55 protein-coding genes are annotated in these 51,929 nt (G+C 67.4%); 29 read left to right on the top strand and 26 right to left on the bottom strand.

Features of this window, described 5'->3' with window-relative positions; genetic code table 11:
- The coding region (locus tag JX613_RS13825; RefSeq protein WP_207102048.1) for a D-alanyl-D-alanine carboxypeptidase family protein at positions 1 to 1,077 on the bottom strand (1,077 nt) is incomplete at its 3' end.
- A gap of 169 nt (positions 1,078 to 1,246) precedes the next feature.
- Here JX613_RS13825 and clpS point away from each other — a divergent pair.
- From clpS to JX613_RS13810, 3 genes are all read left to right on the top strand, one after another.
- The gene (gene clpS / locus JX613_RS13820; RefSeq protein WP_154763512.1) at positions 1,247 to 1,564 is read left to right on the top strand and encodes an ATP-dependent Clp protease adapter ClpS; all 318 of its coding nucleotides are present in this window, start codon (positions 1,247 to 1,249) and stop codon (positions 1,562 to 1,564) included.
- Positions 1,565 to 1,626: 62 nt separating this feature from the next.
- The gene (locus JX613_RS13815) at positions 1,627 to 2,571 is read left to right on the top strand and encodes a class I SAM-dependent methyltransferase (RefSeq protein ID WP_336512307.1); all 945 of its coding nucleotides are present in this window, start codon (positions 1,627 to 1,629) and stop codon (positions 2,569 to 2,571) included.
- Positions 2,571 to 3,374, top strand: a complete 804-nt coding sequence (locus JX613_RS13810; RefSeq protein ID WP_419538834.1) for an SDR family NAD(P)-dependent oxidoreductase — start codon at positions 2,571 to 2,573, stop codon at positions 3,372 to 3,374. The genes JX613_RS13815 and JX613_RS13810 overlap by 1 nt, the downstream gene beginning before the upstream one ends.
- A 3-nt stretch (positions 3,375 to 3,377) precedes the next feature.
- Here the strand turns inward: JX613_RS13810 and JX613_RS13805 are convergent, their stop codons facing one another.
- Entirely contained in the window at positions 3,378 to 3,797 is a 420-nt protein-coding gene (locus JX613_RS13805; RefSeq protein ID WP_207102046.1) for a hypothetical protein, read from the bottom strand.
- Between the two features lie 69 nt (positions 3,798 to 3,866).
- Between JX613_RS13805 and hemF the strand changes: the two genes are divergently transcribed.
- A complete protein-coding gene (hemF, locus tag JX613_RS13800) occupies positions 3,867 to 4,727 on the top strand; it encodes an oxygen-dependent coproporphyrinogen oxidase (protein WP_207102045.1) in 861 nt (286 codons plus the stop codon).
- Here hemF and JX613_RS13795 read toward each other — a convergent pair.
- The gene (locus JX613_RS13795; RefSeq protein WP_207102044.1) at positions 4,724 to 5,599 is read right to left on the bottom strand and encodes a DMT family transporter; all 876 of its coding nucleotides are present in this window, start codon (positions 5,597 to 5,599) and stop codon (positions 4,724 to 4,726) included. The two genes, hemF and JX613_RS13795, sit on opposite strands and share 4 nt — an antisense overlap.
- Entirely contained in the window at positions 5,596 to 6,624 is a 1,029-nt protein-coding gene (gene hemE, locus JX613_RS13790) for a uroporphyrinogen decarboxylase (RefSeq protein ID WP_207102043.1), read from the bottom strand. The genes JX613_RS13795 and hemE overlap by 4 nt, the downstream gene beginning before the upstream one ends.
- Positions 6,625 to 6,698: 74 nt before the next feature.
- Between hemE and hemC the strand changes: the two genes are divergently transcribed.
- Positions 6,699 to 7,640 carry a hydroxymethylbilane synthase gene (gene hemC, locus JX613_RS13785; protein WP_207102042.1) on the top strand — a complete coding sequence of 314 codons (942 nt, stop codon included), beginning with the start codon at positions 6,699 to 6,701 and terminating at the stop codon, positions 7,638 to 7,640.
- Between the two features lie 82 nt (positions 7,641 to 7,722).
- Here hemC and lexA read toward each other — a convergent pair whose 3' ends face one another.
- The 9 genes from lexA to JX613_RS13740 all read right to left on the bottom strand — a co-directional run bounded on the left by lexA (position 7,723) and on the right by JX613_RS13740 (position 16,573).
- A complete protein-coding gene (lexA, locus tag JX613_RS13780) occupies positions 7,723 to 8,424 on the bottom strand; it encodes a transcriptional repressor LexA (protein WP_207102051.1) in 702 nt (233 codons plus the stop codon).
- 101 nt (positions 8,425 to 8,525) lie between these two features.
- Positions 8,526 to 9,704 (bottom strand): molybdopterin-binding protein, encoded by a 1,179-nt coding sequence (locus JX613_RS13775; RefSeq protein ID WP_207102041.1) that lies wholly within the window; start codon positions 9,702 to 9,704, stop codon positions 8,526 to 8,528.
- Positions 9,701 to 10,174 carry a cyclic pyranopterin monophosphate synthase MoaC gene (gene moaC / locus JX613_RS13770; protein ID WP_207102040.1) on the bottom strand — a complete coding sequence of 158 codons (474 nt, stop codon included), beginning with the start codon at positions 10,172 to 10,174 and terminating at the stop codon, positions 9,701 to 9,703. Before moaC ends, JX613_RS13775 begins: the two co-directional genes overlap by 4 nt.
- Complete coding sequence (gene trpC, locus JX613_RS13765) at positions 10,171 to 10,962, bottom strand: indole-3-glycerol phosphate synthase TrpC (RefSeq protein ID WP_207102039.1); 792 nt, start codon at positions 10,960 to 10,962, stop codon at positions 10,171 to 10,173. The genes moaC and trpC overlap by 4 nt, the downstream gene beginning before the upstream one ends.
- A gap of 9 nt (positions 10,963 to 10,971) precedes the next feature.
- Positions 10,972 to 11,907 (bottom strand): carbohydrate kinase family protein, encoded by a 936-nt coding sequence (locus tag JX613_RS13760; RefSeq protein ID WP_207102038.1) that lies wholly within the window; start codon positions 11,905 to 11,907, stop codon positions 10,972 to 10,974.
- A 12-nt stretch (positions 11,908 to 11,919) separates the two neighbouring features.
- Entirely contained in the window at positions 11,920 to 13,179 is a 1,260-nt protein-coding gene (locus JX613_RS13755) for a TFIIB-type zinc ribbon-containing protein (protein WP_207102037.1), read from the bottom strand.
- A gap of 3 nt (positions 13,180 to 13,182) precedes the next feature.
- Entirely contained in the window at positions 13,183 to 14,298 is a 1,116-nt protein-coding gene (locus tag JX613_RS13750) for an SPFH domain-containing protein (RefSeq protein WP_207102036.1), read from the bottom strand.
- Positions 14,299 to 14,363: 65 nt separating this feature from the next.
- A complete protein-coding gene (locus tag JX613_RS13745) occupies positions 14,364 to 15,386 on the bottom strand; it encodes a DUF2927 domain-containing protein (protein ID WP_207102035.1) in 1,023 nt (340 codons plus the stop codon).
- On the bottom strand, positions 15,383 to 16,573 hold the full coding sequence (locus JX613_RS13740; protein WP_207102034.1) for a toxic anion resistance protein: 1,191 nt from the start codon (positions 16,571 to 16,573) through the stop codon (positions 15,383 to 15,385). The genes JX613_RS13745 and JX613_RS13740 overlap by 4 nt, the downstream gene beginning before the upstream one ends.
- A 350-nt stretch (positions 16,574 to 16,923) precedes the next feature.
- Here JX613_RS13740 and JX613_RS13735 point away from each other — a divergent pair, with 350 nt between their 5' ends.
- Entirely contained in the window at positions 16,924 to 17,601 is a 678-nt protein-coding gene (locus JX613_RS13735; protein WP_207102033.1) for a sugar transferase, read from the top strand.
- Here JX613_RS13735 and JX613_RS13730 read toward each other — a convergent pair whose 3' ends face one another.
- Entirely contained in the window at positions 17,602 to 18,351 is a 750-nt protein-coding gene (locus JX613_RS13730; protein ID WP_207102032.1) for a WecB/TagA/CpsF family glycosyltransferase, read from the bottom strand.
- Positions 18,352 to 18,420: 69 nt separating this feature from the next.
- On the bottom strand, positions 18,421 to 18,747 hold the full coding sequence (locus JX613_RS13725; protein ID WP_207102031.1) for a DUF1330 domain-containing protein: 327 nt from the start codon (positions 18,745 to 18,747) through the stop codon (positions 18,421 to 18,423).
- Between the two features lie 189 nt (positions 18,748 to 18,936).
- On the opposite strand from JX613_RS13725, the gene JX613_RS13720 reads away from it, so the two are divergent.
- The 10 genes from JX613_RS13720 to JX613_RS13675 all read left to right on the top strand — a co-directional run bounded on the left by JX613_RS13720 (position 18,937) and on the right by JX613_RS13675 (position 32,045).
- Entirely contained in the window at positions 18,937 to 20,139 is a 1,203-nt protein-coding gene (locus JX613_RS13720) for an efflux RND transporter periplasmic adaptor subunit (RefSeq protein ID WP_207102030.1), read from the top strand.
- A gap of 29 nt (positions 20,140 to 20,168) precedes the next feature.
- Complete coding sequence (locus JX613_RS13715) at positions 20,169 to 23,294, top strand: efflux RND transporter permease subunit (RefSeq protein WP_207102029.1); 3,126 nt, start codon at positions 20,169 to 20,171, stop codon at positions 23,292 to 23,294.
- Positions 23,291 to 24,178 carry a LysR family transcriptional regulator gene (locus JX613_RS13710; protein ID WP_207102028.1) on the top strand — a complete coding sequence of 296 codons (888 nt, stop codon included), beginning with the start codon at positions 23,291 to 23,293 and terminating at the stop codon, positions 24,176 to 24,178. The genes JX613_RS13715 and JX613_RS13710 overlap by 4 nt, the downstream gene beginning before the upstream one ends.
- An 87-nt stretch (positions 24,179 to 24,265) precedes the next feature.
- Positions 24,266 to 24,742: a formate dehydrogenase subunit gamma gene (locus JX613_RS13705; protein ID WP_207102050.1), complete on the top strand. Its 477-nt coding sequence runs from the start codon at positions 24,266 to 24,268 to the stop codon at positions 24,740 to 24,742.
- On the top strand, positions 24,739 to 26,256 hold the full coding sequence (locus JX613_RS13700; RefSeq protein WP_207102027.1) for a formate dehydrogenase beta subunit: 1,518 nt from the start codon (positions 24,739 to 24,741) through the stop codon (positions 26,254 to 26,256). Before JX613_RS13705 ends, JX613_RS13700 begins: the two co-directional genes overlap by 4 nt.
- On the top strand, positions 26,253 to 29,159 hold the full coding sequence (fdhF, locus tag JX613_RS13695; protein WP_207102026.1) for a formate dehydrogenase subunit alpha: 2,907 nt from the start codon (positions 26,253 to 26,255) through the stop codon (positions 29,157 to 29,159). The genes JX613_RS13700 and fdhF overlap by 4 nt, the downstream gene beginning before the upstream one ends.
- A 3-nt stretch (positions 29,160 to 29,162) precedes the next feature.
- Positions 29,163 to 29,987: a formate dehydrogenase accessory sulfurtransferase FdhD gene (gene fdhD / locus JX613_RS13690; RefSeq protein WP_207102025.1), complete on the top strand. Its 825-nt coding sequence runs from the start codon at positions 29,163 to 29,165 to the stop codon at positions 29,985 to 29,987.
- The gene (locus JX613_RS13685; RefSeq protein ID WP_207102024.1) at positions 29,977 to 30,177 is read left to right on the top strand and encodes a formate dehydrogenase subunit delta; all 201 of its coding nucleotides are present in this window, start codon (positions 29,977 to 29,979) and stop codon (positions 30,175 to 30,177) included. Before fdhD ends, JX613_RS13685 begins: the two co-directional genes overlap by 11 nt.
- Before the next feature lie 114 nt (positions 30,178 to 30,291).
- Entirely contained in the window at positions 30,292 to 31,200 is a 909-nt protein-coding gene (locus JX613_RS13680; protein WP_336512306.1) for a diacylglycerol/lipid kinase family protein, read from the top strand.
- Positions 31,197 to 32,045: a metallophosphoesterase gene (locus JX613_RS13675; protein ID WP_207102022.1), complete on the top strand. Its 849-nt coding sequence runs from the start codon at positions 31,197 to 31,199 to the stop codon at positions 32,043 to 32,045. Before JX613_RS13680 ends, JX613_RS13675 begins: the two co-directional genes overlap by 4 nt.
- Here the strand turns inward: JX613_RS13675 and modC are convergent.
- From modC to modA, 3 genes are read right to left on the bottom strand one after another with little or no spacing between them, the layout of a single operon-like run.
- Positions 31,985 to 33,073 carry a molybdenum ABC transporter ATP-binding protein gene (modC, locus tag JX613_RS13670; protein ID WP_207102049.1) on the bottom strand — a complete coding sequence of 363 codons (1,089 nt, stop codon included), beginning with the start codon at positions 33,071 to 33,073 and terminating at the stop codon, positions 31,985 to 31,987. The genes JX613_RS13675 and modC overlap by 61 nt on opposite strands.
- Positions 33,070 to 33,765, bottom strand: a complete 696-nt coding sequence (gene modB, locus JX613_RS13665) for a molybdate ABC transporter permease subunit (protein ID WP_237168570.1) — start codon at positions 33,763 to 33,765, stop codon at positions 33,070 to 33,072. The genes modC and modB overlap by 4 nt, the downstream gene beginning before the upstream one ends.
- Position 33,766: 1 nt before the next feature.
- Positions 33,767 to 34,501 (bottom strand): molybdate ABC transporter substrate-binding protein, encoded by a 735-nt coding sequence (gene modA / locus JX613_RS13660; RefSeq protein ID WP_207102020.1) that lies wholly within the window; start codon positions 34,499 to 34,501, stop codon positions 33,767 to 33,769.
- A gap of 286 nt (positions 34,502 to 34,787) precedes the next feature.
- Here modA and rpsA point away from each other — a divergent pair, with 286 nt between their 5' ends.
- From rpsA to trpB, 5 genes are all read left to right on the top strand, one after another.
- Positions 34,788 to 36,467 carry a 30S ribosomal protein S1 gene (gene rpsA / locus JX613_RS13655; protein ID WP_207102019.1) on the top strand — a complete coding sequence of 560 codons (1,680 nt, stop codon included), beginning with the start codon at positions 34,788 to 34,790 and terminating at the stop codon, positions 36,465 to 36,467.
- A 212-nt stretch (positions 36,468 to 36,679) separates the two neighbouring features.
- A complete protein-coding gene (gene ihfB, locus JX613_RS13650; protein ID WP_207102018.1) occupies positions 36,680 to 36,964 on the top strand; it encodes an integration host factor subunit beta in 285 nt (94 codons plus the stop codon).
- Between the two features lie 60 nt (positions 36,965 to 37,024).
- Positions 37,025 to 37,438, top strand: coding sequence for a DUF1049 domain-containing protein (locus JX613_RS13645; RefSeq protein ID WP_207102017.1), 414 nt, complete (start codon positions 37,025 to 37,027; stop codon positions 37,436 to 37,438).
- Positions 37,439 to 37,441: 3 nt separating this feature from the next.
- A complete protein-coding gene (locus JX613_RS13640; protein WP_207102016.1) occupies positions 37,442 to 38,074 on the top strand; it encodes a phosphoribosylanthranilate isomerase in 633 nt (210 codons plus the stop codon).
- 69 nt (positions 38,075 to 38,143) lie between these two features.
- Complete coding sequence (gene trpB / locus JX613_RS13635) at positions 38,144 to 39,370, top strand: tryptophan synthase subunit beta (protein ID WP_207102015.1); 1,227 nt, start codon at positions 38,144 to 38,146, stop codon at positions 39,368 to 39,370.
- A 6-nt stretch (positions 39,371 to 39,376) separates the two neighbouring features.
- Here the strand turns inward: trpB and JX613_RS13630 are convergent, their stop codons facing one another.
- The 3 genes from JX613_RS13630 to pth are packed head-to-tail and all read right to left on the bottom strand — an operon-like array spanning position 39,377 to position 41,087.
- Positions 39,377 to 39,976 (bottom strand): DUF4893 domain-containing protein, encoded by a 600-nt coding sequence (locus JX613_RS13630; RefSeq protein ID WP_207102014.1) that lies wholly within the window; start codon positions 39,974 to 39,976, stop codon positions 39,377 to 39,379.
- A complete protein-coding gene (locus tag JX613_RS13625) occupies positions 39,963 to 40,337 on the bottom strand; it encodes a DUF2237 family protein (RefSeq protein ID WP_207102013.1) in 375 nt (124 codons plus the stop codon). The genes JX613_RS13630 and JX613_RS13625 overlap by 14 nt, the downstream gene beginning before the upstream one ends.
- A 57-nt stretch (positions 40,338 to 40,394) precedes the next feature.
- Entirely contained in the window at positions 40,395 to 41,087 is a 693-nt protein-coding gene (gene pth / locus JX613_RS13620) for an aminoacyl-tRNA hydrolase (RefSeq protein WP_207102012.1), read from the bottom strand.
- A gap of 152 nt (positions 41,088 to 41,239) precedes the next feature.
- Between pth and JX613_RS13615 the strand changes: the two genes are divergently transcribed.
- From JX613_RS13615 to JX613_RS13595, 5 genes are all read left to right on the top strand, one after another.
- Entirely contained in the window at positions 41,240 to 41,872 is a 633-nt protein-coding gene (locus JX613_RS13615) for an ATP-dependent Clp protease proteolytic subunit (RefSeq protein WP_207102011.1), read from the top strand.
- 153 nt (positions 41,873 to 42,025) lie between these two features.
- The gene (gene clpX, locus JX613_RS13610) at positions 42,026 to 43,291 is read left to right on the top strand and encodes an ATP-dependent Clp protease ATP-binding subunit ClpX (protein WP_207102010.1); all 1,266 of its coding nucleotides are present in this window, start codon (positions 42,026 to 42,028) and stop codon (positions 43,289 to 43,291) included.
- A gap of 117 nt (positions 43,292 to 43,408) precedes the next feature.
- On the top strand, positions 43,409 to 43,783 hold the full coding sequence (locus tag JX613_RS13605; RefSeq protein WP_207102009.1) for an NADH:ubiquinone oxidoreductase subunit NDUFA12: 375 nt from the start codon (positions 43,409 to 43,411) through the stop codon (positions 43,781 to 43,783).
- The gene (mlaD, locus tag JX613_RS13600) at positions 43,784 to 44,251 is read left to right on the top strand and encodes an outer membrane lipid asymmetry maintenance protein MlaD (RefSeq protein WP_207102008.1); all 468 of its coding nucleotides are present in this window, start codon (positions 43,784 to 43,786) and stop codon (positions 44,249 to 44,251) included.
- The gene (locus JX613_RS13595) at positions 44,248 to 44,598 is read left to right on the top strand and encodes a DUF2155 domain-containing protein (RefSeq protein WP_207102007.1); all 351 of its coding nucleotides are present in this window, start codon (positions 44,248 to 44,250) and stop codon (positions 44,596 to 44,598) included. Before mlaD ends, JX613_RS13595 begins: the two co-directional genes overlap by 4 nt.
- Here JX613_RS13595 and aat read toward each other — a convergent pair.
- From aat to hisF, 5 genes are all read right to left on the bottom strand, one after another.
- Positions 44,565 to 45,194, bottom strand: coding sequence for a leucyl/phenylalanyl-tRNA--protein transferase (gene aat, locus JX613_RS13590; RefSeq protein WP_207102006.1), 630 nt, complete (start codon positions 45,192 to 45,194; stop codon positions 44,565 to 44,567). The genes JX613_RS13595 and aat overlap by 34 nt on opposite strands.
- A gap of 9 nt (positions 45,195 to 45,203) precedes the next feature.
- The gene (gene accC / locus JX613_RS13585) at positions 45,204 to 46,550 is read right to left on the bottom strand and encodes an acetyl-CoA carboxylase biotin carboxylase subunit (protein WP_207102005.1); all 1,347 of its coding nucleotides are present in this window, start codon (positions 46,548 to 46,550) and stop codon (positions 45,204 to 45,206) included.
- A gap of 8 nt (positions 46,551 to 46,558) precedes the next feature.
- A complete protein-coding gene (gene accB, locus JX613_RS13580; RefSeq protein WP_207102004.1) occupies positions 46,559 to 47,065 on the bottom strand; it encodes an acetyl-CoA carboxylase biotin carboxyl carrier protein in 507 nt (168 codons plus the stop codon).
- 98 nt (positions 47,066 to 47,163) lie between these two features.
- Positions 47,164 to 47,478: a phosphoribosyl-ATP diphosphatase gene (locus JX613_RS13575; RefSeq protein ID WP_207102003.1), complete on the bottom strand. Its 315-nt coding sequence runs from the start codon at positions 47,476 to 47,478 to the stop codon at positions 47,164 to 47,166.
- Positions 47,475 to 48,236 carry an imidazole glycerol phosphate synthase subunit HisF gene (gene hisF / locus JX613_RS13570; protein WP_207102002.1) on the bottom strand — a complete coding sequence of 254 codons (762 nt, stop codon included), beginning with the start codon at positions 48,234 to 48,236 and terminating at the stop codon, positions 47,475 to 47,477. The genes JX613_RS13575 and hisF overlap by 4 nt, the downstream gene beginning before the upstream one ends.
- 100 nt (positions 48,237 to 48,336) lie before the next feature.
- Here hisF and selD point away from each other — a divergent pair, with 100 nt between their 5' ends.
- The 3 genes from selD to JX613_RS13555 all read left to right on the top strand — a co-directional run.
- Positions 48,337 to 49,392 (top strand): selenide, water dikinase SelD, encoded by a 1,056-nt coding sequence (gene selD, locus JX613_RS13565; protein WP_207102001.1) that lies wholly within the window; start codon positions 48,337 to 48,339, stop codon positions 49,390 to 49,392.
- 123 nt (positions 49,393 to 49,515) lie between these two features.
- Complete coding sequence (locus tag JX613_RS13560) at positions 49,516 to 50,160, top strand: TRAP transporter small permease subunit (RefSeq protein ID WP_207102000.1); 645 nt, start codon at positions 49,516 to 49,518, stop codon at positions 50,158 to 50,160.
- Positions 50,157 to 51,929: TRAP transporter large permease (locus JX613_RS13555; RefSeq protein ID WP_207101999.1), on the top strand; the 1,773-nt coding region annotated here is incomplete at its 3' end. The genes JX613_RS13560 and JX613_RS13555, both read left to right, overlap by 4 nt.

The following is a 51,929-nucleotide window of genomic DNA, read 5'->3' as shown; positions in this document are numbered from 1 at the left end:
CGGCTCGGCCTCGCGCACGGGCTTGGGCTGCGCTGCGGGAACCACGGCCGCTGTCGAAGCCGCGACCGCGCGGCTGACGCGGACCGGAGGGGCCGAGGCCGTCAGCACCAGCCGCTGCGGGTCGGGTTGCGTCGCGGCGGCCGAGGGCTGGACCTGGGCGCGGCGCACGACGCGGGTCGCCAGCAGGGCCGGCGCTGCGGGACGCACTTCCCGGACGCGGTTCGGCACGCGGCCGAAGCCCGCGTCCAGCAGTTGCGCCATCACTTGGTTGCGATGCGCGGTCGAGGTGCCGCCCAGAACGGTCGCCACCAGCCGCTTGTTGCCGCGCTGCGCCGAGGCGGTCAGGTTGAAGCCCGCCGCCCGGGTATAGCCCGTCTTGATCCCGTCCGCGCCCTGATAGCTGTCCAGGAAACGCTTGTTGGTCGAGGCGACCTGCGCGATCCCTGCATCCGCCGAGCGGCGCGAGAAGATGTTGTAATATTGCGGGAAATCATAGAACAGCCGCCGCCCCAGGATGGTCATGTCATGGGCGGTGGAATAATGCCCTTCCTGCGTCAGCCCGTGGGCGTTCTGGAAATGGCTGTTGGTCATGCCGATGGCGCGGGCCATCTGGGTCATCTGCTGGGCAAAGGCCGCCTCGGACCCCGCCAGGCCCTCGCCGATGGTGGTGGCGGCGTCGTTGGCCGACTTGATCGCGGCGGCGCGGATCAGATAGCGCAGCTCGATCCGCTGGCCGGCCCGCAGGCCCAGCTTTGACGGCGGTTCGGACGCGGCATTGGTGGACACCGTGAATTGCGAATCCAGCCGGACCTGCCCGCGTTCGATCGCGGTGAAGGCCATGTACAGCGTCATCATCTTGGTAAGGGACGCGGGGTGCAGCCGCGTATCCTCGTTCTGCTTGTAGATCGGCTGGCCCGTGCGCGCGTCGATGACATAGGCGGCGAAAGGGGCGGCCGACAGGGTTGCCGGGGCCAGGACGGCCAGCAAGAGGATAGCCCACAGCCGGGCTGTCTGGGAAATTCGGATCACTGTCGCGGTCTCTCTGCCTCTGGCGGCATGTCGTTTGTCGCATGCCATTGCTTAACAATCGGATAATAGCACGCCATTCCCTGCCATGTAACTGTTCATTTGCGTTATTTTCCTGCGCCCCGTCCGGTCAGGGCGGGCTTTTATCGGCGGCAAAATCGACTATATTGATGCACGCATTACGATAAACACGATCAGACTGGACAGCATGGCGCACTGGATGACAGACGGCGACGGACCCGACGACCAGATCGAGCTGGTCACGAAGCCGCGCACCCGGACGCAACGGCCGCCGATGTACAAGGTGTTGATGCTGAACGACGACTTCACGCCGATGGAGTTCGTGGTCCATGTGCTGGAACGGCTGTTCAACATGACCCACGCCCAGGCGATCGAGATCATGCTGACCGTCCACCGCAAGGGCGTGGCGGTCGTCGGCGTCTTCTCGCACGAGGTTGCGGAAACAAAGGTCGCGCAGGTGATGGAACTGGCGCGGCGGCAGCAGCACCCGCTGCAATGCACCATGGAAAAAGAATAACAGTGACAGTGACCAGGCTTTCCCTCGCCCTCCCGGATGGTCATCCCGGAGGCGATTTTCTTGTGATCGGCGCAAGGGCCGGTGACGACCTGACGCCGCTGGATCCGGCCCGCACCCAGGTCCAGCAGGGCAATTTCCCGGATCATCAGGCGCTGGCCGCGCGCGGTTATCGCGTCTCGCCGCAGGTCGAGGGCCGCTTTGACGCGGCGCTGGTCGTGCTGCCCCGCGCCAAGGCGCAAGGGCGTGCGCGGGTCGCCGATGCCGCTGTGCGCCTGCACCCCGGCGCGGCGCTGTGGATCGACGGGCAAAAGACCGATGGGGTCGATTCCATGCTGAAGGATCTGCGCGCCCTGGCCCCGGTGGATGAGGTCCACAGCAAGGCCCATGGCAAGATCTTCCGCGTGACGGTTCCCGCAGGCGACTGGCTGCCCGCCGACTGGGCCGCCCGCCCGCAAGAGATCGCGCCGGGCTTCGTGACCCGTCCGGGCGTCTTTTCGGCGGATGGGGTCGATCCCGGATCGGCCATGCTGGCGGCGGCGCTGCCCGACCGGATGCCGACCCGCGTGGTGGAGCTGGGCGCGGGGTGGGGGTGGCTGTCGGCGCAGGCCCTGGCCCGCCCGGGGATCGAGGTGATCCACCTGGTCGAGGCCGATCATGCCGCGCTGGAATCAGCCCGCGACAACATCCGCGACCCGCGCGCGCAGTTTCATTGGGCCGATGCGCGGGATTTCACGCTGAAGGAGCCCGTGAACGGCGTCATCATGAACCCGCCCTTCCACGATGGCCGCGCGGCGGATCCCAGGATCGGCGCGGATTTCATCGCGGCGGCGGCGCGGCTGCTGACCGGGGCAGGGCGGTTGTGGATGGTCGCGAATCGGCACCTGCCCTATGAAACCGTCCTTGCGCAGCATTTCGGGCAGGTCCGCGAAATCCGCGGCGACACCCGCTTCAAGGTCATCGAGGCCACGGCCGCGAACCGGGGCACTGCGCGCAAGGGGCGCGGCTGATGGGCGGGGTCCAGGGCAAGACGGCCATCGTGACCGGCGCCGGGCGCGGCATCGGCATGGCGATTGCCCGCCAGTTCGTCGGACGCGGCGCCAACGTGATGTTCGCCGACGCGGACGAGGACGCGCTGGCCGTCGCCATGTCGGATTACGACGAACGCGACCCTCATGTGCGCAGCTTTTCGGGCCGGATGTCCGAACGGCTGGCGACCGCAAACCTGCTGTCGGCGACGCTGGATGCCTTTGACCGGGTGGATATCCTGGTGAATGCGCATCGGCTGGTGAAGGCCTCGGACCCGCTGGACACCGATCCCGACGTGCTGGAACAGTTGCTGCGCGAGAACATGATGGCGGGCCTGCGCATGACGCAGATCGTCGCCAAGCGCATGATCCGCCAGGCCGAGGACGCGCCCGAGGCCGGATCGGCCGGGGCCATCGTCAACCTGTCCACGCTGGCGGCCCAGCATCCGGTGCCCACCATGCTGGGCTATTCCATCGCCTATGCCGCGCAGGAACAGGCGACGCGCGGCATGGCGCTGGCGCTTGCCCCTCATCGGATCCGCGTGAACGGCGTGCGCTTCGGCAGCGTCATGTCGCACGAGCTGAAGGAATCGCTGCGCGAAAAGCCGGAACTGCGCGACCGGATCGTTGCCGCCACCCCCATGGGGCGCATCGCGCCCGCAGACGAGCTGGTGGAAACGGTGATCTATCTTGCCAGCGACGCCTCGCGCTTCGTGACGGGTCAGATCCTCACCGTGGACGGCGGCCGCAGCCTGGCCGACCGGGTGGCGGTCCAGACGGTCTGATCCTCAGCGCTGATCCTCGGGGAAGGCGGCGCGGCAGGCTTGCACGACCGATGCGGCCCGGTCGCCCAGCACGGCGGCGCGCGCTGCCAGGTTGTCGCGCTTGCGCTGTTCGGCCGCAGGGTCGATGGGCACGCGATAGCGTTCGGTATCGACGTAATCCCGCCAGCAGGGCTCATAGGCGACCACGGCGCGGCCCTTGCTGTCGCGCACATAGGTCCGGCATTGCGTCAGGCGGTCGCGCACGACCTGCCGTTCCTCCCAGGCATAGCCGCGCGCAAGATTGCCCTCGACCTCGGCCAGAAGGCGGCTGACGGTGCGGTATTCGCTGGTGTTCTGGCTGATGCAGCGTTCCTGCGGTGTGCCGCAGGCCGCGACAAGCAGCGGCAGGGTCAGGATTGCGGCAAGGGCAGAGTTGCGGCTCATGGCGGGTCTCATTACAGCGGGTGGGGAATGCTAGCCCGGCGCATTCAGCCTGGCAAATCAAGATTGGAGATGCCTGTGGACCATGAACGCCATACCGCCGCCACCTGGTTCCGCGCGCTTCGCGACCGCATCGTCGCGGCCTTCGAGGCGCTGGAGGACCAAGGCCCCGGCGCAGCCCCCGCGGGCCGGTTCGCCGTGACCCCCACCACGCGCGACGGCGACGGCGGCGGCGGGCTGATGTCGGTCCTGCGCGGCGGCCGCGTGTTCGAAAAGGTCGGCGTCAACTGGTCCGAGGTTCACGGCACCCTCGCCCCGCGCGCGCAGGCGGCCATGGCATCGCGCGGGGTGCCGGGTATCGACACGGATCCCCGCTTCTGGGCCAGCGGCATCAGCCTGGTCGCGCATATGCAGAACCCTCATGCGCCCGCCGTCCACATGAACACGCGGATGTTCTGGACGCCGGGCGCCTGGTGGTTCGGCGGCGGGGCGGACCTGAACCCCTGCATCGAATATGCCGACGATACGGCCCATTTCCACGCCACCCTGCAGGCCGCCTGCGACGGGCATGGCGCCGATTACTACGACCGCTTCAAGGCCTGGGCGGACGAGTATTTCTTCATCCCGCACCGGGGCCGCGCGCGGGGCGTCGGCGGCATCTTCTTCGACGACCTGAACACTGGCGACTGGCAGGCCGATTTCGACTTTACCCGCGCCGTGGGCGAAGCCTTCCTGCCTGCCTTCCTGCCGCTGGCACAGGCGCGGATGGGACAGCCCTGGTCGGACGCGGACCGCGACGCCCAACTGATCCATCGCGGGCTTTATGCGGAATACAACCTCGTCTATGACCGGGGGACGAAGTTCGGGCTGGAAACCGGCCACAATGCGGATGCCGTGCTGATGAGCCTGCCTCCGCTGGCGAAGTGGGTCTAGGCTGCCACCGCCAGCAGCCAGCCCACCCCTGCCAGGATCAGCGCCATGCCTGCCAATTGCAGGGGGCCGACCCTTTGGCGAAAGACCCGGCCGGACAGGATCTGCGCCATCACGACCTCGACCAGGGCCAGGGTGCGGACATTGGCGGCGGGGGTCAGGGCAAAGCCGATGAACCAGAACAGCGAGGCGAAGGCCCCCAGGGCACCGGCCCCGACCGAGACGCGCCACTGCGCCGCGATGGCCCGCAGCGCGGCCCGGTCCCGAAGCGCAAGCCAGGCCAGCATGATTGCGGCCTGCAGCCCCAGCGTGATGGTCAGGACGGTGATGGCCCGGGTGACATAGCCGCCCTCCGGCAAGGCCAGCAGGGCGCCGCGAAAGCCGATGGCTGACAGGCCGAACAGCGCGCCCGACAGGATGCCGGTGGCGACCGGCCCCCATCCCGCGCGGCCCCAGCTTGCGCCCGAGGCCAGCACGACGCCCACCGTCGCCAGGCCGATGGCGGCCAGCCGGGCGGGGCCCAGCGGCTCGGCCAGGACAAGGGCGCCGATCAGGGCCAGCGTCACGGGTTCGGTCTTCATCAGCGCGGTCGCGACGCCAAAGCCACGCTCGCGCATGGTGACCAGCATGAAGGCGGTCGCGGCGATCTGCGCCAGCGCGCCAAGCGCGGCCCAGCCCATGGCTGTCAGGCCGGGGACTGGCAGGGGCACCCAGGCCGAAACCGCCAGCAGGCCTAGGGCAGCGAAGGGAAAGCCGAAGACGAAGCGGACCGCTGTTGCGCCGACGGTGCCGATCTGCGCCGTCAGCCCCGCCTGCGCGGCGTTCCGGGCGGTCTGCGCCGTGGCCGCGATCAGCGTGGCCGCGACCCAGCTCATGCGCTGCGCACGGCCTCGATCATCAGGGCGACGTTGTCGGGGTTGGCATCCGGGGTGATCCCGTGGCCCAGGTTGAAGATATGCGGCCCGCCCCGGAAGGCGCGCGTGATCCGCTGCGCCTCGGCCACCAGATCGGGACCGCCCGTGACCATGTGACGCGGGTCCAGATTGCCCTGTACGCAGCCGTCCACCTGCACATGGCGCGCCGCCCATTCCGCACTGACCGAGTTGTCCAGCGCGACGCAATCCGCCCCGGTCGCGTGGGCAAAACCGATGTAACGCTCGCCCGCTTCTCGCGGAAAGGCGATGACCGGAACATGGGGATGACGCTCTTTCAGCGCGGCGATGATGCGCCGGGCAGGGGCGATGGCGAAGTCGTCGAAATCCCGGCCCTTGAGGCTGCCCGCCCAGCTGTCGAACAGCTTGACCACCTCGGCCCCGGCCTCGATCTGGGCGGACAGGTAGTGGATGGTGGCCTCGGTGATTCGGTCGATGAGCGCAGTGAAGGCCGCGCGATCCCTGTCCTTCAGGGCATGGGCCGGGCCCTGGTCGGGCGTGCCGCGACCAGCCACCATATAGGTCGCCACCGTCCAGGGCGCGCCCGCAAAGCCGATCAGCGCCGTGTCCCGCGGCAATTCGCGCGACAGGATGCGCACCGTTTCATAGACAGGGGCCAGTCGGTCGTGGATCTGGTCGGCGGGCTTCAGCCTTGCGACCTCCTCGCCGGTCGTCACCGTGGACAGCCGTGGCCCTTCGCCGGTCGCGAACCACAGGTCCGCCCCAAGCGCCTGCGGGACCAGCAGGATATCGGCGAACAGGATCGCCGCGTCGAAGCCGAAGCGGCGGATCGGTTGCAGCGTCACCTCGGCCGCAAGGTCGGGGGTATAGCACAGGGACAGGAAATCGCCCGCCTGCGCGCGCGTGGCCCGGTATTCCGGCAGATAGCGCCCCGCCTGGCGCATCATCCAGATCGGCGGAACGGGCAGGGTTTCGCCGGCCAGGGCGCGCAGCAGAAGTTTGGTCATGGGGCCTCCTGCGGACCCTTCAAGGCGAGGCGTCGGGCGTTGTCAAGCAGCCTGCCTGCCGCTATGCGGGGGGCATGACCCAGATGCCCGACCCCACCCGTCCTCTGAAGATCGGCACCCGAGGCTCGATGCTGGCGCTTGCGCAGGCGCATGAGACCCGGGACCGGCTTTCTGCCGCGCATGGCCTGTCCCCTGATGCCTTCGAGATCATCGTGATCAAGACCACCGGCGACCGGATCACCGACCGCCCTTTGAAAGAGATCGGCGGCAAGGGCCTGTTCACGCGCGAGATCGAGGATGCGCTGCTGGCCGGGCAGATCGACATTGCCGTCCATTCGATGAAGGACATGCCGACGCTGCAGCCCGAGGGGCTGGTGATCGACTGCCTTCTGCCGCGAGAGGATGTGCGTGACGCTTTCGTCAGCCCGCACTTCGCCTCGATCCCCGATCTTCCTGCGGGCACCGTGGTCGGCACCTCCAGCCTGCGGCGGCGGGCGCAACTGGCGCATCGCCGCCCGGATCTGCGCCTGGTCGAGTTCCGGGGCAACGTCCAGACCCGGATGAGGAAGCTGGACGAAGGGGTGGCGGCAGCGACATTCCTGGCCATGGCGGGACTTTCCCGGCTTGGACTGCGCGATGTCGCGCGCAACGCCATCGATCCGGCCGAGATGCTGCCTGCCGTAGCCCAAGGTGCCATCGGGGTCGAGCGGCGTCAGGGCGACGTCTTGGCGGCAAGCCTTCTGGCCGCGATCCATCATGCCGACACCGGCTATCGCATCGCCGCCGAGCGTGCCTTCCTGCTCCGGCTTGACGGATCCTGCCAGACGCCCATCGCCGGCCTGGCCGAGATCCTGGACGACCGCCTGCTGCTGCGGGGCGAAATCCTGCGGCCCGACGGGTCGGCCGCCATCAGCGGCCATCGGGAAGGCAGTCTTGACGAAGGCGCCGTCATGGGATCCGATCTGGCTGAGGAATTGCTGGGCCGCGCGGGCGAGGGCTTCTTCAACGGCGTCTGAAGTCTGCGGCATCATGATGGAATTCTGGGGCTGCCAAGCGCGGCGCAGGCTTCTTGAAGCCTGCCTGCCGGAACGAACGCCCTTAATAGCTGCGGATCAGCCCGACCAGCCGCCCCTGGATGCGGACGCTTTCCTCGGGCAGGATGCGCGTCTCATAGGCGGGGTTTGCGGCCTCAAGCGCGATCATGCCGCCACGGCGGCGATACCGCTTCAACGTCGCCTCGTGCCCTTCGACCAGCGCCACGATGATGTCGCCGTTATCCGCCGTGTCCTGTTCGCGGATCACCACCACATCGCCGTCGTTGATTCCCGCCTCGATCATCGAGTCGCCCTGCACTTCCAGCGCATAGTGATGCTCGCGCCCGCTGAGCATGGTGCCCGGCACCGCGACATGATGCGATACCTCGGAAATTGCCTCGATCGGCACACCGGCGGCGATGCGGCCCATCAGCGGCAGATCGACCGCCGGGCTGTCCGCAATCGCGATGGCGCCGCGCGGGCGCGGGGGCCGGGTGTTCGCAATGACGCGCGGGCTAAAGCCAGGCTTCGTTTCCGCCGCCGCGACCAGGGCGTCGGGCAGGCGCACGATTTCCAAGGCGCGGGCGCGATGCGGAAGCCTGCGGATGAAGCCGCGTTCTTCCAGCGCGGTGACAAGGCGATGGATGCCCGATTTGGACCGCAGATCCAAGGCTTCCTTCATCTCGTCGAAGGAGGGCGGAACCCCGTCGCGCGCCATGCGCTTTTGAATGAAATCCAGCAACTGGATTTGCTTCTTGGTCAGCATTCCGTCGATCCCCGGCATCTTCTTGTTCCGTATCTGTTCTATCGCAAAAGCAGAATCGCGTCAACGAACAGAACAGGGGAAACTGAAAACTTCGTTAATCCTCAGCCACGAAGGGACAGAAAGTTCACGATGTCTCCAGCACGGCGGGCCGGATCGTTCGGCGGACGCACCAGCAGGGCGTCGGCTTGGGCCATCAGCGACAGCCGCGCCGAATCCTGGCTGGGGAATGGGCGGATCAGCGGCAGATCCTCGCCATCCTCCAGGGTCGCGCGCAGATAGTGCTGCCGATCGCCCTCTGCCCGCATCTCGACGGCAAGCCTTGCCTTGGCCAGCCGGTGGGCGGGCCGCAGCCCCTGCATGGCGGCGATGAGAGGTTGCACGAACAAGATTCCGCAAACCATTGTGGAAACGGGATTTCCAGGCAGTCCCAGCATCGGCATGGCGCCAAGGCGGCCGGCCATCAGCGGCTTGCCCGGCCGCATCGCGATCTTGTAGAAGGCGCGTTGCAGGCCAAGATCCGTTGCGACCTTGCCGACCAGATCGTGATCGCCAACCGATGCGCCGCCGATCGTGACCAGCAGATCGGCGCTTGCCGCAGAGGCAAAGCCCGCGCGCAGGCTGTCTTCGGTGTCGCGGGTGATCGGCAAGATCATCGGCTCGCCGCCCGCATCCCGAACCAAGGCCGCGATGCCAAGGTCATTGGAACTGACGATCTGGCCCGGCAGGGGCTGCGTTCCGGGGGCCACCAACTCGTCCCCGCCCGCCAGGATCGCGACCCGGGGGCGTTTGGCCACGGTCACGGCCGGAATGTTCATCGCGGCGAGCAGGCCGATGTCGGATGCGGTCAGCCTGCGGGCCGGGGCAAAGCACTCGCCTTGCTGAAAGTCGTCGCCCGCCTTGCGGATATTGGTGCCGCTGGAGCGATCCGTGATCCGCACCCGGTCCCCCTCGCGGACCACATGTTCCTGCATGACGACACGGTCGTAGCCCGGCGGCACCGCTGCGCCGGTGAAGATGCGAACGGCGGTCCCGGGCGTCGCTTGTCCGTCCCAGGGGCGGCCTGCCGCGGCCTCTCCGACGACCGTCAGGGGTTGATCCATCTCCGCCGTCCGAACGGCATAGCCGTCCATGGCCGAAGCGTCGAAGGGCGGCTGCGTGATGCGGGACAGGGCAGGCTCCGCCAGGACGCGGCCCAAGGCATCGCCGATCGGGATCAGCTCGCTTGCGACGGGATGCGCAAGTCCCAGAACCTGTTCCAGCGCCTCTTGAACCGAAATCACGGGTTTGCCTCGTAATCCCCTGACTTGCCGCCGCTTTTCCGGACAAGCCTGATATCCTGCAGGACCATCGACTTTTCGGCGGCCTTCAGCATGTCGTAGATCGTCAGGCAGGCGACCGAGACGGCGGTCAGCGCTTCCATCTCGACCCCGGTCCGGCCAGTCGTGCGGACGGTTGCGGTGACGCGGATGCCGGGCAGGGCTGCGTCGGGTTCAAGGTCCAGCGAGACCTTGCTGATCGGCAGCGGGTGGCAGAGCGGGATCAGGTCCGCCGTCCGCTTGGCCGCCATGATCCCCGCCAGACGCGCGACGCCAAGAACGTCGCCCTTCTTCGCGCCGCCTTGCGCCAGCGCCAGCGTTTCCGCCGTCATGACGACGCAGCCCTGCGCCACCGCTTCCCGGGCCGTCACCGCCTTGTCCGAGACATCGACCATATGGGCCTGGCCGGAGGCATCGAAATGGGTCAGGCTCATGCCGCCACGCCCAGGATCTGGCGGGTGGCGGCGGTCACATCGGCCTGCCGCATGAGGCTTTCGCCGATCAGGAAGCGGCGGGCGCCCAGTTGCATCATCGCGGCCAGGTCGTCGGCGGTGAACAGCCCGCTTTCGCAAACAATGTCCCGATCCGCCGGAATGCGCGGCGCAAGGTCGCGCGTCACATCAAGAGACAACTCGAAGGTCTTGAGATTGCGATTGTTTATTCCCATCAGGGATGATTTCAGGCGCAGCGCCCGGTCCAGTTCGGCGGCATCGTGGATCTCGATCAGCGCATCCATGCCCCAGTGAAGGGCTGCGTCCTCCAGCTCCGCCGCAAGGACGTCATCGACCGAGGCCATGATGATCAGGATGCAGTCCGCGCCCCAGGCTCGCGCCTCGGCCACCTGGTAAGGGTCGTAAAGGAAATCCTTGCGCAGGACCGGCAGGGAACAGGCCTCGCGCGCGGCGGTCAGAAAACCCGGCGCACCTTGAAAGCTGGGCGCGTCGGTCAGGACCGACAGGCAGGCCGCCCCGCCGGCCTCATAGGCGCGCGCCAGGGCGGGCGGATCGAAGTCCGGCCGGATCAGGCCTTTGGAAGGGCTGGCTTTCTTGATCTCGGCGATGAGCGCCGCGCCGGTTGCGGCCTTTTGCGTCAATGCCTGCGCAAAGCCGCGCGGGGCCGGGGCGGCGCGGGCGGCGGCCTCGACATCGGCCAGGGGACGCGCGGCCTTGGCGGCGGCGATCTCGTCCAGCTTGTAGGCCTTGATCTTGTCCAGAATGTCCATGCGCTGGTTCTAGCCCCCTGTGCGTTCATCGGAAAGGGCGGTCATCTCGTGCGCCCAGGGCGGGTTAGCGCCGGGACGCGAGACGGTGATGGCGGCGGCCTGTGCGCCAAGCGTCAGGGCGGCGGCGATCTGGTCGGCGGTGATCGCGGCCAGTCCTGCCTTCGACAGCACGCCCTGGCGGCGCAGGCTGGCAAGGACGCCCGCGTTGAAGGTGTCGCCCGCGCCGATGGTGTCGGCGACGGTGGTGCGGATGGCGGGGGCCGCGACGGTCTCGCCCGCCCAATGCGCCCGCGCGCCCGCAGCGCCGCCCGTTTGCAGCACCAGACGCGGCCCCTGGGCCAGCACCCGGCGGGCCGCAGCCTCGGGCGGCAGGTCGGGATACAGCCATTCCAGGTCGTCGCCCGACAGCTTGACGATATCGGCCCGCGCGATCAGCCGGGACAGTCGGGCGCGATAGGCATCAGGGTCGGTGATGAAGAAGGGCCGGATGTTCGGATCCAGCATGACCGGCAGCCGGTCGCCGTCGCGTTCGACGAGCAATTCGATGGCCGCGCCGCAGGGGTCGGGAACCAAGCTGATGCCGCCCGCGAACAGCGCCTCGATCCCGCCTGGCAGGGCGGGCAGGTCGGCGGGCGACAGCATCCGCCCGGCCGAACCTTCGTCGTAAAAGGAATAGCGCGCCTCGCCCCCGGTCAGCGTCACCAGGGCCAGCGTCGTCAGCCGGTCGGTCCGGGGGCAGAGGTCGGTGTTCACGCCGGCATCAGTCAGGGGGCGCAGCAGAACCTCGCCGAAGGGGTCGCGGCTGATGGGCCACAGATAGGCCGTGGGCTCGCCCAGGCGGCCAAGCGCGATGGCGGTGTTATAGACCGATCCGCCCGCCAGGGGACGGAACGCTCCATCGTCCGGCACCATGTCGATCAGCGATTCGCCCGCGCACAGGATCATCGATCCCCCCTCTCAATAGCCCTGGATGACGATATCCTGACCCTGCACCACGGCGTCCAGGTCGATATAGCCCCCCGCATCGGCCAGATACAGGAAAGCCGCTAGCGCAACCAGAGCGGCGATCACCGCAGCGGCGATTTTCCAGACCGACCAGGGCCGTTCGCCCACGACGCGGCCCGACTGGCCGTTGACCACGAAGCGATAGCTTTTGCCGTTATAGCGATAGGCGGCCGTCCAGACCGGCAGAAGGATGTGCTTGAAGGTTTCGTCCCGGTAATCGGTGTTGATCCGGTCCACCCGCTGTTCGTCGCCGCCGATGTCGCGGCGGGCGTCGTTCAGGATCACGCCCGCCATCTCGGCCCGGGCCATCTTGTGGCCGTCGGCCAGCGGGATCGTATAGGCCTCGGCCTCCAGCCCCGCCAGATAGTCGGGGCGATAGGTCCGCAGATGCGCCAGATCCCAGGGCGTCAGCCCGTCCGAGAACTTGCGCGGCAGCGAGGCCGAAGCCAGCACCAGCACGTCGTTGAAGGCCCGCGCGACCTGGCCCGCGGCGGGCCGCCAGCGCGTGCGGCGGACCTGGCGCGGAACCTGCTGGCTGCGGCCGTTGACCTGCTGGGTGACATAAACGGTTTCGTAATAGTAATCCCCGCGCTGCCCCACGTAATGCGACCGCGTGCGCGCGTCGAAGGTCCAGAAGGGCGAGTAGATGCCCCGCATCCTGCGCCCCCGCCGGGCATAGGCAGTCAGGCCCGAGGGCGCGAACCACAGGTTGCCCAGCCAGTCCTCCATCGCCTTGTGGGCCTGATCCTCGGTCACGCGGAAGGGCAGCACGCCCTGCGGCTTGATCTTGCGGCTGGTGCCGGTGTCGGTGACGACGGGTGTGGCGCAAAAGGGGCAGGCGCTGGCATGGCTGGCCTCGCCCATCTCGATCTGCGCGCCGCAGTTCGGGCAGGAGAGCAGCCGGACAGTTTCCGCCAGGTCGGACCCGCTGTCCAGCCGCAGGCCCCGGTCCAGCGGGATTTCCACCAGGTCGGGCGACTTGTGGCCCGCGTCCCATTGCAGCGCGCGGCCGGTTTCGGGGTCGGCCAGGATCGCGTCCTCGCCCTCGGATCCGCCCTGGGGCTGGCGCGCCGGGGCGCGGGCGGGGCCGTCGCCGATGGCCTGCTGGTGACCACACCAGTCGCAGACCAGCATCCGCTGGCCCGGGTGAAAGCGGAGGCTTGCCCCGCAGCGTTCGCAGGGATAGCGGTGTTCGGCCTGTGGCGTGGGCATGGATCAGCCGGGCAGGGGCGGCGGTATGGCGGGGAAGATCGGGGCAAGGTCCGCGACCTCGCCCGCCTTGCGCCAGCCGTCCTGGCCGGGCGTCCAGACCAGCGTGTCGCGCATCACGCGCCCCTCGGTCGCCAGGCGTTGCAGTTGCGCGCGGTCAAAGGGGCCCTCTGCCGCACCGTTCAGGGCCACATGCCATTGTGCATCCGCCTGCGGCGGCACGGGCGGCGGGGTCGCGGCCCCGGCCTGCGGGATGCTGCCCCAGGGCCCCGAGACGGGACGGGCGGCCATGCCCGCGCCAAGCGCCGCGCCCATGGCGGCCCCCATGCCCGCGCCTGCCGCGCCAGGGTTCTGGCTGGCATTCACCATCGCCTCGCCTGCCGCATACTGGCCGAAGCGGTCCAGGTCGCCCAGGATCCCCATGGAGGTGCGCTTGTCCAGCATCTTCTCGACATCCTGGGGCAAGCTGATGTTTTCGATATAGAATTCCGGGATCGAGATGCCATAGGCGGCAATCGTCGGCTCGATCGCCTGGGCGACCAGCTTGCCCAGGTCGCCGGTATTGGCCGCCATGTCCAGAACCGGGATGCCGGACCCGGCGATCACGCGGGAAAACTCCTGCACGATCACGTTGCGGATCTGGAAGGCGATCTCGTCCCGGGTGAATTCGCCATCCGTGCCCACGATTTCCGTCATGAAGCGGGCGGGGTCGGTCACGCGCATGGAATAGGTGCCGAAGGCGCGCAGGCGCACGGGGCCGAATTCCGGGTCGCGCGCCATGATCGGGTTGCGCGTGCCCCATTTCAGGTCGTTGAAGCGGGTCGTGTTGACGAAATAAATCTCGGACTTGAAGGGGCTGCGGAAGCCGTGGTCCCAATGCTGAAGCCGGGTCAGGACCGGCAGGTTGTTCGTCTCCAGCATATACAGGCCGGGGCCGAAGGTGTCGGCCAGTTGCCCTTCATGCACGAAGACGGCGGCCTGGCCTTCGCGGACGGTCAGCTTGGCGCCGTACTTGATGGCGTTGCCGACGGTGGGATAACGCCAGACCATCGTGTCGCGGGTGTCGTCGGTCCATTCGATGACCTCGATGAACTCGCCGCCCAGAATGTCGAAGATCGCCATGTTCGCCTCCTCGGGGATGCCTGGTCCATGTTAGGGGGCCGGGAAGGCCCCGCGCAAGATGGCTGTCAGATGTCCTGGCCCAGCAACTCGGTCGCGATCTGCCTGACGACCGGCTCGGCCTCGGCCCGCGTCATGCCGGGGCGCAGGCGCGGGTCATAAAGGATCCGCAGCAGCAGTTCGTCGTGCCGGGTCAGCAGGGCGAATTCCTCGTCGTCGTTGAAGATCGAGGGGCGGGCGTCGGGGCTGTCATTGGCCAGGCCCATGCCCTGCGCCAGTTCCTCGTGGATGCAGGAACTTTGCAGAAGCGGCGGAAGCTCGGCCCGGATCAGGGCGACGGCGTTGGAATAGACGGGCGCGGCGCCGCGCGAATAGGCAAAGACCGTGCAGAAGTTGTCCGCGTCCAGATCCTGCATGACGGCGATGTCCTGCGCGGGGATGCCCGGCACAAGCTGCGCCAGGCGTGGGCCGATGGCGCGGCGTTCGTCGTCGGACAGGACCATCACGATGAAGTTGCCGCCGCTGTCGGTCAGGGACACGCGGTGGCCCGTCGCCTCGGCCAGGCGGGCGGCGAACTGGCTGACCTCGACCCGCCAGGCGCGGCGCGTCGCCACGTCCGAGGTGGTGCCGAACTCGATCTGGAAGCGCACCGGATCCTGCCAGCGACGCAGGGGCGCAGGCGCGCCGCCGTTGCCCGCCTGGATGCCGCCCTGGCCGTATTCGTCGCGCAGGGCGACGGCGATGAAGTTGCGGGTCAGCGTCTCGGCGTCGATGGGGGCGTCCAGCGGCACGCGGTCGCGCCGCAGGCGGCCCTGAGCGCGCAGGGATTGTTCGGCGCGGGAATAGAAATCGCGCTGCGCGGTGCTGGCGGCGCTGGCCTTGACCAGGGCCTCGGCGGCGGCGGCATTGGCGGCGCGGTTGCGTTCGGCGCGCGCCTTGCGCAACGCCTCTTGCGAAGGGCCGGGATCGGGGCGGATGGTGGGCGGCGCGTCGGCAACCGGCGGCGAGGGTTCGGGGGCCCCGCAGCCGGCCACGGCCAGAAGCCCCAGCAGGGGCAGCAGGCGCCAAGCCCTGACCCGAGGCAGCGTCATTGCCGCAACGGCGTCCCCGGCGCCGACCGTCCGTCCTGGCGCTGCGCGGTCGCGCGGGCCAGTGTGTCGCGAAGCTCGGCCTCCATCTTGGTCAGCTCGCTTTCGGCGGCGCTGCGGCGCGCGCGGCCTTCGTCGGCGATGCGCAGGCTGTCCTCGATGGTGGCGATCAGTTGCGCGTTGGCGGCCTTGACGGCGTTGATGTCGAATACGCCGCGTTCGGTTTGCGTGCGGATCTGGACATTGGCCTGGCGCAGGTTGTCGGCGTTGCGGGTCAGCAGGTCGTTGGTCAGGTCGCTGGCCTCCTTGACGGCGCGCGCGGCCTCGGCGCTGCGCTGGATCGTCACCGCCTGGGCCAGCTGCGTTTCCCACAAGGGCACGGTGTTCACCAGGGTCGAGTTGATCTTGGTCACCAGCGACTTGTCGTTTTCCTGCACCAGCCGGATCGAGGGCAGGGACTGCATCGTCACCTGCCGCGTCAGCTTCAGGTCGTGGACGCGCCGTTCCAGGTCATCGCGCACCGCCCGCAGGTCGCGCAGGGCCTGCGCCTGCATCACCTGCTCTTCCTCGGGGGCGGCCTTCATGCGGGCTTCCAGGTCGGGGATCGCCTTGCCGTCCAGTTCCGCCAGCTTCTCCTCGCCCGCGGCGATATAAAGCGCCAGTTCGTCATAGAAGGTCAGCGTGTGGTCATAGAGCAGGTCCAGCGACTTGATGTCCTTGAGCAGCGTTTGTTCGTGCCGTTCCAGTTCCACCGTGATGCGGTCGATCTGGGTCTGGACCTGTTCGTAGTTCGCCACGAACTTGGCGAAGGGCGCGGACCGGCCCAGCAGCTTTTCCCACCAGCTGCGCGTCCGGCGCATGTCCAGTTCGCTGGTGGAAAAGCCCCGGATGGTGGTGACGATGCTGCGCAGGCTTTCGCCCGCCGGGCCCACGTCCTTGCTTTTGACATCGGCCAGCATCTTCTGGCTGATCTCCTGCAGGCCCGCCTGGGCGCGGGTGCCGAAGCGCACGATGGATCCGGTGTCGCCCAGGTCGATCTCGTCCATGCGGCGGCGGATCTCGGCGGCAAGCTGGGGATCGGCGGGGCGGGTGGACAGGGGGTCGGCCCTGGGCTCGGGCAGGGGGGCCCGGGTCAGATCCTCGATCTGGGCGCGGAAGTCTTCGGCGCGGCGGCGGGTCTCGTCGGTCATGATATTCGGTTTCCTTATCCGTCGTGCAGCAGGCCTGTTGCACCGCAGAATAGGCGGAAACGGGCGCAGTTCAACCAAGTGCCGGGGGAAAGTCCCCGGCCCGTGGCCCGGTTCCCGTCAAGCGGGACGTGACAAGCCAGAATCAACGCCTTGTCCCGATGTGCCGCGCAGGGATCACGCACGGTTTTCGGGCTGTCTGCACAGACAAACTGTACAAATTGACAAGTGTTTAACCATTTGAATCGAACTTTAACGAATAGTAACCCGTTAAGGGGTCTGGTATCTTCGGCGTGTTGCTGGTGATCGCCCTTCTTTTTCGGGGCATGTTCTTTTGTGATGTGCAGGTAAAGATGTTCCTTGAATCCCGTTCGATCGTTCTGGCCGATGTCGCTGCCGCCCCTTCCCTTGAGAAACCGCGTCCCTGGCTGTATCGCAGCCTGATCAAGCGCCCGCTGGACATCCTGGCGGTTCTGCTGGCCTCGCCCGTGGTGGTGCCGCTGATCCTGCTTCTGGCGCTTGTCGTGATGGCGGACGGCAAGAACCCCTTTTACGCGCAAAGGCGGATCGGGCGCGACGGCCGGATCTTCCGCATGTGGAAGCTGCGCAGCATGGTCCATGACGCAGAAGGGCGGCTGGAGGCTTATCTGGCGGAAAACCCCGAAGCGCGGCTGGAATGGAACGCAAGGCAGAAGCTGCGCGACGATCCCAGGGTGACGCGCTTTGGCCGGGTGCTGCGCGCAAGCTCGATGGACGAGCTGCCGCAGTTGTGGAACGTCCTGACCGGCGAGATGAGCCTGGTCGGCCCGCGCCCCATGATGCCGGACCAGCAGGCGATGTATGGGGGCGACGGCTATTACCGCCTGCGTCCCGGCATTACCGGCTTCTGGCAGACCGCCGGGCGCAACCGGACCACCTTTGCCGACCGGGCCTTGTATGACGACCGCTATGAACGCAGCCTGTCCTTTGGCAGCGACCTGCGGATCCTGCTGCGGACCGTGGCGGTGGTGGTGGGCCGGACCGGCTGCTGATCAGCGCCGCTGCCTCAGGGCCGCCACGGCCTCGGACGGCAGGATGGCGGCGCAGCGGGCATAGCGGGGCACCAGCCGCCGGGGCGCCGACAGCATCCGCCACGCCCATTCCATCGCGATGCGCCTGACCCATTCGGGCGCGCGCGTCTGGTTCCCGGCCAGGAAGTCCAGCCCCGCGCCGACTGAGGCAAAGCCCACCGCAGGCGCCTCGGCCCGGCCCCGCGCCGCCAACCGTTCCTGCCGGGGCGCGCCAAGGGCCAGGAAGCACAGCCTTGCACCGCTGTCCCGGACCCGGTGCAGCAGATCGCGCGCCGCATCGCCGTCGGGGTCGAAGCCCATCGGCGGGGCGATCCGCAGGACGATCCGGCAGCCGGGCGCGCGGCGTTCGATTTCTTCCGCCGCCGCAGCAAGCGCGGCCTCGGTCGTACCGACCAGGGCGATGCCCACGCCCTGGGCCGCCGCAAGATCCGCCAGGGGGATCACCAGATCGGACCCCGGCACCAGTCCCACCGGGCGGCGGGCCAGGCGCGACAGCCAGACGATGGGATTGCCATCCGCCACCACCAGATCCTGGGCGGCATAGGCCTCGCGGAAGGCGCGGTCCCCCCGCAGCTTGACCAGGTGATCCAGGTTCAGCGTCGCCAGCGCGAACCCCTCGCCCGCGCGCAGGCGGCGCGTCACCTCGGCCAGCAGCGCGGGCCGGTCGGGCATGTTCACCCGGATCAGGGCCGGGCCATAGGCAAAATCCATCGCGTGTTCCGAACCAAGTCGCCGCCCCCGTTCCTTGCACCTTTATGCCGGGCGCGGCAATGCGATGCCTCAACCTTTCGGCAGATAGGGGATGGCCCCCGCCAGGTCGGTGTCGTCGATCAGGTGGAAATTGCTGACGCTGCCCGCCTTGCGCGCCTTGCCAAAGGGGGCGTATTCGGGATCGGCCGCAAAGGCGCGCGCGGCCTCCTTGGACGGGAACTCGATCAGCGCGACAAGGGTGCCGCCCAGGGGCGTGCCCTCCAGCGTGTCGATATTGCCGGACCGCGACAGATAGCGGCCGCCATGCCGGGCCGCGATCTCGTGGACGCGGGCGGCGTAGTCGGGCACCCAGGCATCGTCCGTGACCTTCACATCCGCGATCAGATAGGCTGGCATCGGTTTCCCCCTTGTTGCCCTGTCCCTGCCCACAGTGCCTTGTGCCGGTTCGTCAGGCAAGCGCCGGAAATCGCAACGGACCCGTTGTCCTTGCCGCCGCTTGACGATAGCGTGAGCGGCGGCGACGGACTGCCCTTGCGAACGGGCGGGCGCCAGCATCGGTTATTTATCCCAGACGGTATGGACAGCATGGCGACGCTGACACGAATCCTTGTTCTTGCCGGCATGGTCGCGGCAGCGGCCCCGCATGGCCTTTCCGCCCAGGCCCCGGGCGGAGAGATGCCGCCCCCTGCCGTGACGGTCGTCACCCTGAAGGCCGAGGACGTGACCCTGACCGCCAGCCTGCCGGGCCGCGTCGTGGCCTCGGCCGAGGCGGAATTGCGCCCCCAGGTCGGCGGCCTGATCGTCGAGCGTTTGTTCGACGAGGGCAGCCGCGTGGCCGAGGGCGATCCCCTGTATCGCATCGACCCCCGCACCTATGAAGCCGCCGTGGCGCAGGCCCAGGCGGCGCTGGCCCAGGCCCAGGCCCAGGCCGACGCCGCCCGGCGAGAGGCCGAGCGCGTCGTGACCCTGCGCGACCGGCGCGTGGCCAGCGAGCAGACCCAGGACAGCGCCATCGCCGCCCGCGACGCCGCCGAGGCCGCCGTCAAGGCGGCGCAGGCGCAGGTTCTGGCGGCCCAGATCGACCTGGACCGGACCACCATCACCGCGCCCATCGACGGCGTGATCGGCCTGGCGCAGGTCAGCGCCGGTGCCCTGGTCACGGCGGGGCAGGCGACGCCCCTGGCCGTGATCCGGCGCATCGACCCGGTCCGCGTGGACGTGACCCAGTCCGCGGCCGAGATCATCCGCTGGCAACGCCTTGGCTCCGAGGCCGCGCTGCCCCAGGGCACCGACCGCACCGTGACGCTGCGGCTTCCCGACGGCAGCACCTATGAACACACCGGATCCATGACCGCAGCCGAGCCGCATGTCGATGAGACGACCGGCGTCATCACCCTGCGGATGGAATTCGCCAATCCCGACGGCTTCCTGCTGCCGGGCATGTTCGTTCTGGCCGACATCCCGCAGGGCCAGTTGAAGGACGCGATCCTCGCCCCGCAGGAAGGCGTCAGCCGCGACCGGCGCGGGCGTCCCGTGGCGATGGTCGTGAACGACCAGAACGTGGTCGAGGAACGCACGCTGGAAATCGCCCAGGATCGCGGCGCCCGGTGGGTGGTGACGGACGGGCTTGCGCCGGGCGACCGCGTGGTCGTGGCGGGATTGCAGCGGATCGGACCGGGCGCCACCGTGGTGCCGCAGGAACGCGGCGCGGAAGCCGCCGCCCCTGCCGAAGCACAAGCCGCCCCCGCCGGACAAGGCGAAGACACCGCAGACGCGTCGGGCAACTGACGGTCCAGACAAGCAAGGCGTGACAGATCATGGCCCGTTTCTTCATCGACCGTCCGGTATTCGCCTGGGTCATCTCGATCATCATCATGGGCATCGGCATCCTGTCGATCCTGTCGCTGCCGATTGCGCAATACCCGCAGATCGCACCGCCCTCGGTCACGGTCCGCGCGACCTATCCCGGCGCCTCGGCCGAGACGATCTCGAACACCGTGACCCAGGTGATCGAACAGCAGATGACGGGCCTTGACGGGCTGCGCTATATCTCGTCGGGCTCGTCGTCCGCCGGCGCGTCCGAAACGACGCTGACGTTTGAAACCGGGACCGACGTGGACATCGCCCAGGTCCAGGTCCAGAACAAGCTGTCGCAGGCCACGCCGCTTTTGCCTGAACCCGTGCAGCGCCAGGGCGTCGTGGTCGAGAAATCGACGGCGGGCTTCCTGATGGTGATCGGCCTGATCGGCAACGACAGTTATGACCAGACGGATCTGTCGGACTACATGTTCTCGAACCTGGTGGACGACCTGTCCCGGGTCGAGGGCGTGGGCAGCGTGCAGGTCTTCGGATCGCCCTATGCCATGCGCATCTGGCTGGACCCCGACAAGCTGGCGGCTTATGAAATCGCGCCCTCGGACGTGGTGGCGGCCGTGTCGGCGCAGAACACGCAGATTTCCGCCGGAGCCTTCGGCGACCTGCCCACGGTCGAAGGCCAGCAGTTGAACGCCACCGTCACCGCGCAGTCGCTGTTGTCCACGCCCGAGGATTTCCGCCAGATCGTCCTGCGGGCCGAGGAGAACGGCGGCCTGGTCCTGCTGCGCGACGTGGCGCGGGTGGAAATCGGCGCGGAAAGCTATGCGACCGAGGCGACCTATAACGGGCGGCCCGCCGCCGGGATGGCGCTGTCGCTGGCGCCAGGGGCGAACGCGCTGGACACCGCCGAACGCGTCAAGGCGCGGATGGTCGAGTTCGCCGAGTTCTTCCCCGAGGGCGTGGAATACGTCATCCCCTTCGACACCTCGCCCTTCGTGGAAATCTCCATCGAGGAAGTCGTCAAGACGCTGATCGAGGCCATCGTGCTGGTCTTCATCGTCATGTATGTCTTCCTGCAGAACTGGCGAGCGACGCTGATCCCGACGCTGGCCGTGCCTATCGTCCTGCTGGGCACCTTCGGCATCATGGCGGCCTTCGGCTTTTCCATCAACACGCTGACCATGCTGGCCATGGTGCTGGCCATCGGCCTTCTGGTGGACGACGCCATCGTGGTGGTGGAAAACGTCGAACGGATCATGGAGGAGGAGGGGCTTGAGCCGCGCGAAGCCACCCGCAAATCCATGGGCCAGATCACCGGCGCGCTGATCGGCATCGCGCTGGTGCTGTCGGCGGTCTTCGTGCCGATGGCCTTCTTCGGCGGCTCGACCGGGGTGATCTATCAACAGTTCGCCATCACCATCGTCTCGGCCATGGCCTTGTCGGTGCTGGTCGCGCTGACGCTGACGCCTGCGCTGTGCGCCACGCTGCTGCGGTCCAAGGACCATCACACGAAGCGCGGGCTGTTCGGCTGGTTCAACCGCAACTTCGACCGCACCACGGACGGCTATACCGGCGCGGTGGGCTGGATCGTGCGCCGTCCCTTGCGCGTGCTGCTGATCTATGCGGCGCTTGGCGCGGCGATGGTGCTGCTGTTCCTGCGCACGCCCGAAGGGTTCCTGCCGGACGAGGATCAGGGCATCATGTTCGTGCTGATCCAGGGGCCGACCGGGGCCACGGCGGAACGGACGGCGGCGGTGATCGACCAGGTGCAGGACTACTTCCTGAACCAGGAAAAGGACTCGGTCGATTCGATGTTCGGCGTGGTGGGCTTCAGCTTCGCGGGGCAGGGGCAGAACGTCGGCATGGCCTTCGTGCGCATGAAGGACTGGAAGGACCGCCCCGACCCCGCGCAATCGGTCCAGGCGGTCGCGGGCCGGGCCTTCGGCGCGCTCAGCGGCATCCAGGACGCGATGGTCTTTCCCATCGTGCCCCCTTCGGTGATCGAGCTTGGCAACGTCTCGGGCTTCGACTTCTACCTTCAGGCCCGCGGCGGGCAGAGCCACGAGGAATTGCTGGCCGCCCGCAACCAGTTCCTGGGCATGGCCTCGCAAAGCCAGGTAATCGCGCAGGTCCGCCCCTCGGGGCTGGAGGATGCGGCGCAGTTCAAGCTGAACATCGACTGGCGGCAGGCGGGGGCCATGGGGGTCACGGCGACCGATGTGGCGAACCTGCTGCAGATCGCCTGGACGGGCCGCTATGTGAACGACTTCGTGGACAGGGGCCGCATCAAGCGCGTCTATGTCCAGGGCGAGGCCACGTCGCGGTCCGCCCCCAGCGATTTCGACAAGTGGCGCGTCAGGAATGCCAGCGGCGGGCTGGTGCCGTTTTCCAACTTCTCGACTGGGGACTGGACCTTCGGGCCGCAGGGGCTGAACCGCTATAACGGGATCCCGGCCATGCAGATCCAGGGCGGCCCCGCCCCCGGCGTCAGCACCGGCGAGGCCATGGCCGAGGTTGAGCGGCTGGTCGCCCAGATGCCCGGTTTCGCCGTGGCCTGGACGGGCCTGTCGCTGGAAGAACAGGAATCGGGCGACCAGACGACGCTGCTTTACGCGCTGTCGCTGGCCGCCGTGTTCCTGTGCCTGGCCGCGCTTTACGAAAGCTGGTCGATCCCGCTGGCGGTGATCCTGGTCATGCCCATCGGCGTGCTGGGCGCGCTTGCGGGTGCATACCTGGGCGGCTTCGACAACGGCGTCTTCTTCCAGGTGGGCCTGCTGACCGTGATCGGGTTGACGGGCAAGAACGCCATCCTGATCGTGGAATTCGCCCGCGAACAGTCCGAACAGGGCATCCCGCTGTTCAAGGCCGTGGTCGAGGCCGCGCGCCAGCGGTTCCGACCGATCATCATGACCTCGATCGCCTTTACCCTGGGCGTGCTGCCGCTGGTCCTGTCCACCGGGGCGGGGGCCAATGGCCGAAACGCCATTGGCGCCACGGTGATCGGCGGGACCATGGCTTCGACGATCCTGGGGATCCTGTTCGCGCCCTTGTTCTTCGTGCTGATGGTCCGGCTTCTGGGCGGCCGCAGGAACCGCCTGGACGAGGCCGCGCCCGCCCCCGCCGAATGATCGACAAGCTGGAGATGTTCCTGGCCGTCGCCAAGGAACGCCACTTCGGCCGCGCCGCCGCCAGCCTGGGCATCACGCAGCCCACCCTGTCGGCGGGCATCAAGCAGCTTGAGGAACAGTTGGGCGTGCTGCTGGTCTTTCGCGGATCGCGCTTTGGCGGTCTGACGCCTGAAGGCCAGTCGGCGCTTGTCTGGGCGCGCCGCATCGTGGGCGACACCCGGCAGTTGAGGGAGGAGATGCGGGCGACCCGCCACGGCCTGTCGGGCCAGTTGCGCATCGCCGTGATCCCCACGGCGCTGACCTGGGCCGCCCGGATCAGCGCGCGCTTCGGGGCGGCCCATCCGAATGTCGGCATGACCATCCTGTCGCGCACCTCGGTCGAGATCCTGCAGATGATCGACGATCTGGACGTGGATGCGGGGATTTCCTATCTGGACAACGAACCCCTGGGCCGGGTCAGCACCGTCAGCCTTTACGACGAACGCTACATGCTGGTCTGCGGCGCGGACTCTCCGCTGGCCGGGCAGGACCGGATCGCCTGGTCGGATCTGGCGGGGCATCGGTTGTGCCTGCTGACCGGCGACATGCAGAACCGCCGCATCATCAACCGCAACCTGATCGAGGCGGGCGTGACCCCGCAGGCCACTGTCGAGTCCAGTTCCACCGTGGTTCTGGTGGCCCACGTGCTGGAAGGCGGCTGGATCACCATCCTGCCCGAAGACATCGCGGCTTTCCTGACCCAGGGCAAGCCGCTGCGGACCATTCCGCTGGACGGCGACGGCGCCAGCCATTCCGTGGGCCTTGTGGCACCCTGGCGCGAACCGCATACGCCGGTGCTGGAAGCCTTGCTGGCCGAGGCCCGGCGCATGGCGGTTGATAGATAAACCCTATCAACTGACGGAACAACGATATTGATTCTGGATTGCCCGCTTGCTTGGATGGCGGTCGAAAGACCGTCGAAAGGCCAGCCTATGCATTCCCATGCGCCAGCCCCGACCGAGGAGGAGATCCGGGGCGTCGTCGCACCGCTCGCTTCCCTGGAAGGGCCACTTCTGCCGATGCTGCACGCGCTGCAGGACACTTGGGGCTTTGTCCCTCAGGTCGCCGTGCCGGTCTTGGCGGATATCCTGAACCTGGGCCGGGCCGAGGTGCATGGCGTCATCAGCTTCTATCACGATTTCCGCGCCCATCCGGCGGGCCGCCACGTCCTGAAGATCTGCCGGGCCGAGGCCTGCCAGTCCATGGGCGCCAACGCCCTGGCCGAATCCACCCTGCAAAAGCTGGGGATCGGCTGGCACGGCACCACGCCCAACGGCGCGGTGACGGTTGAACCCGTCTATTGCCTTGGCATGTGCGCCTGCGCCCCCGCCGCCATGGTCGATGGCCGCGTCGTGGGCCGCGTCGATGACGCCCGCATGGACCGCATCCTGGCTGAGGTGGGCGCATGAGGATCTTCGTCCCCCTGGACAGCGCCGCCCGGGCGCTTGGCGCGGATGATGTCGCCGACGCGCTTGCGCGCGAGGCCAAGGCGCGCAGTCTGGATATCCATATCATCCGCAACGGCACGCGCGGCATGGTCTGGCTGGAACCCTTGGTCGAGATCGATACGCCCCAGGGCCGGATCGGTTACGGAAACGTGACCCCCGACCAGGTGCCGGCTCTGCTGGACGGCAAGCTGAACGGCCTTGGCCGGGTGGAGGACATCGACTGGTTCGCCCGCCAGACCCGGCTGACCTTTGCCCGTTGCGGGCTGATCGACCCGCTGGATCTGGACGATTACCAGGCTCATGGCGGCCTTGTCGGCCTGCGCCGCGCGCTGACCATGACCAAGGCGCAGATCGTGCAGGAGGTCATCGACAGCGGCCTTCGCGGACGCGGCGGGGCGGGCTTTCCGACCGGCATCAAGTGGAAGACCGTGGCCGAGGCCGAAGCGTCGCAGAAATACATCGTCTGCAACGCCGACGAGGGCGACAGCGGCACCTTCGCCGACCGCATGATCATCGAGGGCGATCCGTTCCAGTTGATCGAGGGCATGGTGATCGCGGGCCTCGGCGTGGGCGCCACGCGCGGCTATGTCTATCTGCGGTCCGAATACCCGGACGCCATTTCCATCCTCACCCAGGCGGTCCAGATTTCCCGCCAGCGGGGGCTGCTGGGTGCCGATGTTCTCGGGTCCGGCCGCGCCTTCGACATGGAGGTCCGCACCGGCGCGGGCGCCTATGTCTGCGGCGAGGAAACCAGCCTGCTGAACAGCCTGGAAGGCAAGCGCGGCACCGTGCGCGCCAAGCCGCCTCTGCCCGCGCTGCAAGGCTTCCTGGGCCAGCCCACCGTCGTGAACAACGTGATCTCGCTGACCACCATTCCGGTGATCTTTGAACGCGGCGCGCAGCATTACGCCGATTTCGGCCTGGGCCGTTCGCGCGGCACCGTGACCTTGCAGATCGCCGGAAACGTCAAGCGCGGCGGGCTGTTCGAGACCGCCTTCGGCCTGACCCTGGGCGAGGTCGTGAACGACATCGGCGGCGGCACGGCCAGCGGGCGTCCCGTCAAGGCGGTGCAGGTGGGCGGCCCCCTGGGCGCCTACATGCACATCGACCAGTTCCACACGCCGATGGGATACGAGGAATTCGACCAGAACGGCGGGCTGATCGGCCATGCCGGTGTGGTGGTCTTTGACGACAGCGTGGACATGCTGAAGATGGCGCGCTTCGCGATGGAGTTCTGCGCCGTCGAATCCTGCGGGAAATGCACGCCCTGCCGGATCGGCGCGGTGCGCGGGGTGGAAACGATCGACCGCATCGCCCAGGGCGACCCGGCGGCGATCCCGCTGCTGACCGACCTGTGCGAGACGATGAAGGACGGATCGCTTTGCGCGCTTGGCGGCTTCACGCCCTTCCCGGTCATGTCCGCGCTCAGAAACTTCCCCGACGATTTCGCCACCTTTAGGGAGGCAGCCGAATGAGAGACTTCATCATCCCCCAATACCCCCCGGGCGACGACCGTGACATGGGCACGCCTGCCAAGGCCGGTCTGCCGGTCACGCTGACCGTGGACGGGATCGACATCACCGTGCCGGAGGGCACCTCCGTCATGCGCGCCGCCGCCGAGGCCGGGATCATGGTCCCGAAGCTGTGCGCCAGCGACAACATGGAGGCTTTCGGATCCTGCCGCCTCTGCGTGGTGGAGATCGAGGGCCGCCGGGGCACGCCCGCGTCCTGCACGACGCCGGTGATGGAAGGCATGGTCGTCCACACCCAGTCCGACAAGCTGCGCCGGATGCGCAAGGGGGTGATGGAGCTTTACATCAGCGACCACCCGCTGGACTGCCTGACCTGCGCCGCCAATGGCGATTGCGAATTGCAGGACATGGCGGGTGCCGTGGGCCTGCGCGACGTGCGGTATAAGGCGCCCGAGGGGGCGACGCTGCTGAACCACTTCGCCCAACGCGACGGCGTGGGGGTGAATGCGCATTACACCCCCAAGGACGAAAGCAACCCCTATTTTACCTATGACCCGGCCAAGTGCATCGTCTGTTCCCGCTGCGTCCGCGCCTGCGAGGAGGTGCAGGGCACCTTCGCGCTGACCATCGAGGGCCGTGGCTTTGACAGCCGCGTCAAGGCGGGGGCCATCGGGGACGATTTCCTGTCCTCGGACTGCGTGTCCTGCGGCGCCTGCGTGCAGGCCTGCCCGACCGCGACCTTGCAGGAAAAGTCGGTGATCGAACTGGGCACGCCGCAGCGGTCGGTCATCACTACCTGCGCCTATTGCGGGGTGGGGTGCAGCTTCAAGGCGGAACTGAACGGCGACCAGCTTGTGCGCATGGTCCCCTACAAGCACGGCAAGGCCAACCGGGGCCATAGCTGCGTCAAGGGCCGCTTCGCCTATGGCTATGCCCAGCACAAGGACCGGATCCTGCGTCCGATGATCCGCGACACCATCGACCAGCCGTGGCGCGAGGTCGAATGGGCCGAGGCGCTGTCCTTTGCCGCGAACCGCCTGAAGGGCATCCAGGAAAAGTATGGCCGCAAGTCGGTGGGCGTCATCACCTCCAGCCGCTGCACCAACGAGGAAACCTATCTGGTGCAAAAGCTGACCCGCGCGGTCTTCGGCAACAACAACACCGACACCTGCGCCCGCGTCTGCCATTCGCCGACCGGATACGGTCTGGGCAAGACCTATGGCACATCGGCTGGCACGCAGGACTTTGACAGCGTGGAACAGGCCGACGTGGTGATGGTGATCGGCGCGAACCCGACCGACGGCCATCCGGTCTTTGCCAGCCGCCTGAAAAAGCGCCTGCGCCAGGGCGCCAAGCTGATCGTGGTCGATCCGCGCCGCACCGACATCGTGCGTTCGCCCCATATCCAAGCCGCCTATCACCTTCCGCTGAAACCCGGCACCAACGTGGCGGTTGTCACCGCCATGGCCCATGTCATCGTGACCGAGGGCCTGTTCGACGAGGACTTCATCCGCACCCGCTGCGATTGGGATGAGTTCCAGTTCTATGTCGATTTCGTCAGCGACCCGCGCCATGCGCCGGAAAACGTGGAGCTGCTGACCGGCGTTCCCGCCGCCGACCTGCGCGCGGCGGCCCGGCTTTATGCCACCGGCGGCAACGGCGCGATCTACTATGGCCTGGGCGTGACGGAACATTCGCAAGGGTCCACGACCGTGATCGGCATCGCCAACCTTGCCATGCTGACCGGCAATATCGGCCGCCCCGGCGTGGGCGTGAACCCGCTGCGGGGCCAGAACAACGTGCAGGGCAGTTGCGACATGGGCAGTTTCCCCCACGAACTGCCCGGCTATCGCCACGTCAAGCTGCCCGATGTCCGCGCCATCTTCGAGAAGGCCTGGGGCTGCGAGATCGACCCCGAGCCCGGCCTGCGCATCCCGAACATGCTGGACGCGGCGGTCGAGGGCACGTTCAAGGGCCTTTACTGCCAGGGCGAGGATATCCTGCAATCCGATCCCGACACCCACCATGTCGCGGCGGGCCTTGCGGCGATGGAATGCGTGATCGTCCACGACCTGTTCCTGAACGAGACGGCGAATTACGCCCATGTCTTCCTGCCGGGATCGTCCTTCCTGGAAAAGGACGGCACCTTCACCAATGCCGAACGCCGCATCAACCGTGTCCGCAAGGTGATGGCCCCCCGCAACGGCTATGAGGATTGGGAGGTCACGCAGCTTCTGGCGAACGCCATGGGCGCGAACTGGCACTATACCCATCCCAGCCAGATCATGGAGGAGATCGCGGCCACCACGCCCAGTTTCGCCGGCGTCACCTATGAGGTGCTGGAGGAGAAGGGCTCCGTCCAGTGGCCCTGCAACGAGACGGTGCCGGACGGCACCCCCTTGATGCATGTGGACGGCTTCGTCTCGGGCAAGGGGCATTTCATGGTCACGGAATATGTGGCGACCGACGAACGCACCGGCCCGCGCTTCCCGCTGCTGCTGACCACCGGGCGGATCCTGTCGCAATACAACGTGGGCGCCCAGACCCGGCGGACCGACAACGTCGTCTGGCACCCCGAGGACGTGCTGGAGATCAACCCCCACGATGCCGAGTTCCGGGGCATCAAGGACGGCGATTGGGTGCGGCTGGCATCCCGCGCGGGGGAAACCACGCTGCGGGCTGTGCTGACGGACCGGGTGGCGGCGGGGGTGGTCTATACGACCTTCCATCACCCCTCGACCCAGGCTAACGTGGTCACCACCGATTTTTCGGATTGGGCGACGAACTGCCCGGAATTCAAGGTGACGGCGGTACAGGTCAGCCCCTCGAACGGTCCTTCGGAATGGCAGGAAAGCTATGCTGAACAGGCCGAACGCTCGCGCCGGATCCTGACCGCAGCGGAGTAGACCATGGACTTGCCGCCGCCCTTCGGGGCCACGGACGCGACCCATCACCGCCCCGGAAGCCACGTCGCGGTGACGCGCGCGCTGCCCGAGGAAACGGCCATCGCCATGGTCTATGACGGCTCGACCCATGCCGTGATGATGGCGACCCCTGCCGACGTGCAGGACTTCGCGGTGGGTTTCTCGCTGACCGAAGGGATCGTGACCGGCCTGGACCAGATCGCCAGTTGCGACGTGCTGGCCCACCCCAAGGGCATCGAGGCGCAGATGTGGCTGGCCGAGGATCGCGGCGCGGCGCTTGCCGCCCGCCGCCGGTCGCTGGCCGGGCCGGTCGGCTGCGGCCTTTGCGGAATCGACAGCATCGAGGCTGCGGTACGGTCGCTGCCCAGCATTGCCGATGCAGGTCCGGTGCTGACGGTCCAGGAGATCGCGGCGGCCACCGACTCGCTGCGCAACTGGCAGCCCCTGCATGACCGCACGCGGGCCGTCCACGCGGCGGGCTTCCTGCTGCCGGGGCAGGGCGTCGTTCTGGCGAGAGAGGATGTGGGCCGCCACAATGCCCTGGACAAGCTGATCGGCGCCATGGCCCGGCAGGGGATCGACCCTGCCCAGGGCGCCATCGTCCTGACCAGCCGCGTGTCCACCGAGATGGTGCAGAAATGCGTCATGGCGGGCTGCGCCATCCTGATCGCGGTATCGGCCCCCACGCTGCACGCCCTGCGCCTGGCCGAGGGCGCGGGCCTGACCCTTGCCGCCTTCGCGCGGGGCGAGGGGTTCGACCTGTTCTGCCACCCCCAGCGGCTGCGCGCCGAGGTTTCCGATGTCGCCTGAAAAGATGGTCACCATGGCCAACCAGATCGCCACCTTCTTCGACACGCAGCCCGGCCATGCGCCCGACAAGATCGCCGCGCATCTGAAGGATTACTGGGAACCCCGGATGCGGGACCAGCTGAAATCCTATCTCCGGGCCGGGGGCACGGGCCTGCGCCCCTCGGTCCAGGAGGCCGTGCAGCGCCTTTGATCCGCCGCTTGTGAAACCCTCGGTGCTGCCCGGGTGTTGAGGGAAGAACATCACATCGGGGGACGGATGCGCGATACAGCCGATAAGGTGGACCTGTCCGCTTGCCGATTGTGCGTGATCGGCAATCTCGGGTCGGGCAAGAAGGATGGCCGGCAGCAGGCCCAGGCCATCCGCGACGCGCTGGAGGGCAAGGTCGCCGAGTTCGCCCTGCGCGAAACCGACCGGGGTGACCAGTTGTCCAGCCTTGCCCGCCAGGCGGTCGAGGATGGCTTCGACATCGTCGTGGCCCATGGGGGCGACGGAACGCAATCGGCGGTCGCGGGGGCCCTGACCGGGACGGAAACGGTGATGGGCGTGCTGCCGGGCGGCACCTTCAACTATTTCGCGCGCGACCTGGGCGTGGGCGAGACGGTCGAGGATGCGCTGGAAACGCTGCTGGACGCCCGGGTCAGGCGCGTCGATGTCGGGCAAATTGAGAACCTGGTCTTCCTGAACAATGTCAGCCTGGGCGCCTATCCCCATATCCTGAAGACGCGCGAGGGGATCTATGAACGCTGGGGCCGGTCGCGCCTTGCGGCCTATTGGTCGGTGCTTGTGGCGATGCGGCGGCTGCGCCATCCGATGCGGCTGACGGCCAGGGTCGATGGGCGGTCGCGGAACTTCACCACGGCCCTGGTCTTCGTCGCCCGCAGCGCCTATCAGCTGGAGGCCTTCGGGCTGGATGGCGCCGACGCGATCCGGGCGGGCAATTTCGCCGTTCTGATCGCCAAGGCGCGCCGCCCGCTGCCGCTGCTGCGGTCGGCCTTCCGGCTGGCCTTCGGGCTCAGCGCCAGGGACAGCGACTTCGACCTGATCATCACCGACAGCCTGACCATCGAAACCGGCAAGCGCCAGCAGCTGATCGCCCATGACGGCGAAAAGACCCGCATGGTCAGCCCTTTCGACCTGAAGGTCCGGCATGGCGCGCTGAAGGTGCTGGTCCCCGCCGACGGCAGCAGCAAGACCAAGGGCGCCGAGGCGTGACGCGGATCGTCCACCTGTCGGACCTGCATTTCGGCCTTCACCGCGCGGCGCTGACCGACGCCCTGCTGGATTGCGTCAACCGCGCCCGCGCCGATCTGGTGGTCGTGACGGGTGACGTGACGCATCGCGGGCGGCGGAACCAGTATGCCCAGGCGGCGGCCTTCCTGGCGCGGATCCAGGCGCCGCTGATGGCGGTGCCGGGCAACCATGACGTGCCGCTGTATAACCTGGCCGTCCGTTACCTGACGCCCTTCGCGGGCTATCGCCGCACGGTGGGGCCGGACCTGACGCCCACGCGGCAGGCGGGCGCGGTCCGGGTGCTGGGCATGAACAGCGTCGATCCCTTCGCCGTGCAGCGCGGCATCATCCGCGAGGGAGAGATCGGGCGCGTGATCGGCGGCCTCGACCCGCTGGCGATGAACATCGTGGCCCTGCATCATCCGCTGGAACACCTGGCCCAGGTGGACAAGGAACTGACCCGCCGCGCGCCCGAGGCCCTGGCCCGGCTGGAACGCGCGGGCGCGCAGATCGTGCTGTCGGGGCATCTGCATGTCTGGGCGACGGGGGCGATGCTGGACCAGACCGCGCATCCGGGCGTGCTGCAGATCCAGGCGGGCACGGCCTTGTGCGGGCGTCCGTCCGACCGGCAGAACGAATTCGCGGTCTTGCAGATCGACGGGACGTTGCTGACCATCGAACGCCATATCGCCCCCATGGACGAACCATCCTTCCGCCCGCCCGAATACGAATATTTTTCGCGCGAAAGCGGGATCTGGGTGGCCCATCAGCCGGCGGAAACGCCGATCGTGCCGGGGGCCACGGAAACCGCCTTCAGCACGGCATGAACCGGCAGGCCCGGTTCCAGGCGCAGGGCTGCGGCTGACCGCGCCGTGATCCGCGACAGGATCACCTGACCGCCCGCCTCCAGCCGCACCAGCACGCCGTCGCCGGTCGGGGTCAGGTCGCGCACCCGGGCGGGGATCACGTTCAGCGCGGAAATCCCTTGGGGCGGTGCGGTCGCGATCATCACGTCCTGCGCCAGGATGCGCAGGCGCAGCGCGGTTCCCACGGGCGCTGCGATCCGGGGCAGGAACAGCGGGCCAGAAGGCGTGGCAAGGCGCGTCAGGCCGTCCGCCTCCTGCGCCTCGACCCGGGCGGTCAGGAGGGCGCCGGTTTCTGACAGGCCCAGCAGCGGCGCCGTGGCGGGGTCGGACAGCATGGCAGCGACCGGCCCGGCTGTGGTGACGCGTCCCTTGTCCACCAGAACCACCGTGGTTGCCAGCCGCGCGACCTCGGCCGGGGAATGGCTGACATACAGGATCGGCAGTCCCACATGGTCGCGCAGGCGCTCCAGATAGGGCAGGATTTCATCCTTGCGCGCCTGGTCAAGGGCTGCCAGAGGCTCGTCCATCAGCAGCATCCGGGGATGCGACAGGATCGCCCGGCCAAGCGCGACCCGCTGCCGTTCGCCCCCCGACAGCGCGGCGGGGCGGCGGGGCAGCAGGGGGCCGATGCCCAGCATCTCGACCACGCGCGGCAGGTCGGACGGACGGCCGCGCCCGGTGAACCAGTGGCCATAGAGCAGGTTCTGCCGCACGGTCAGGTGCGGGAAAAGCCGCGCCTCCTGGAAGACATAGCCGATGCCGCGCCGGTGCGGCGGCAGGAAGATGCCCCGCGCGCTGTCGGTCAGCACGGTGTCCCCGACCGTCACGCGCCCCGATTGCGGGCGCAGCAGGCCTGCGACGGCGTTCACGATGGTGGTCTTGCCCGATCCCGATTGTCCGAACAGCGCGGTCAGCCCGGCGGGCGCCTCGAAAGCGGCGTCCAGCGTGAAGCCGGGGAAGGCATGGCGCAGGGCGACGGACAGCATCACGCCCCCCGGATGCGGCGGGCGATCATGCACGACAGTCCCTCCGACAAAAACAGCGCACCCATGGCGATGACGATGGCGATGACGACCAGCCGGGCGGCGGCAGCCTCGCCCCCCGGCACCTGCAGGAAGGCATAGATGGCCGAGGGCAGGGTCTGCGTCTGGCCGGGGATGTTCGACACGAAGGTGATCGTCGCGCCGAATTCGCCCATGGCCTTGGCGAAGGCCAGGATCGCCCCCGCGAGGATGCCGGGCAGGATCAGCGGCAGGGTTACGGTCAGGAACACCCAGGGGGCCGGCGCGCCCAGGGTCGATGCCGCCTGTTCCAGCTTGGGGTCCACCGCCTCGATGGACAGGCGGATGGCGCGGACCATCAGCGGAAAGGCCATCACGGCGGCGGCCAGCGCCGCGCCGGTCCAGCGGAAGGCGAAAACGATGCCCACCTGGTCCAGCCATTGCCCCACCCAACCGCGCCGCCCGAAGGCCAGCAGCAGCAGATAGCCCGTGACGACCGGCGGCAGCACCAGCGGCAGATGCACCAGCCCGTTCAACAGCCCATGCCCCGGAAAGCGCCAGCGCGCCAGGGCATGGGCGACGAAGACGCCCAGCGGCAGGCTGGCCGCCACCGCCCACAGCGAGACCTTCAGCGACAGGCGGACGGCCTGCCAGGCGTCAGGGGTCAGCCAGTCGGCCAAGTCAGTCCGCCACCGTGAAGCCATGCCGGGCAAAGATCGCATCGGCGGCATCGTCCGACAAGGCGTCATAAAAGGCGCGGTCGGCGTCATCCGCCCCGGCCAGCAGCGCGGCGGGATAGGTGATCGGGGGATGGCTGTCGGCAGGAAACTCGCCCGCCACGGTCACGTCATCCTCGGCCGCCGCGTCGGTGGCATAGACGATGCCATAGGGCGCCTCTCCGGTCGCGACCAGGGCCAGGGCCGCGCGCACGTTGTCGGATTGTGCCACCTCGGCCCCCACGTCGTCCCACAGGCCCAGGCTTTCCAGCGCCGCCTTGCCGTATTGCCCGGCAGGCACGGAATCGACCAGCGCCATCGCCAGCTTGCCGCCGTCCAGCATCGCCGCCAGATCGGTATCTGCCGACATCGCCACGGGTTTTCCATCGCCATGCGCGACCAGCACCAGCCGATTACCCAGCAGGTCGGCGCGGTCCCGAACAAGGCCAGCCTTTTCGACCTCGTCCATCCACTCGTCGCTGGCCGAGATGAAGACATCGGCGGGCGCGCCCTCGATGATCTGCTTGGCCAGCGCGTTCGAGCCCGCATAGGAAATCGTCACCCGGTTGCCGGTGTCCCGGGTAAAGCCCGCCGCAACCTCGTCCAGCGCGTTCTTCAGCGAGGCGGCGGCGAAGACCGTCACGTCCTCGGCCAGGGCGGGGGTGGCGGCCAGGGCAAGCAGCAGGGCAGGGCGGATCATCGGGGCCTCGGGCGTTATGTCCCGGTGAACCTATCGCCCCGGCCCGCGATCCCGCAAGCGATATTTCCAGCCAGACATATCGCGCCCCTTCGTCACTTTGGCGTTGAGTTGCAGGCGAAACGCGACTATATACCGCCAGTCTTTGGGCGACAGGGTCAGAACAGACCGCATCCGAACGGGTCGGGCGTCATGCCGCGACCCTTTGTCGTTGCCGAAGGACGCCATAAAGACCGGCGGAGCCAACCGCATGGCCAGTAAAAATCGTCGTAAAGGAAACCGATCATATATGTGCGCTAAAGCGACCATGGAGGAATTCGAAGCCCTCCTGAACGAAAGCTTCGACATTGATACCCCGGACGAAGGTTCGGTCGTCAAGGGCCGCGTCATCGCCATCGAGGCGGGACAGGCCATCATCGACGTCGGCTACAAGATGGAAGGCCGCGTCGATCTGAAGGAATTCGCAAATCCCGGCGAAGAGCCCAACATCAAGGTTGGCGACGAGGTTGAGGTCTATCTGGACCGCGTGGAAAACGCCCGCGGCGAAGCCTCGATCAGCCGCGAGAAGGCCCGCCGCGAGGAAGCCTGGGACCGCCTGGAAAAAGCCTATGCCGATGAAGAGCGCGTCGAAGGCGCCATCTTCGGCCGCGTCAAGGGCGGCTTCACCGTCGATCTGGGCGGCGCCGTGGCCTTCCTGCCCGGTAGCCAAGTCGATGTGCGCCCCGTGCGCGACGCCGGCCCCCTGATGGGCCTGAAGCAGCCGTTCCAGATCCTGAAAATGGACCGCCGCCGGGGCAACATCGTCGTGTCGCGCCGCGCCATCCTGGAAGAAAGCCGCGCCGAACAGCGCGCCGAGGTCATCGCCAACCTGACCGAAGGCCAGACCGTCGATGGTGTCGTCAAGAACATCACCGAATACGGCGCCTTCGTCGACTTGGGCGGCGTTGACGGCCTGCTGCACGTCACCGACATGGCCTGGCGCCGCGTCAACCACCCGTCGGAAATCCTGTCGATCGGCGAGACCCTGAAGGTCCAGGTCATCAAGATCAACAAGGACAGCCACCGCATCAGCCTGGGCATGAAGCAGCTTCAGTCCGATCCGTGGGACACCGTGGGCGACAAGTTCCCCATCGGCTCGGTCCACCAGGGCCGCGTGACCAATATCACCGACTATGGCGCCTTCGTCGAGCTGGAAGCCGGGGTCGAGGGTCTGGTCCACGTGTCCGAAATGTCCTGGACCAAGAAGAACGTCCATCCGGGCAAGATCGTCTCCACCTCGCAAGAGGTCGACGTGATGGTGCTGGAGATCGACGAAGCCAAGCGCCGCGTGTCGCTGGGTCTGAAGCAGACGCAGCGCAACCCGTGGGAAGTCTTTGCGGAAACGCATCCCTCGGGCACCGTCATCGAGGGCGAGGTCAAGAACATCACCGAGTTCGGTCTGTTCATCGGCCTGGAAGGCGATATCGACGGCATGGTCCACCTGTCGGACATCTCGTGGGATGCCCGCGGCGAGGACGCGATCCAGGACTTCCGCAAGGGCGACGTGGTGAAAGCCGTCGTCCAGGACGTGGATGTCGAAAAGGAACGCATCAGCCTGTCGATCAAGGCCCTGGAAAACGAGCACATGGCCGAAGCCGTTGACGGCGTGAAGCGTGGCTCGGTCGTGACGGTCGAAGTGACCGCCATCGAGGATGGCGGGATCGAGGTGGAATACAACGGCGTCAAGTCGTTCATCCGCCGTTCGGACCTGGCCCGCGACCGCCAGGACCAGCGCCCCGAGCGGTTCGGCGTCGGCGACAAGGTCGATGCCCGCGTCACCAACATCGACACCAAGACCCGCCGTCTGGGCCTGTCGATCAAGGCGCGCGAGATCGCCGAGGAGAAAGAAGCCATCGACCAGTATGGCTCGTCCGACTCGGGCGCGTCGCTGGGCGACATCCTGGGCGCCGCGCTGAACCGCAACGCCTGATCGCGGTTTCAGACGCCTGACATCGCCCGTCCCTGCGGTTGCAGGGGCGGGCTTTTTCATGCCCCGCAAACGGGCAGGGGGGTGACAGGTCTCTTGCGCGGCGGGGCCAAAACTGGCATCGCTATGGAAACTCGGGACCTTTTCCTGCGTTGCCTTTTTGTCGCAAGCTGTGCGAACGACCTCATGCAGCCGTCACGCCATCTGGGGGGATGATGATCCGTTCCGAACTGATCCAGCTTATCGCTGACGAAAACCCGCATCTGTTCCGGCGCGACGTCGAGAGGATCGTGAACACCGTCTTCGAGGAGATCATCGACGCCATGGCCCGCGGCGACCGGGTCGAGCTGCGGGGCTTTGGCGCCTTTTCCGTCAAGAAGCGCGACGCGCGCACCGGCCGCAACCCCCGTACGGGGGAATCGGTCGACGTGGACCAGAAATACGTGCCCTTCTTCAAGACCGGAAAACTGCTGCGCGATCGGTTGAACGGAGAGGCCTGAGGGGGCTAAACCCCTGCATGAATCACGGCCGCGACGGACGGCCGCAAGCAAGGACCACCGATGCGCTTTCTTCGCCTGTTCTTCATCGTGCTGCTGGCAATCATCTTGGTCGCGGTTGCGCTGGCCAACCGTGACGTCGTGACGCTGTCCGCCTTCCCGGCGAATTTCGGGCAGTATCTGGGCGGGCGCTGGTCGGTGGATCTGCCGCTGTTCCTGGTCGTCTTCCTGGCCTTCGCGCTCGGGATGCTGGCCGGGCTGGTCTGGGAATGGCTGCGGGAATCGTCTGTCCGCAGTGCAGCCCGCACCCATGCCTTCCATGCCGCCCGGCTGGAGAGCGAAGTGGGCCACCTGCGCGAACGTCACGCCGCCCCCAAGGACGAGGTTCTGGCGATCCTCGACCGTCCCAAGGCGACAGCGCCCGCCGTTCCCGCAGCCTCGGCCGCGCCCGGCACGACGCTGCCTGCCACGCGCTGAAGGATGGCCCAGGTCAAGATCTGCGGGCTGCGCCGCCCCGACCACATCGCCGCCGCAGCCGAGGCCGGGGCGCGCTATGTGGGCCTTGTCTTCTTCCCCAAATCCCCCCGCGCCGTATCCATCGACGAGGCCGCCGACCTGGCGGCCCATGTCCCGGTCGGCGTGGCCTGCGTCGGGCTGTTCGTCGATCCCGACGATGCCACCCTGTCCGACACTCTGGCGCGCGTTCCCTTGGACATCATCCAGCTTCATGGGTCGGAAAGCCCGGACCGGGTCGCCGCCGTCAAGGCGCTGACCGGCCTGCCGGTGATGAAATCCGTGGGGCTTTCGGATCCTGACGACCTGCCCGCGCTGACCGATTACGGGTTGGTGGCCGACATGCTGCTGGTCGATGCCAAGCCGCCCAGGGGGGCCGACCTGCCTGGCGGCAACGGGCTGGCCTTCGACTGGCGCCTGCTGGTCGGGCGCAAGTGGCTGCGTCCCTGGATGCTGGCGGGCGGCCTGACCGCGCAGAACGTGGCCGAGGCGATCCGCCTGACCGGCGCGCCCGCCGTCGATGTCTCCTCGGGCGTCGAGATCGAGCCCGGCGTGAAGGACGAGGCCCTGATCCGCGCCTTTGTCGCGGCGGCGGGCTGACCGGGGTCTTTCCGTCCCACCCCATCGGCGGTATGACGGCTTGCTTGCATCATAACGAAGGCGCGTCCGATGGCAGATGATCTGGTGAACAGCTACAAGACCGGCCCCGACGAACAGGGCCGCTTCGGCATCTATGGCGGCCGCTTCGTCAGCGAGACGCTGATGCCGCTGGTTCTGGATCTTGAGGCCGAATACGAACGCGCCAAGACCGACCCCGCCTTCTGGGCGGAAATGAACGACCTGTGGACGCATTACATCGGCCGTCCCTCGCCGCTCTATTTCGCGGAACGCCTGACGGAATACGCGGGCGGCGCCAAGATCTACATGAAGCGGGACGAGCTGAACCACACCGGCGCGCACAAGGTCAACAACGTGCTGGGCCAGATCCTGCTGGCCCGCCGCATGGGCAAGACCCGGATCATCGCCGAAACCGGCGCGGGCCAGCACGGCGTGGCGACCGCCACCGTCTGCGCGCGCTTTGGCCTGAAATGCATCGTCTATATGGGCGCGCATGACGTGGAACGCCAGGCGCCCAACGTCTTCCGGATGCGCCTGCTGGGGGCCGAGGTGGTGCCGGTCACGTCGGGCCGGGGCACGCTGAAGGACGCGATGAACGACGCGCTGCGCGATTGGGTGACGAACGTGCGCGACACCTTTTACTGCATCGGCACGGTGGCGGGCCCGCACCCCTATCCGGCCATGGTGCGCGATTTCCAGTCGATCATCGGGAAAGAGGTCAAGGAACAGATCCTCCCGCGCGAAGGGCGTCTGCCCGACACCATCGTCGCGGCCATCGGCGGCGGATCGAACGCCATGGGCTTGTTCCATCCCTTCCTGGACGACCCCGAGGTCCGCATCATCGGGGTCGAGGCCGGCGGCAAGGGCGTGGACGACCGGATGGAACATTGCGCCAGCCTTTCCGGGGGCCGCGCGGGTGTGCTGCACGGCAACCGCACCTATCTGCTGCAGGACGACGAGGGGCAGATCCTTGAAGGCCATTCGATCAGCGCGGGACTGGATTACCCGGGAATCGGTCCCGAACATGCCTGGCTGCACGACACCGGCCGCGCCGAATATGTCAGCATCACCGACGCCGAGGCCCTGGCGGCCTTCCAGCTGTGCTGCGAACAGGAAGGCATCATCCCGGCGCTGGAACCCAGCCACGCCCTGGCCCATGTGATGAAGATCGCCCCCGGCCTGCCGCGCGACCACATCATCGTGATGAACATGTGCGGGCGCGGCGACAAGGACATCTTCACCGTCGCCAAGCACCTGGGCTTCGACATCAAGACCTGAACGGCATCAACGGCCTAGGGCCAGGATGTTGAAGCGGGATTCCAGATAGGGGTCGGGGAACATTACCCGGCCCCTGTTTTCGTCGATCATCTCGACCACGCCGATCTCGGGCACCCGTTGCGGGCCCGAGGCGTCAGGGGAAGGCGGCAGGTCGGCATAGGCGGGCGGCGTGTCGCCTGCGATGAAGCCGGTTCCCAGATAGACCAGCCGGTCCCCGTCCCGATGGACTTGCCCCTTGGTCCGCTGCGAACCCGTCAGCTTTTCCAGGCTGCCATCCGCGCCGATCCGGCAGCGGAAGGGCTGATAGACAGTGATCGGCAGCAGGCGCCCCATCTTGATGGTGCGGCAGGACCAGTCGCCGGACATCACTGCCCTGGCCTGGTCAGACGGCAGCGGATCGCCGCGCAGGACATCGGCCAGGACCGCCAGATCGGCCTGACTGCCCCCGGAAAAGGCGTCCAGCAGCGCCTCGCCCGCAGCGGCGTGATATTCGGCCAGCCTGCGCGCGTCGTCGGCACGGATGGCGGTGCCGTCGGACAGGCTCTGGGCAAGGCCCGCCGCGGGCAGCAGGCAAAGAAAGGCTGCGAAAAGATCAGCCCTGCGCATCGACCGCATGGGCCCTCAGCAGTTCCAGCGGAATGATGTCCAGCGCGCGGGCATGGGTCGATTCCAGCACCACCTTGGGCGCGGCGAATTCCTGCGCCGCCTGCAGGAACCGCGCGGCGCAAAGGCACCAGCGGTCCCCGGGCTTCAACCCGTCAAATCGGAACTCGGGACGCGGCGTGGACAGGTCGTTGCCCAGGTATTTCGACAGCGCCAGGAACTCGGCGTCCACCACCACGCAAACGGTGTGACTGCCCACGTCGCCCTGTCCGGTGTCGCAGCAGCCGTTGCGGTAAAACCCCGTCAGCGGCTTCATCGAGCAGGGCTCGAGCCGGGTTCCCAGAACGTTCAGCGACGGATCCATGGCGCGTCCTCCTGTCCCGAGGCTACAGCCATGCGGCGGGCGCGCCAAGCCCCCCGGTCACGGCTGGCGAAAGCGTTCCGTCAACTGCCGCAGCTTGTCGGTCAGGCTGGCAGGCTCGGCCGGGGCCGGGGCAGCCGTCGGCGCAGGCTTTTCCGCCGCAGGCCGGGCGCCGCTGTTCCGCGCAGGCTGCATCCGCGCGGCCACGGCGTTCTGGAAACGCGCCCCATCGCCCCCAGCCAGCGCCTCGGCCCCGTCCGAGATGCCGCGCAGCAGGTCGTCCAGCCAGTCCCCGTCCGCCTTGGCGAAATCCGACAGCACATAGCCGGCGACCCGGTCCTTGTGGCCGGGATGGCCGATGCCCAGCCGGACGCGGCCATAGTCCGCGCCGATATGCTGGTGGATCGACCGCAGCCCGTTATGGCCCGCGTGCCCGCCGCCCTGCTTGACGCGGCACTTGCCCGGGGCAAGGTCCAGTTCGTCATGCAGCACGATCACATCCGCAGGGGTCAGCTTCAGATAGCGCATCGCCTCGCCCACGGATTGGCCCGACAGGTTCATGAAGGTCTGCGGTTTCAGCAGGGTGGCGCGTTCGGACCCAAGCCGGCCTTCCGCGACAAGCCCCTGGAAGCGCGCCTTCCACGGCGAAAAGCCATGGTCTGCGGCGATCCGGTCCACGGCCATGAAGCCGATGTTGTGGCGGTTGGCCGCGTATTTGGCGCCCGGATTACCCAGACCGACGATCAGCTTCACGCGTGTCTCCTGTGGCCCATGCGGGCGAAGTTCGTTCCATGCCTTGCGGCGGACCTTGCCCGTTACTAAGACTCTGTCAACCTTTCGCGGCTAACGATGGGATCAGCGCCCTGACGAATCGCGGGAACAGGGACACAAGGCAAGGACAGACGATGAGCGATCCGGCAGAATTCTACATGAACACCCTCGTTCCCATGGTGGTCGAACAGACCTCGCGCGGGGAACGGGCCTATGACATCTTCTCGCGCCTGCTCAAGGAACGGATCATCTTCGTCTCGGGGCCCGTCCATGACGGCATGTCCACGCTGATCTGCGCGCAACTGCTGTTTCTGGAAGCGGAAAATCCGAACAAGGACATCAGCATGTATATCAACAGCCCCGGCGGCGTCGTGACCTCGGGCCTGTCGATCTATGACACGATGCAGTATATCCGTCCGCGCGTGTCCACCCTGGTGGTGGGGCAGGCGGCGTCCATGGGCTCGCTGCTCTTGGCGGCGGGGGAACCGGGGCTGCGCTATTCGCTGCCCAACAGCCGGGTGATGGTCCACCAGCCCTCGGGCGGGTTCCAGGGGCAGGCCACCGACATCCTGATCCATGCGCGCGAAACGGAAAAGCTGAAGCGCCGCCTGAACGAGATCTATGTCAAGCACACCGGCCGCGACCTGCCCGAGGTCGAGGAGGCGCTGGAGCGTGACCGCTTCATGTCGCCCGAGGAGGCAAAGGACTGGGGTTTGATCGACGAAGTGGTCGCGCCGCGCGGCAAGGCGGAACCCGAGAAGAAATAGACTTGTTGGGGATTGTGACGGGCGCGCGTCAACCCTAACATAAAGGGCATACCCCGTGGCGGCCTGTCCGCCACGGACCAATTCAGGTGCGGCACAGGACGACGGGTGCCGCCTGCGGGCCGGAAGGCCTGTGGCAATCAAGGAACGTGGACGATGGCGAACCAGTCCGGCAGTGACAGCAAGAACACGCTCTATTGCAGCTTTTGCGGCAAGAGCCAGCATGAGGTGCGCAAGCTGATCGCGGGCCCGACCGTATTCATCTGCGATGAATGCGTCGAGTTGTGCATGGACATCATCCGCGAGGAAACCAAGTCCTCGGGGCTGAAATCGGGCGACGGGGTGCCGACGCCCAAGGAAATCTGCGCGGTGCTGGACGATTACGTGATCGGCCAGGAACATGCCAAGCGCGTCCTGTCGGTGGCCGTCCACAACCACTACAAGCGGCTGAACCACGGCACCAAGGGCGACATCGAACTGGCCAAGTCGAACATCCTGCTGATCGGCCCGACTGGCTGCGGCAAGACCCTGTTGGCGCAGACGCTGGCGCGGATCCTCGACGTGCCCTTCACCATGGCCGATGCCACCACCCTGACCGAGGCGGGCTATGTGGGCGAGGATGTGGAGAACATCATCCTCAAGCTGTTGCAGGCGTCGGAATACAACGTCGAACGGGCGCAGCGCGGCATCGTCTATATCGACGAGGTGGACAAGATCACCCGCAAGTCCGACAACCCGTCCATCACCCGCGACGTGTCGGGCGAGGGGGTGCAGCAGGCCTTGCTGAAGATCATGGAAGGCACGGTCGCATCCGTTCCCCCGCAGGGCGGGCGCAAGCATCCGCAGCAGGAGTTCCTGCAGGTGGACACCACCAACATCCTGTTCATCTGCGGCGGCGCCTTTGCGGGCCTGGAACGCATCATCGCGCAGCGCAACAAGGGCACGGCGATGGGCTTCGGCGCCTCGGTCAAGGACAACGACGACCGCGGCGTGGGCGAGATGTTCAAGGAACTGGAGCCCGAGGATCTGCTGAAATTCGGCCTGATCCCGGAATTCGTGGGCCGTCTGCCGGTGATCGCGACCCTCACCGACCTGGACGAGGAAGCCCTGATCATCATCCTGACCAAGCCCAAGAACGCCCTGGTCAAGCAATACCAGCGCCTGTTCGACCTGGAAGGCGTGCAGCTGACCTTTACCGAGGACGCGCTGCAAGCCATCGCCAAGCGCGCCATCAAGCGCAAGACCGGCGCGCGCGGGCTGCGGTCGATCATGGAGGACATCCTGCTGGACACCATGTTCGAGCTGCCCGGCATGGACAGCGTCGAGGAGGTCGTGGTGAACGAGGAGGCGGTGGACAACCCGGCGGCCAAGCCGCTGCTGATCCATTCGGATCCCAAGAAGGAAACGGCCTCGGCCGGCTGAGGACAAGGGGGCCGCAGGGCCCCCTTTCACGATGCGCCGGTGCTGCACGGGCAGGCTGGATCTTCGCCGCGCTTTGCGCCATATCCGTGCCAGCACAAGACCAAGAGGTTCCCGCCGATGTCCTTCCTGCTTCGCGTCCTGACCTGGTGGAACAGCCAGACGATCAACACCCAGTTCTGGACCTGGCGCAACGGCATCAAGGTCGGCGAGGATGCCGAGGGCAATGTCTTCTACCAGAACAAGGACGGCTCGCGCCGCTGGGTGATCTTCAGCGGCGAATCGCAGGCCAGCCGGGTCAGCCCGGAATGGCATGGCTGGCTGCACCACACCTGGAACGAGCCGCCGACCAAGGCCCCCTTGCAGCACAAGCCCTGGGAAAAGCCGCACAAGGAAAACCAGACGGGCACGCCGGGCGCCTATTATCCCGAAGGCTCGCTCTATCACGCCGAACAGCCGGCGCGGCGCGATTATGACGCCTGGCAGCCGGAATAGATGACCACGGCAGTCGAGCATCGGGCCGAGCTTCTGGCCGGCGCGGCGGTGCTGGTTGCCGCCGCCGGCTTTCTGGCCTGGGGCTTTGGCGGCGGTCTGGCCCCTGAAACGGGATACGAGGTCCGGGCGTCCTTTCCCGACGTGGACGGCATTGCCGTGGGAACCGAGGTTCGCCTGGCGGGGGTCAAGGTGGGCCGCGTGTCGGATGTCCAGTTGAACCCCGACACCTACATGGCGGATGCGCGGCTGACGATCCCGGCCGACATCGCCCTGCCTGCGGACAGCGCGGCACTGATCCAGTCGGACGGGCTTCTGGGCGGGGCCTATATCCAGATCCAGCCGGGCGGCAGCCCCGAGAACCTCGCCCCCGGGGACGAGATCGAGGATGTGCAGGGCGCCGTCAGCCTGCTGGCATTGATGATGAAGTTCGTGGACAGCCAGGCCCAGGACGAAGGGGACCAGCCATGATCCGCCTTGCGCTGCTGTTGGCGGTCCTGGCGGTCCCTTCCGGGGCGCAGCAGGTCGCGCGGGCCGATGGCGCGCTGTTGCGGGGGCTGGACAAGATCTCGGGCCGCACGACCGACCTGCCGGTTCAGGTCGGGCAATCCCTGCGCTATGGCCGGTTGGAGATCAGGCTGGGCGAATGCCGCTATCCGGCGGGCGATCCCAGTTCGGACGCCTATGCGCAGCTGACCATCACCGACACGGCGAAGAATGTCACGCGGTTCAGCGGCTGGATGGTCGCGTCATCGCCCGCGCTGTCGGCGCTTGACGATGCCCGCTATGACGTGTGGGTGATTTCCTGCCAAAGCTGATCGGCCGAGGGCAAAGGATGCGCCCGCAGATCGGCGCGCCGGGCCAAGGCGTCCGCCAGCAGCAGGTGATACTGGTCGCGGGGAATTTCCCGGCCGCCCATGCGGGCCAGGTGCGGGGTCAGGAACTGCGTGTCGAACAGGGTAAAGCCGCAGCGGGCCAGGTGGCTGGACATCCACAGCAGCGCCATCTTTGACCCGTTGGTCCGCATCGAGACCATGGATTCCCCGAAAAAGGCCCCGCCCAGGGTCACGCCGAAGATGCCGCCCGCCAGGACGCCCTGATGCCGGATCTCCATGGCATGGGCGTGGCCCGCCCGATGAAGCTGGTGATAAAGCTGCATCAGCGGGGCGTTGATCCAGGTCGTCTCGCGGTTCGCGCAGGCGGCCAGCACGGTCCCGAAGTCGCCGTCCAGATGCGCCGACCAGCCGCCCCGCCGCAGATCGCGCAGCAAGGACCGCGAGGCATGGACCCCCCCCACCGGCAGGATCCCCCGCAGCGGCGGGTCGAACCAGTAAAGCCGGGGATCATAGGCGCTTTCGGCCATGGGAAAGACGCCGCGCGCATAGCCTTTCAGCAGTTGCGCGGGCGTCAGCATGGGATCCGGTCAGCCGAACTTCCGGTCCAGCCAGCGTTCCAGCCAGTGGATCGAGTAGTTGCCCGCAAGGATGTCCGGTTCCTTCAGCAGCGCGGTGAACAGCGGGACGGTGGTGTCGATGCCGTCCACGATCAGCTCACCCAGGGCGCGGTCCAGCCGGGCCAGGGCCTCGGCCCGGTCGCGGCCATGCACGATCAGCTTGCCGATCAGGCTGTCGTAATAGGGCGGGATCGAATAGCCGTCATACAGCGCGCTGTCCATGCGTACCCCCAACCCGCCCGGCGCGTGATACTGCGTGATCCGGCCGGGGCAGGGCGAAAAGCCCGGCACCTTTTCGGCGTTGATCCGAACCTCGATCGAATGGCCGCGGATGGACAGGTCTTCCTGGCGGAACTCCATGGCGGCGCCCGAGGCGACCAGGATCTGCTGGCGCACAAGGTCCACGCCGAAGATCGCCTCGGTCACGGGGTGTTCGACCTGAAGGCGGGTGTTCATCTCGATGAAGTAGAACTCGCCGTCCTCGTACAGGAACTCGATGGTGCCCGCGCCGGAATAGCCGATCTTGGCGACGGCATCGGCGCAGATCTTGCCGATGCGGGCGCGTTCCTCGGCGGTGATGACGGGACCGGGGGCTTCCTCCAGCACCTTCTGGTGGCGGCGTTGCAACGAACAGTCGCGTTCGCCCAGGTGGACCGCGCGGCCCTTGCCGTCGCCGAAGACCTGGATCTCGATATGGCGGGGCTTCTGCAGGTATTTCTCGATATAGACATCGGGGTTGCCGAAGGCGGCCTTGGCCTCGGCGCGCGCCGTGCGGAAGGCGACCTCCAGGGCCTTGTCGTCCTGGGCGACCTTCATGCCGCGCCCGCCGCCGCCTGCCGTGGCCTTGATGATGACCGGATAGCCGATCTCGGCCGCGACCTTGCGGGCCTGGTCCACGTCACCCACGCCGCCGTCGCTGCCCGGCACGCAAGGGACGCCAAGCGCCTTCATGGTGTCCTTGGCGGTGATCTTGTCGCCCATGATGCGGATATGTTCCGCGCGCGGGCCGATGAAGGTGATGCCGTGGTCTTCCACCATCTGCACGAAGGCGGCGTTTTCCGACAGAAAGCCATAGCCCGGGTGGATCGCCTGCGCGCCCGTGATCTCGCAGGCGGAAATGATGGCGGGCATCGACAGGTAGCTGGCGGACGAGGGCGCGGGGCCGATGCAGACGGATTCGTCGGCCATGCGGACATGCATCGCGTCGGCGTCGGCGGTGGAATGGACCGCGACCGAGGCGATGCCCATCTCGCGGCAGGCGCGAATCACGCGCAGCGCAATCTCGCCCCGGTTGGCGATCAGGATCTTGTCGAACATGCCGACCCTCACTCGACGACCATCAGGGGGGTGCCGAATTCGACCGGGATGCCGTCGTCGATCAGGATGCGCTTGACGGTGCCCGCGCGCGGGGCGGGGATGTGGTTCATGGTCTTCATCGCCTCGACGATCAGCAGGGTGTCGCCTTCGGCAACGGCCTGGCCGATCTGGACGAAGGGCGCGGCCCCGGGTTCGGCCGACAGGTAAGCCGTGCCCACCATGGGCGAGGTGACGGCGCCGGGCAGGCTGGCCGGATCCTCGCTGATCGCGGGCAATTGCGCGGTGGGGGCTGCGGCGGCTGCCGGGGCGGCCGCTGCGGCGACGGGTGCCACGGGCGCGGCATAGGTCACCTGGCGCGCGTGCTTGGACAGGCTGACCGTCAGGCGGTCGTGTTCGCCGTATTCGCGCTTCACCGACAGTTCCGACAGTTCGCTGGAGTTCAGCAATTCCGCCAGGGACTGGATGAAAGCCACGTCGCCTTCGTGATGCTTGCCGTTCCGGGAATCGTTGCTCATGCGGTCCTCTGCCAATGTTTATGATGCCGCGACCCCGCGGGTCCGGCAATTTGCCCGCTTATAGACCCCAAGCCCCGCCAAGGGGAAGGGTTGTCCGCCTAGAACGGACGCGCCGCCTTTTCCGCCAGGCCCGAGGTTCCGGCGCGGCGGTCCAGTTCCGCTTCCACATCGGCCAGGGTCAGGTCGCGGGCGGCCAGCATCACCAGCAGGTGAAAGACCACGTCGGCGGCCTCGGCCGTCAGCCGGGCCCGGTCGCCCTTGACGGCCTCGATGATCGCCTCGACGGCTTCCTCGCCGAACTTCTCGGCGCATTTCTCGGGGCCCTTGGCCAGCAGCTTTGCGGTCCAGCTGCTGTCGGGATCGGCGGTCTTGCGGGCGGCGATGGTCGCGGCCAGGTCGTGAAGGGCGCTCATGCCAGCCTCATCGGGATGCCGGCTGCGGCCATGTGGGCCTTGGCCTGGGCGATGGTGAAGGTGCCGAAGTGGAAGATCGAGGCCGCCAGGACGGCGCTGGCGTGACCTTCGGTCACACCCTCGACCAGGTGGTCCAGCGTGCCGACCCCGCCGGATGCGATCACGGGAATGTTCACCGCGTCCGCGATGGCGCGGGTCAGGGGGATGTTGAAGCCAGCCCGCGTCCCGTCGCGGTCCATGGAGGTCAGCAGGATCTCGCCCGCGCCCCTGGCCTCGACCGTGCGGGCGAACTCGACCGCGTCGATGCCGGTGGGCTTGCGGCCGCCATGGGTGAAGATCTCCCACCGGCCATCGGCCACGGTCTTGGCGTCGATGGCCACGACGATGCACTGGCTGCCGAAGCGGTCGGCGGCCCGGGCCACCACGTCGGGGTTTGCCACGGCGGCGGAATTGAAGCTGACCTTGTCGGCCCCGGCCAGCAGCAGCGCGCGCACGTCCTCATGCGTCCTGACGCCGCCGCCCACGGTCAGCGGCACGAAACATTGTTCCGCCGTGCGCGTCACCAGGTCGAACATGGTGCCCCGGTTTTCATGCGTGGCGTGGATGTCCAGGAAGCAGATCTCGTCCGCGCCTGCGGCGTCATAGGCTTTCGCCGCCTGAACGGGGTCGCCCGCGTCGATCAGGTCCACGAAGTTGACGCCCTTGACGACGCGGCCATCGGCCACGTCCAGGCAGGGGATGATGCGGGTTTTCAGCATGGGCCTCTCCTTGCGCGCACCGTCCTATGCGCAAACGGCCCTTCGTTGAAGATGCGATTTGCGGGTGATACGGTGGCTGCCAACCGAAGCGGAGGCCCCGATGGACGACCAGCACACGACCGAACCCCGCCTGACCTCGCTGTCCCATGGCGGGGGCTGCGGCTGCAAGATCGCGCCGGGCGTGCTGACGGGCCTGCTGCGCGGCACGGCCATGCTGCCGGTGCCGGATGCGCTGCTGGTCGGGATCGAGACCTCGGACGACGCCGCCGTTTACCTGCTGAACGACCGGCAGGCGCTGGTGGCGACGACGGATTTCTTCATGCCCATCGTCGATGATCCGCTGGATTTCGGGCGCATTGCCGCGACGAACGCGATCAGCGACGTTTACGCCATGGGCGGCACGCCGATCATGGCACTGTCGCTGGTAGGGATGCCGATCAACACGCTGTCGGGCGAAACCATCGCCCGGATCCTGGAGGGCGGCGCTATGGCCTGCCGCGAGGCCGGGATCCCCATCGGCGGCGGCCACACCATCGATTCGGTCGAGGCGATCTATGGACTGGTCGCCCTGGGGCTGGTCGATCCGGCGCATGTGAAGCGCAATTCGGGCGCGCGACCGGGCGACGTTCTGATCCTGGGCAAGCCGCTGGGCGTGGGGGTGATGTCGGCGGCGCTGAAGAAAGGGGCGCTGTCGGCGGATGGATACGCCGCGATGATCGCGGCAACCACGAAGCTGAACACGCCCGGCCCGGATCTGGCGCGGTTGCAGGGGGTCCATGCGATGACCGATGTGACGGGCTTTGGCCTGGCCGGTCACGCGCTGGAAATGGCGCGCGGATCAGGCTGCGAGCTGCGGCTGGACTGGCAGGCGGTGCCGCTGTTGACGGGTGCGCAGGGTCTGGCAACGCAGGGCTTCGTCACCGGCGCCTCGGGCCGCAACTGGGCCAGCTACGGGGCCGAGGTCGCGTTGCCCGAAGGCTTCGCCGACACCGACCGCGCCCTGCTGACCGACCCGCAGACCAGCGGCGGGCTGCTGGTCGCCTGCGCCGAGGATCAGGCGGATTCGGCCCTGGCGATCTTCCGCGACCACGGCTTTGCCGAGGCGGCGGTGATCGGACGCGCGGTCCCGGGTGCGGGACAAATCGTCATCGCCTGACGGCGCAAGGCTGACGCAGCGGCCAAGAGGCGGAAAACCTTGACCGGTTTTCGGCCTTCGCGCATACCCGGATGACCAAGGAACTGGCCGGGACAACAAGGCCGACCGGAGGAGGGGTTTCCCATGAGCGGCCTTTTGGCCCTGTCGCGCGGCATTGACCGCGTCAATACCGTGATCGGCCGGAACGTGTCCTGGCTGATCCTGCTGGCGATCTTCGTCAGCGCCGTCAACGCCATCATCCGCAAGGCCTTCAGCGTGTCGTCGAACGCCTGGCTGGAATTGCAATGGTATCTGTATGGCGGTGCGTTCCTGCTGGCGGCGGCCTATACGCTGCTGGAAAACGAACATATCCGCATCGACATCGTCTTTTCCGCCTGGTCGCGCCGCGTCCAGCACTGGATCGAGCTTCTGGGCCATATCTTCTTCCTGATGCCCTTCGTCCTGCTGAGCCTGTGGCTGTGCTGGCCCTGGCTGGCGCGGTCCTATCGCACGGGCGAGATGTCGATGAACGCGGGCGGGCTGATGCTGTGGCCCGCCAAGGCGCTGCTGTTCGCGGGCTTCGTGCTGCTGCTGCTGCAGGGCATTTCGGAAATCATCAAGAAGATCGCCGTGATGCGCGGCCTCATCCCCGACTTCAACATGCCGATGGGCCACCACGCGCCCCTGGAACTGGACGAGGAACTGCTGGAGCAGGCGGGCTTTGTCGATCCGCACCACCCTGATGCCGATCCAAGGGCGCACAAGACCGGCCAGGAGCCTCGCAAATGATGGAACTCATCGCGCAGAACATGGCGCCGATCATGTTCGTTTCGCTGATCGTCTTTTTGCTGATCGGCTATCCGGTGGCCTTCGCGCTGGCCGCCAACGGGTTGCTGTTCTTCGTCATCGGGGTGGAACTCGCGCCGCTGTCGGGCGGGTCCATCAACCTGTCCTGGCCGCTTCTGGGCGCGCTGCCCGACCGCTTCTTCGGAGGGGTTGTCGCCAATGAGACATTGCTGGCCATCCCCTTCTTCACGTTCATGGGCATCGTGCTGGAAAAATCCGGCATGGCCGAGGATCTGCTGGACACCATCGGCCAGTTGTTCGGCCCGATCCGGGGCGGGCTTGCCTATGCGGTGATCATCGTGGGCGCGCTGCTGGCGGCCACCACCGGCGTCGTCGCGGCGTCCGTGATCGCCATGGGCCTGATCTCGCTGCCGATCATGCTGCGCTATGGCTATGACCGGCGGGTCGCCTCGGGCGTGATCGCCGCGTCAGGCACGCTGGCGCAGATCATCCCGCCGTCGCTGGTGCTGATCGTGCTGGCCGACCAGCTGGGCCGGTCGGTGGGCGACATGTACAAGGGTGCGATGATCCCGGGCCTGGTGCTGACGGGCCTGTATATGGCCTATATCTTCACGATGTCGATCATCCGTCCGCAGTCCGTTCCCGCCCTTCCGAAAGAGGCGCGCACGCTGGGGTCCGGCGTGACCTCTCTGGCCGTGGCCCTGGCCGTTGCGGCGGGCATCTTCTGGCTGACCGCGCGCTGGCTGGGCCCGACCCACGCCGCCGATGCGCCGATCTGGGGCCTAGTGATCGCGGTGACGGTGATCTATGTCGTGGCGCTTCTGGACAAGGCCACCGGGCTGAACGCGATGTCGCGGCTGGCCCAGCAGGTCATCATCGTGCTGATCCCGCCGCTGGCGCTGATCTTCCTGGTGCTGGGCACGATCTTCCTGGGCATCGCCACCCCGACCGAGGGTGGCGCCATGGGGGCCGTGGGCGCCCTGGTCATGGCGGGCATCAAGCGCCGCCTGTCCATGGACGTGATCCGGCAGGCGCTTTACGCGACGACCCGGCTGTCGGCCTTCGTGATGTTCATCCTGATCGGGGCGCGGGTCTTCTCGCTGACCTTCTATGGCGTGAACGGGCATCTGTGGGTCGAACATCTGCTGACCTCGCTGCCGGGGGGGGAATACGGCTTCCTGATCGCGGTGTCGGTCCTGGTCTTCCTGCTGGCCTTCTTCCTCGACTTCTTCGAGCTGGCCTTCATCATCGTCCCCTTGCTGGCGCCTGCGGCGGAAAGCCTGGGGATCGACCTAATCTGGTTCGGCGTCATCCTGGGCGTGAACATGCAGACCAGCTTCATGCACCCGCCGTTCGGATTTGCGCTGTTTTATCTACGGTCCGTGGCGCCGAGGCAGTCCTACAAGGACCGCGTGACCGGCAAGATGATGGAGCCCGTGCGGACCGGCCAGATCTACTGGGGCGCGGTGCCCTTTGTCTTTATCCAGATCGTGATGATCGGGGTGGTGATCGCCTTCCCGGGGCTGGTCATGCACTACAAGGGCGCGCCGGTGGACACGTCCAATGTCCGGCTGGAGATCCCGGCGGGCGGTTCGGGCAGCCTGGGTGGCGGTCTGGGCGGCGGCCTGGGTGGTCTGGGCGGATCGCCCTTCGGCCAGCAGGCCCCGGCCGGGGGCGCGCCTGCACCCTCTGGCGGCCTGGGCGGCACGCCGCCGGGTCTGGGGTCGCCGCCGCCGGGCCTGGGGACCCCC

The organism is Paracoccus shandongensis, from assembly GCF_017315735.1.
Taxonomy (GTDB): domain Bacteria; phylum Pseudomonadota; class Alphaproteobacteria; order Rhodobacterales; family Rhodobacteraceae; genus Paracoccus; species Paracoccus shandongensis.
Note: the sequence above shows the minus strand (reverse complement) of the source record. Positions and strands in the feature narration are given on the sequence as shown.

What these genes read in the sequence shown, in the direction of transcription:
- JX613_RS13795 (WP_207102044.1), bottom strand. Translation starts at nt 5,599, where the DNA reads ATGAGCTGGGTCGCGGCCACGCTGATCGCGGCCACGGCGCAGACCGCC.
- aat (WP_207102006.1), bottom strand. Translation starts at nt 45,194, where the DNA reads ATGCTGACGCCCGCGCAACTGCTGAAAGGCTATGCGCGCGGCGTCTTT.
- JX613_RS13640 (WP_207102016.1), top strand. Translation starts at nt 37,442, where the DNA reads ATGGCCCAGGTCAAGATCTGCGGGCTGCGCCGCCCCGACCACATCGCC.
- JX613_RS13710 (WP_207102028.1), top strand. Translation starts at nt 23,291, where the DNA reads ATGATCGACAAGCTGGAGATGTTCCTGGCCGTCGCCAAGGAACGCCAC.
- JX613_RS13745 (WP_207102035.1), bottom strand. Translation starts at nt 15,386, where the DNA reads ATGACGCTGCCTCGGGTCAGGGCTTGGCGCCTGCTGCCCCTGCTGGGG.
- trpC (WP_207102039.1), bottom strand. Translation starts at nt 10,962, where the DNA reads ATGGACATTCTGGACAAGATCAAGGCCTACAAGCTGGACGAGATCGCC.
- lexA (WP_207102051.1), bottom strand. Translation starts at nt 8,424, where the DNA reads ATGCTGACCAAGAAGCAAATCCAGTTGCTGGATTTCATTCAAAAGCGC.
- JX613_RS13810 (WP_419538834.1), top strand. Translation starts at nt 2,571, where the DNA reads ATGGGCGGGGTCCAGGGCAAGACGGCCATCGTGACCGGCGCCGGGCGC.
- JX613_RS13615 (WP_207102011.1), top strand. Translation starts at nt 41,240, where the DNA reads ATGAGCGATCCGGCAGAATTCTACATGAACACCCTCGTTCCCATGGTG.
- hemC (WP_207102042.1), top strand. Translation starts at nt 6,699, where the DNA reads ATGACCCAGATGCCCGACCCCACCCGTCCTCTGAAGATCGGCACCCGA.
- JX613_RS13760 (WP_207102038.1), bottom strand. Translation starts at nt 11,907, where the DNA reads ATGATCCTGTGCGCGGGCGAATCGCTGATCGACATGGTGCCGGACGAT.
- JX613_RS13705 (WP_207102050.1), top strand. Translation starts at nt 24,266, where the DNA reads ATGCATTCCCATGCGCCAGCCCCGACCGAGGAGGAGATCCGGGGCGTC.
- JX613_RS13725 (WP_207102031.1), bottom strand. Translation starts at nt 18,747, where the DNA reads ATGCCAGCCTATCTGATCGCGGATGTGAAGGTCACGGACGATGCCTGG.
- hemE (WP_207102043.1), bottom strand. Translation starts at nt 6,624, where the DNA reads ATGACCAAACTTCTGCTGCGCGCCCTGGCCGGCGAAACCCTGCCCGTT.
- hisF (WP_207102002.1), bottom strand. Translation starts at nt 48,236, where the DNA reads ATGCTGAAAACCCGCATCATCCCCTGCCTGGACGTGGCCGATGGCCGC.
- ihfB (WP_207102018.1), top strand. Translation starts at nt 36,680, where the DNA reads ATGATCCGTTCCGAACTGATCCAGCTTATCGCTGACGAAAACCCGCAT.
- JX613_RS13700 (WP_207102027.1), top strand. Translation starts at nt 24,739, where the DNA reads ATGAGGATCTTCGTCCCCCTGGACAGCGCCGCCCGGGCGCTTGGCGCG.
- JX613_RS13805 (WP_207102046.1), bottom strand. Translation starts at nt 3,797, where the DNA reads ATGAGCCGCAACTCTGCCCTTGCCGCAATCCTGACCCTGCCGCTGCTT.
- JX613_RS13645 (WP_207102017.1), top strand. Translation starts at nt 37,025, where the DNA reads ATGCGCTTTCTTCGCCTGTTCTTCATCGTGCTGCTGGCAATCATCTTG.
- accB (WP_207102004.1), bottom strand. Translation starts at nt 47,065, where the DNA reads ATGAGCAACGATTCCCGGAACGGCAAGCATCACGAAGGCGACGTGGCT.
- JX613_RS13605 (WP_207102009.1), top strand. Translation starts at nt 43,409, where the DNA reads ATGTCCTTCCTGCTTCGCGTCCTGACCTGGTGGAACAGCCAGACGATC.
- fdhF (WP_207102026.1), top strand. Translation starts at nt 26,253, where the DNA reads ATGAGAGACTTCATCATCCCCCAATACCCCCCGGGCGACGACCGTGAC.
- JX613_RS13625 (WP_207102013.1), bottom strand. Translation starts at nt 40,337, where the DNA reads ATGGATCCGTCGCTGAACGTTCTGGGAACCCGGCTCGAGCCCTGCTCG.
- mlaD (WP_207102008.1), top strand. Translation starts at nt 43,784, where the DNA reads ATGACCACGGCAGTCGAGCATCGGGCCGAGCTTCTGGCCGGCGCGGCG.
- JX613_RS13575 (WP_207102003.1), bottom strand. Translation starts at nt 47,478, where the DNA reads ATGAGCGCCCTTCACGACCTGGCCGCGACCATCGCCGCCCGCAAGACC.
- modA (WP_207102020.1), bottom strand. Translation starts at nt 34,501, where the DNA reads ATGATCCGCCCTGCCCTGCTGCTTGCCCTGGCCGCCACCCCCGCCCTG.
- clpX (WP_207102010.1), top strand. Translation starts at nt 42,026, where the DNA reads ATGGCGAACCAGTCCGGCAGTGACAGCAAGAACACGCTCTATTGCAGC.
- JX613_RS13630 (WP_207102014.1), bottom strand. Translation starts at nt 39,976, where the DNA reads ATGCGCAGGGCTGATCTTTTCGCAGCCTTTCTTTGCCTGCTGCCCGCG.
- trpB (WP_207102015.1), top strand. Translation starts at nt 38,144, where the DNA reads ATGGCAGATGATCTGGTGAACAGCTACAAGACCGGCCCCGACGAACAG.
- JX613_RS13560 (WP_207102000.1), top strand. Translation starts at nt 49,516, where the DNA reads ATGAGCGGCCTTTTGGCCCTGTCGCGCGGCATTGACCGCGTCAATACC.
- JX613_RS13730 (WP_207102032.1), bottom strand. Translation starts at nt 18,351, where the DNA reads ATGGATTTTGCCTATGGCCCGGCCCTGATCCGGGTGAACATGCCCGAC.
- moaC (WP_207102040.1), bottom strand. Translation starts at nt 10,174, where the DNA reads ATGAGCCTGACCCATTTCGATGCCTCCGGCCAGGCCCATATGGTCGAT.
- JX613_RS13595 (WP_207102007.1), top strand. Translation starts at nt 44,248, where the DNA reads ATGATCCGCCTTGCGCTGCTGTTGGCGGTCCTGGCGGTCCCTTCCGGG.
- rpsA (WP_207102019.1), top strand. Translation starts at nt 34,788, where the DNA reads ATGTGCGCTAAAGCGACCATGGAGGAATTCGAAGCCCTCCTGAACGAA.
- JX613_RS13735 (WP_207102033.1), top strand. Translation starts at nt 16,924, where the DNA reads ATGTTCCTTGAATCCCGTTCGATCGTTCTGGCCGATGTCGCTGCCGCC.
- clpS (WP_154763512.1), top strand. Translation starts at nt 1,247, where the DNA reads ATGACAGACGGCGACGGACCCGACGACCAGATCGAGCTGGTCACGAAG.
- JX613_RS13715 (WP_207102029.1), top strand. Translation starts at nt 20,169, where the DNA reads ATGGCCCGTTTCTTCATCGACCGTCCGGTATTCGCCTGGGTCATCTCG.
- fdhD (WP_207102025.1), top strand. Translation starts at nt 29,163, where the DNA reads ATGGACTTGCCGCCGCCCTTCGGGGCCACGGACGCGACCCATCACCGC.
- JX613_RS13720 (WP_207102030.1), top strand. Translation starts at nt 18,937, where the DNA reads ATGGCGACGCTGACACGAATCCTTGTTCTTGCCGGCATGGTCGCGGCA.
- JX613_RS13750 (WP_207102036.1), bottom strand. Translation starts at nt 14,298, where the DNA reads ATGGCGATCTTCGACATTCTGGGCGGCGAGTTCATCGAGGTCATCGAA.
- JX613_RS13755 (WP_207102037.1), bottom strand. Translation starts at nt 13,179, where the DNA reads ATGCCCACGCCACAGGCCGAACACCGCTATCCCTGCGAACGCTGCGGG.
- JX613_RS13685 (WP_207102024.1), top strand. Translation starts at nt 29,977, where the DNA reads ATGTCGCCTGAAAAGATGGTCACCATGGCCAACCAGATCGCCACCTTC.
- selD (WP_207102001.1), top strand. Translation starts at nt 48,337, where the DNA reads ATGGACGACCAGCACACGACCGAACCCCGCCTGACCTCGCTGTCCCAT.
- accC (WP_207102005.1), bottom strand. Translation starts at nt 46,550, where the DNA reads ATGTTCGACAAGATCCTGATCGCCAACCGGGGCGAGATTGCGCTGCGC.
- hemF (WP_207102045.1), top strand. Translation starts at nt 3,867, where the DNA reads ATGCCTGTGGACCATGAACGCCATACCGCCGCCACCTGGTTCCGCGCG.
- JX613_RS13740 (WP_207102034.1), bottom strand. Translation starts at nt 16,573, where the DNA reads ATGACCGACGAGACCCGCCGCCGCGCCGAAGACTTCCGCGCCCAGATC.